Here is a 50,293-nt window from a genome sequence, read left to right as displayed (position 1 = left end):
TCAGGATACGTGCTGCAGGAACTCCTGCAGACGCGGGCTTGGCGGATGGTTGATCAGGTCGTGCGGGTTGCCGTCTTCGGCAATCCGGCCCTTATCGATAAAGATCAGGCGCGACGCCACTTTTTCGGCAAAGCCGACTTCGTGGGTGACGATGACCATCGTCATGCCTTCCTCGGCCAGATCCTGCATCACCTTCAGCACTTCGTGGCGCAATTCCGGATCGAGCGCGGAGGTCGGCTCGTCGAACAGCATCATTTTCGGCTTCACCGCCAGCGCGCGCGCAATCGCCACGCGCTGCTGCTGCCCGCCCGACAGTTCGGACGGGTAGTGGTGGGCACGCTCCGCCAGACCGACCTTGGCCAGCAGCTCGCGCGCCAGCTTTTCCGCATCGGACTTCTTCGCGCCGCGCACGCGGATCGGGCCGAAGGCGACGTTTTCCAGCGCCGTCAGGTGCGGGAACAGGTAGAACTGTTGGAACACCATGCCGGCTTCCTGGCGGATCAACCGATCGTCCACTTTCGGATCGTTGGCTTTCAGGCCGTCGACGATCAGATCGCCGCTGGTGACCTCTTCCAGCTTGTTGATGCAGCGCAGCAGGGTGGATTTGCCGGAGCCGGACGGCCCGATGATCACCACCACTTCGCCTTTGTCGATCTTCAAATCGATGTTATGCAGCACCTGGGTTTGGCCAAAATGCTTGGAGACGTTTTTAAATTCAATCACAGGATTTTCATCCTTCTTTCCAGACGACGCAGCACGAAGCTCAGCACCAGGGTAATAATCAGATAGATAACCGCCACGGCGCTCCAGATTTCCAGCGCGCGGAAGTTACCGGCAATAATTTCCTGACCCTGACGGGTCAGCTCCGCCACGCCGATCACGATGAACAGCGAGGTGTCTTTGATGCTGATGATCCACTGGTTGCCCAGCGGCGGCAGCATGCGGCGCAGCGCCAGCGGCATAATGACGTAGCGGATGGTTTCGCGGCGCGACAGGCCGAGCGCCAGGCCGGCCTCGCGGAAACCGTTATGAATCGACAGCACCGCGCCGCGGGTGATTTCCGCAATGTAGGCGCCGGAGTTGATCATGATGGTCACCACCGCCGCGGTGAACGGATCGATGCGCAAATCGGTGAACGCCATCGGCAGGGCGAAGTAGATGAACATCACCTGCACCACGATCGGCGTGCCGCGGATCACTTCGATAAACACCAACGCGATGTGGTTGGCGATCCAACCGCCGTAGGTGCGGGCAAAGCCGGCGACGAGGCCGATGATCAGGCCGCCAATCAGACCGAGGACCGAAATCCACAGGGTCATTTTGGCGCCCTCTAACAAGATAGGAATGGCGGGCCAGATGGCGCTCCAGTCGAACTGCATGATATTTCTCCCGGTGATCCCGAACGTGGGTATCAGATACAACGAAGCTCAGGGGGGGTAAGCGCCCCCCTGTGCTTAAGTTAATAGCTTGCCAAATTCACAGCTTACTTAGGTTCGGTGCCGAACCACTTCTTGTAGATCTCGTTATAGGTGCCGTTCTCACGCAGGGTCTTCAGCGCGCCGTTCACCTTCTCGCGCAGCTCGTCGCTGCCTTTAGGGAAGGCGATGCCATACTGCTGTGCTTCCAGCGAATCGCCTACGGTTTTGAACTTGCCGGCGCCGGCCGTCTTGATGAAGTACAGGATGTTTGGCGTGTCGTGCAGCACCGCATCGGCGCGCTTGGTGCCCAGCTCCATGTAGGCGTTGTCGATGTTAGGGAACTGACGCAGATCCTTGGTTTTGATGTGCTGCTTGGCGTAATCCACCGAGCCGGTGCCGCTCTTCACCGCCACCACTTTGCCGTTCAGATCGTCGATGCTTTTCACGCTGTTGTTGTCGGCGTTGACCATCACCAGCAGGCCGCTCTTGTAGTAGCCGTCGGAGAAGTCGATGGCTTTCTTGCGCTCATCGGTGATGGTGATGCCGGCCAGCGCCAGATCGACGTTTTTGGTCTGCAGCGCCGGAATGATGCCGCCGAAGTCCATTGGCTTCAGGGTGTAGTCCAGCTTCAGCTCTTTGGCGACGGCGGCCCACAGGTCGATGTCGAAGCCGACGTATTTGTCGCCTTGTTTGAACTCAAAAGGAACGAAAGCGGTGTCGGTGGCGACCACCAGTTTGTCTGCTGCGTGGGAACTTACGGCAAAGGCCAGAGAGAGTGCGGCCAGGGAGACTTTAAAAATCGACTTCATGAGAGGAATTCCTGTACAGGTTGCGGATTACCCATTTTTTATATTGCAGTTGGTGCCATGAAAAAATCGTGCCATGTTTTCAACTACTATAAAAACAAAGAGTTATTGCGTGATGTTGTGCCGTAAAGGCGAATTGTTATGGTTATGCACCAAGGTGAGGCGCCAAAATGGTGCGTAAGAATTATCTTGGTGCACGGGGCTATCATTAACCAAACTTTGGCTGTGAAACAACCGTTCTTTAACGTTTTTGCTTCAATATTGATAACTAACTCTAACTTTCATGATGCACTGACGGTGCAAGCGGAGCCGCGAGCGGCGAAAAGGGGGGCAGATAATGCTAGCGCAACTGGCTGTCTTTGCTGCCGCGCCGGTTATACAGGCTGGCGGCCGCGTGTTTTTTGTCTTGTTCGGTCTGGCAGGCGAGGCAAAAACGCACGCCGGTTAACGCCTTGCGGCGCGCCTCGGGGATCGGCTCTCCGCATTCCAGGCAATAGCGCTCGCTCTCGCCGTGCCCGAGCGCTTCACGCGCGCGCTGCACCGCATCGTCGACGGTGGAATCAATCTGATCTTGTACGGCGCCGTCCGCCGCCCAGCCGCTGGCCATCGTTACCTCCTGACAAAGGAACCTTACCGTTTAATATGGGCCGTTTTTTGTACAATGCAACGGCCGCGCAAAAGAAAACAGGCCGGGCGAAGCCCAGCCTGTTCTGCCCGGAACGACGGGCGCTCTGCAACTTTTTAGCGTTATTCGATGTTGGATTCGATGAACCACAGGAACTTGTCCAGATCGCGCGAGGCGGCGGTGAACATGTCAGCGGTATCTTCGTCTTCCACTTCGGTAATGGCTTTACGGATGTCATTCGCGACCGCGCCGTAGCGATCGGCCAGCGCTTTCAGGTGCTCTTGCACGCTGTGGATATTGGTCGGATAGCTTTTCAGCGGCGTGCGATCGTTAACCACCTGTACGGTGCCCAGCGCCACGCCGCCCAGTTGCACCACGCGTTCGGCGAAGGTGTCCTGATGCTCGATGATGGCGGTGCGGAAGCCGTCCAGCATTTCATGGACCGCGATGAAGTTTGCGCCGCGCATATTCCAGTGCGCCTGCTTGGTGATCAACGAAAGATCGATGAATTGCACGACCTGATGGTTCAGCGCCTTGATGGCGGCCAGTTTGACTTTTTCGTCCAGATCGTTACGGGTATACAGCAGATCAGAAGATTTCGTTTTCACCAGTTTAGCGGTACTCATATCAGATATCCTCTTGATTAGTCGTTGTCCTATTTCGTTACGGGATCAATTATAGCAGGGGTATTTATTTTTGCCGCACGAAAATGGCTATTGCACAAATAGGAATGGCCGAATGGCACTATTTTTATTTGTTTTTTGTTTTTGTGTAACTTTATGAAAGTTATTGTTATTTCAATTTAATGTATTATTTATGTCAGTGAAGATTTACCCCTGTTATTTTATTTTCTGCCGGCATGCGGGTTCGGCTAAATATTTGCTTTGTTATCGGGGTGTTAATTTCAAGCCTATTCAGATTGATAGCCGTAATTGATGCGGATAAAGTAAGGGAATTAACCCCGGTCTTTATTGGCGAATGATGAAAATTAACGTCGTCGGCACCAGCGGCAGCGGTAAAAGCACCCTGGCGCGTCAATTGGCGGAACGGCTTGACGTTCCCTATATCGAGATGGACAGGCTCTATTGGCGGCCCGAGTGGCAGGGGACGCCCGATGACGCGTTCCTGGCGCGGCTTGAGCAGACGCTGGCCGAAGCGGGAGGAGGCTGGGTGCTGGACGGCAACTACAGCCGCACGCAGGCGATCAAGTGGCGCGAGGTCGATTATATCCTGTGGCTGGACTACGGCTTCTGCCGCACGCTGTGGCAGGCCGTGCGCCGCGCGTGCCGGCGCGCGGCCAGCAAACGCGAGCTGTGGCCGGGCACCGGCAATCGGGAAAGTTTCCGCCGTTCTTTCTTCAGCCGCGAGTCGATCGTGCTGTGGACGATCCGCACTTACTCGAAGAACCGGCGAAAATACCTGGCGGAGATGGCCCGTACCGATGCAGGGCGCCGTTTCAAGCGCTTGCGCTCTCCCCGCCAGGCTGCCGATTTTCTACGGACGCTGCCGCAGGTTCACAGCAGCAGGCGGTGATGGATCCTCACCACCGCTTTCTTGATGTGCTGCGGCCGCTGCCACAGGCAGCCGGTTTTGTGCGCTTCCATCTGGAAAAAGATCGCGAACATGCCGTGCGTCATGTGCAGCGTTTGCGGGTGGCGTTTGATGTCCAGCAGCAGAAGGTCGCTATTTTCCGCGTGGGGATGTTCGCGGTGCCAGTCGCCCGCCAGGCCGTATTCGATGCGTTCTTCGCCGCTGATCAGCAGATGCAGCGCGATGTACTCCTGATGCATTTCGGCGCGCTTTTCCGCCGCCGGCACGGTGGTCAGCGTCATCACGTCCATAAAGATGTTGTCGCCGTCGATCGGGTGATGGCCCAGCGCCAGTTCGGGCAGGTCGCATCGGCGTAACTCGGTCAGGGTTGAAACCAGCGCCGGCGCGAGTCCGCGGCCGAAGCGGGGGTTGAACAGGCTGTTGTGAATCACTGTTATTCTCCATGTGAGCGAAAGTCCAAAGAGCCTGCGATACAGGCTAAGGGGAAGTATGCCGATTTGTCACGAGGAAAACAGTTAACCCGCCTGCATTCCGACGTTGCGGTCGGCAGGCGAGTCAGGCGATCAGGAAAGGCTTTCGAGGCGCGGCTTGGGGCGAATGGTCAGGGCGGAGCCCATGGAGGCGGCGATAATCGCCGCCAGCGCCAGCCATTGCACGCCGCTCAGGCGTTCGCCGAGGAACAGCATGCCGGACAGCGCCGCCATCGCCGGTTCGAGGCTCATTAAGGTGCCGAAGGTGCGCGCCGGAATTTTGGGCAGCGCGATGATCTCCAGCGAATATGGCAGCGCGGTGGAGAGGATCGCCACCGCCAGCGCCACCGGCAGAATATCGAGGTTGAACAGCACGCTGCCGGTTTGCCAGGCGCCGATCGGGCAGAACACCAGCGCGGCGATCAAGGAGCCGAGCGCCACCGTACCGGGGCCGTGATCGCCGCCGGCCTTCTGGCCGAAGATGATATAGACCGCCCAGCAGGCGCCGGCGCCGAGCGCACAGGCGGCACCGAACGGATCGATCCCGCCCACGCCGTGGCCGAGCGGCAACAGGAACCACAACCCGGCGATCGCCAGCGCCACCCAAAGAAAGTCGATCGGCCGGCGCGACGAGAACATGGCCACCGCCAACGGGCCGGTAAACTCCAGCGCCACGGCGATGCCGAGCGGCACGGTGCGCAGCGACAGGTAGAACAGGTAGTTCATCGCGCCGAGCGACAGGCCGTAAATCAGCAGCGGCAAGCGGCTGCCGGCGACGATGCGCATACGCCACGGGCGGAAGATAATGAACAGAATTAGGGTGCCGATGAAAAGGCGCAGCGTCGTAATGCCTTCGGCGCCCACGATCGGGAACAGGCTTTTGGCCAACGAGGCGCCGCTCTGGATAGACACCATGGCGATGATTAACAGACAGATGGGCAGCAGCGCGGAGGGCGCTCTGCCGGAAGTAGATAACGACATCCTTAACGAGCCTTTTTTGCGCCGTTCCTCAGCCTTGAGAAAACGGTCGAAACGGGGATGCGAGCAGTGTAAATGAAATGGCGAAAATCTGTCTGAGAAAAGCGCGCATCGCGGTGAAATCCGCCGATCCTCGGATGAGATGTGGCGAATTTGGTCAAAAAGTGCGCTTTTCTTAAGAATTATCTGGATATTAAATTGGTGATTTTTGTCACAGAAAGCCGTAGAATACGGCCGAAAATAGAGCGAAAAGAAGCAGATACACTGTTCTTGAAATCTTCTGTTACACGATATAAAGCTTTAGACACTCATTTCAAGGCAGAGTTTCACGCTAATTTTTGTTATATTTTCAAAGCATGAACAAATGGATGTACTTAATAATAAAACGCGTTTGAGGTGGTTATGAAAAAAATTGCATGTCTTTCCGCAGTAGCAGCTTGCGTATTAGCAGTTAGCGCAGGTACCGCATTCGCTGGTCAGAGCACCGTATCCGCTGGCTATGCGCAGGGTGATCTCCAAGGCGTTGCTAACAAGGCCGACGGTTTCAACCTGAAATACCGTTACGAGTTCGACAACAACCCACTGGGTGTGATCGGCTCCTTCACCCACCTGGAAAAAAATCGTTCTGAAAACGGTTTCTACAAGAAATCTCAGTACGATTCCATCACCGCAGGTCCAGCTTACCGCTTCAACGACTGGGCGAGCATCTACGGTGTGATCGGTGTTGGCTACGGCAAAAACATCGACAACGCCCAGGCTGGTGGTAACAAAGGTGGCAACAGCGACTACGGCTTCACCTACGGTGCCGGTCTTCAGTTCAACCCAATCGAAAACGTTGCCCTGGACGTTGGCTACGAGCAGAGCCGCATCCGCAGCGTGGACGTTGGCAGCTGGAACGTTGGCGTAGGCTACCGCTTCTAAGATTTCTTCATGCCTGCGGGCGTGAATGCGCGGCACAGGTTGCCGCGCGGATAAAAAATCCGCCTTCGGGCGGATTTTTTTTATCTGTCAGTGGCCGCCGCGCCCCGTCGGCTGCGTCGAAAAGCGTGCGCTGCGGGCATCGCGCTCATAGCCTTGCGGTTCGGTCAGTAAACCGTACAGCTCGGGGCGGCGTCCGTAAATCCAGCGGCGGCCGGTGCTGAGCGGGATCAGCGTCAGATCGAGATCGGCGCTGACCATCCGGTCTTCCGCCGCCCAGGTCTCCGCCACGATGCGGCCGTAGGGATCGAGGATCATCGCATTGCCGGTGCGTACCTCATCGTCATCGCGGCCCACGCCGTTGCTGAACAGCAAAAACAGCCCGTTGTCGTGAGCGCGCGAGGGCAGCCAACGCATCAGCCAGCCGCGGCCGTGTTCGCCGCGAAAGGCGGCTTCTATCGCCTGCGGATCTTCCGCCCGCCGCTGCCACAGCGCCTGTGGGATCGGCTTCATGCCGTGCGGGCTGCGCGAATGGGTGCCGCCGGTCTGGTGCGGGGCCATCAACACCTCCGCGCCCAGCAGCGCCGTTGCGCGCACATTCTCCACCAGATTATTGTCCCAGCAGATCAATACGCCCACGCGCACGCCCCAGGGGGTGTCGAATACGGTATAGCGATCGCCGCTGGCGATAGCCGGGTGTTCGAAGGCGTGCAGTTTACGGTGCACATGCAGCGCGCCGTCCGGCAGGCATACGGCGTAGGCGTTGTAGCAACGGCCGTCGTCGCCCAGCTCGATCAGCCCGACGCCGATCGCCATGTTGTATCGCTCCGCCAGCGGGCGAATGCGCGCCAGCGAAGGGCTGGCGGCGATCGGTTCCGCCAGCGCCCGCACTTCGGCGTCGGACAGATGGCGCACGTGCCAATAGCCGGTGATGCACATTTCCGGGAAGGCCAGCAGCTGTACCTGCTGCTCGGCCGCCTGAGCGATAAAGCGCTCAATGATCGACAGGTTGTAATTCTTATCGCTGGCGCGATGCTGGAACTGCACCGTGGCGGCGCGCAATGAGATGGTCATGGTGTCTCTCCGGTTAGGGTCTGCGTTGATTACAGCAGGTGGATTGATTACTGTATAATCAATTAAATTCCCTATTTGATAACCTGATGGAATGGACATAAAACAACTGCGCGCCTTGGTGGCGCTGGCCGAGCAGGGCAACTATCGACAGGCGGCGAGCCGGCTGTGCATCAGCCAGCCGGCGCTGAGCAAGCAGATTCAGGCGCTGGAAACCCAGCTCGGCGTTCGATTGTTCGAGCGTGGCCGACAGGGCGCGGTGCTCACCGCCGGCGGGCAGCGGCTCTACCCGGAGGCGCAGGCGCTGGTGGAACAGTACCTGCAGTTTCAGCGGCGCGCCCGGCGGGTGGCGCTCGGGGAAGCGGGGCGGCTGGCGCTGGGATTTGGCCTCTCCAGCTTTCATCTGGCGCCGCAGCTGGTGGCGGCTTTTCGCCAACGGTTTCCCGAGGTGGCGATCGGCCTGGAGGACATCCCGTCGGAGCGGCAGTATCAGTTGCTGTTACAGGGGGAGTTGCAGGCGGGGTTCGTGCGTTTGCCGGTCAATACGCCGCTGTGCGGCGTGGCAATGCTGAGTGACCGGTTGGTGCTGGCCGCGCCGGGCGCGCTGGCGCTGCGCGCCGACGATCTGATGGCGCGTTTCAATCAGCTGCCGCTGTTGCAGTTGACTCCGAAGCGCGGGCGCGGGCTGAGCGATCAGTCGCTGCGGTTTATCGCCGCTCACCGCTTGACGCCTAACGTGGTGCAGCAGGCCGGCGATATTCAGACGCTGTTGGCGCTGGTCGCCGCCGGCATCGGCGTTGCGCTGCTGCCGCACAGCATCACGCATATCGCGCCGGCCGGCATCGATATTTTACCGCTGAGCGGCGAGGAAACGGAGTGGCAGGTCGGTATCGCCTGGGACCCGCAGCGCGCCGACGCGCTGCGGGACAACTTTGTTCAGACGGCGTTGGCGATGCAACGCGGTTAGGTTTTAGAGCGGGCAATGCATCACGACGATCGGGCTCTGGTGATACTCGCTGCGGCGGCTTTCGCTAAAGCCGACTTTTTTCGCCAGCGCCAGCGAAGCCTGGTTTTCCGGCGAGATGATGCAGACGGTTTTCTCCCCCGGCAGGTGCGTTTTACCCCAGGCCAGCGCCGCCCGCAGTGCCTCGGTGGCGTAGCCTTTGCCGTGCGCCGAACTCACCAGCGTCCAGCCCATCTCCGGCGCGTCGAGCGCCGGGGTGATATCGCGCAGGCCGTCGAAGAAGCCGATGCTGCCGAGGTACTCGCCGTTCTGTTTGTCACGCACCGCCCAATTTCCATACCCCAACAGCGCCCAGTGGCCGGCGTAGCGCATCAGGCGCCCCCAGGAGTCTTCCCGGTCGCGCGGCGTGCCGCCGATATAGCGTACCACCAGCGGATCGGCCCACAAGGCGGCCAGCGACTCGAAGTCGTCCAGCCTGTGCGCGTCCAGCCGCAGGCGTTCGGTGACAAGCGTTGGCGCGGTGTTGATTACGGTCATGTTGCTGCTCCTGCACAGGGTGAAAGGCGATGAAAAACAACGGCGTTCAGTATGCCAGAGAAATCACACCGCGAGCCACAACAGCCAGGTGAACAGAAAGCCGCTCAGGCCGAGCAGGGTGGTCAGCACCGTCCAGGTTTTCAGGCCGTCGGCCACCGACAGCCCCAGATAGCGCGTGACGATCCAAAAACCGGAGTCGTTGACGTGGGAAAGCCCCAGCCCGCCGAAACAGGTGGCCAGCGTCACCAGCACCAGCTGCAGCTGATTCAAGCCGCTGACCGCCTCCGACAACAGGCCGCCGGTGGTCAGGATCGCCACGGTGGCGGATCCCTGCGAAGCGCGCAGCGCCAGCGAAATGATAAAGGCGGCGGGCACCAGCGGCAGGCCGATGGCCGTCAGCACCTCCGCCAGCGCCTTGCCGACGCCGGATTCCACCAGCACCTTGCCGAACACGCCGCCCGCGCCGGTCACCAGGATCACCACCGCAGCGGTCGGCAGCGCAGCGCCCATCACGTCGCTGGCGTGTTGCAGGCTCCAGCCGCGGCGCAGCGCCAGGAAATAGAAGGCCAGCAGCAGGGCGATCATCAGCGCCACCGCCGGCGAGCCCAGCAGCGACAGCGTATCGCGCAGCGCCGAGCCGGCAGGCAACAGCGTGGCGGAGACGGTACCGAGCATGATGATGGCGATCGGGATGACGATCAGCGCCGCCACCAGGCCGGCGCCGGGCGGGTTGATGCGATCGCTGAGCGGCGCTTGCCCTTCCGGACGCGGTTCCGGCGCCGCCAGCTGCAGCTGTTCCAGCACCTCTATCGATAACGGATAGGTTTTTCGGTTGAGGTAGTTGGCGGCGAAATAGCCGATCGCGCCGACCGGAATACAGATCGCGAGGCCGATGATAGTCAGCCAACCGATGTCGGCGTTGAGCAAACCGGCGGCGGCCACCGGGCCGGGGTGCGGCGGCAGCGCGACGTGAACCGTCAACATCACGCCGGCCATCGGCAGGCCGAACTTCAGCGGCGACACTTTGGCGACCTTGGCGAAGCCGTAGATAATCGGCGCCAGAATGATAAAGCCGACGTCGAAGAACACCGGAATGCCGAGGATAAACGCGGCGAGGGTCAGCGCGGCGACGGTGCGTTTCGGCCCCAGCCCCTGGCTGAAGCGCTGCGCCAGCGACTCGGCGCCGCCCGAGTGTTCGATCATGCGGCCAAGCATCGCCCCCAGGCCGATGATGATGGTCACCGAGCCGAGCACGCCGCCCATCCCGGCGGTCATCACTTTCATCACTTCACCGGTCGGAATGCCGCTGGCCAACGCCACCAGCAAACTGACCACCAACAGCGCGACAAAGGGTTGCACCTTCGCCTTGATGACCATCAATAACAGCAGCACCACGCCGAGTACGGCAATCAGCAACAGCAGAGAGGTAGACATGAAAAAAGCCTTTCGTTGGGTAAGCGTTGGGCACCGCGATCGCCGCGTGGCGATACGGGTGCGTTTCATTGTTATAAAATCGATTTCCTGGTGTCGGCGGCGGCGTTAGCGGTAAGGTTTCAGCCAGCCGAGCCCGGCGGCGGTGTCGCCGCGCGGCCGGTATTCGCAACCTACCCAGCCTTGATAACCGAGCGCATCCAGCCTGTCGAACAGCCACGGGTAATTCAGTTCGCCGTCATCCGGCTCATGGCGATCCGGCACCGAGGCTATCTGGATATGCGCGTAGCGCCCGGCCAGCGTTTCCAGCAGCCCGCTGATATTGCCGTCCACTAACTGCGCGTGGAAAAAGTCGAACTGAATGAACACGTTCGGTCTCTCGATAGCCGCCACTGCCTCCGCCGCCTGATGTTGACTGGCGAACAGGTAGTCGGGCTTGACCGGTGGGCTGAGCGCTTCGATCAGCACCTTGACGCCGTGCGGGGCGAAGGCGTCGGCGGCATAGCGCGCATTGGCGATAAAGGTGTCGAGATAACGCTGCCGGTCCGCGCCCGCGGGCACCACGCCGGCCATCAGGTGCACGCAGGGGCAGGCGAGGGCGATGGCGTAGGCCAGCGCGCGATCGATATCGGCGCGCGCATCCTGCTCGCGGCCCGGCAGCGCCGCCAGCCCCCATTCGCCGGCGCCGACATCGCCGGGCGCGGTGTTGAACAGCACCTGTTGCAGGCCGTGTTCGCGCAGTTTTTCCGCCAACAGCTCGGCGGGATGCTCGTAAGGAAATAGGAACTCCACCGCGTTGAAGCCTTGTTCGGCAGCGGCGGCGAAGCGCTCGAGGAACGGCACTTCGTTAAACATCATCGATAAATTGGCGGCAAATTTAGGCATGGGTCAGCTCCGTAATTCGGCAATTTCATCATCGGTCAAATAGCGGATCGGACGATCGCCGAGGGTGAAGATCAGCCGCGCCGCATCTTCCATCTCTTCGGTATTGTCCGCCGCCGCTCGCAGGTCTTTACCCGTCACCACCGGCCCGTGGTTGGCCAGCAAAAAGGCGCGGTGGGTGGGCGCCAGGCGGGCCAGATCCTGCGCCAGCCTTTCGTCACCGGGGCGATAGTAGGGCACCACCGGCACTTTGCCGACGCGCATCACCACATAGGGGGTGAACGGTTTGATGGCGTTGTCGACGTCCAGCCCCTGCAGGCAAGAGAGCGCCGTGAGGTAGGTGCAATGCAGGTGCACCACCGCTTTGCATTCCGGGTTGTTCAGATACAGCGCGCGGTGAAAGCTGATCTCTTTCGACGGCTTGTCGCCGGACAGCCAGTCGCCGTTCAGGCTCACTTTAGACAGGCGGTCGGCCTGCAGCTCGCCGAGACAGGAGCCGGTCGGCGTCGCCAGCAGCGCGCCGTCCGGCAGCAACAGCGAGAGGTTGCCGGCTGAGCCGGTGGCGTAACCGCGTTGGAAAAACGAGGCGCCCAGGCGCACCATCTCTTCTCGTGCCTGCTGTTCGATGGTCGTGGTCATACTGGAAACTCCGTTTGCGCGCGCGTGAAGAAGGCTTCATCGCCAAAATTGCCTGATTTCAATGCCAGGGAAATGGCCCGATCGCTGGCGCGCACCCAGGGAACGCCGGGGGAAATGCTGGGGCCGATATGGAAGCCGCGAATGCCCAGCGCCTGCGTGACCACGCCGGAGGTTTCGCCGCCGGCGACGATAAAGCGGCTGAATCCCAACTGGCGCAGTTGCACTACCAGCTCGGCGAACAACGCCTCCACCGCCTCGCTGGCGGCGCTACCGTACTGCCGTTGCGTTTGCTGCAGCGCTTCCGGCGCTGCGGTGGCGTAGATCAGCGGGGCAAGCGCCTCCCCGGCGTGACGCTGCGCCCAATGCGCCAGCTCGGCGGCGTAGGCGGCGCGCGCCTGCGGATCGAGACAGCGGCCGATATCGATGGCCTGCGCCGCCGCGCGTTCGCGGTAGTGCGCCACCTGCCGGTTAGTCATGACGGAGCAAGAACCGGACAGCACCGCCGCTTTCTCGCCCTGCGGCGCGCCGGCCGCCTCTGCCGAACGCTCGCCGTTCTGCGCCCACTGCCGCGCCAGGCCGATCGCGAGGCCCGAACCGCCGGTCACCAGCTTCATCGTTTTCAACGCTTCGCCCTGGCTGAGCAGATGCCGTTCGTTGAGCGTATCCAGCACCGCGTAGCGCACGCCTTCCTGCGCCAATTGCCGCAGTTTCTCGCTGACCGCCCCGGCGCCGCGATCCATTTCCGCCGCCGTCACCAGCCCGCAGCGCCCGGTGGCCTGGGATTCCATCAGGCGCAGCAGGTTGCTGTCGGTCATCGGCGTGACCGGGTGATGACGCATGCCGGATTCGGACAGCAGCTGTTCCCCGACGAACAGGTGGCCCTGATAGACCGTGCGGCCGTTTATCGGCAACGCCGGAGATACCACAGTGAAACTTTCCCCCAGCGCGGCGAGCAGGGCGTCGGTCACCGGGCCGATATTGCCCTGCGCGGTGCTGTCGAAAGTGGAGCAGTATTTGAAGTAGAACTGGCGGCAGCCCTGTTTTTGCAGCCAGGCCAGCGCCTGCAACGACAGTTCGACCGCCTGCTCTGCCGGGCAGGAGCGCGATTTCAGGCTGATGACCGCCGCCTGCGCGCTGACCGGCGTTTCGTCTTGCGGCACGCCGTTCAACTGCACCGTCGGCAGGCCGTTTTGCACCAGAAAACTGGCGATATCGGTCGCGCCGGTAAAATCATCCGCGATTACGCCGAGCAGCATCAGATTGCCTCCTTTTTCTGCGGCAAATCGATGCCGGCAAAGATTTTGATTACCGCACTGTCGTCTTCTTTACCGTAACCGGCGTTGCTGGCGGCGGTAAACATGGTGAAGGCGGTGGAGGCCAGCGGCAGCGGGAAGTGCAGCGCCTTGGCGGTATCGGCCACCAGCCCCAGATCCTTGACGAAGATATCCACCGCCGATTTGGGCGCATAGTCGCCGTCGACCACGTGGCGCATGCGATTTTCGAACATCCAGGAGTTGCCGGCGGCGTGGGTGACCACGTCGTACATCACGTCCAGCGGGATGCCGGCGCGGGCGGCCAGCGCCATGGCTTCCGCTCCGGCGGCGATGTGCACCCCGGCCAACAGCTGGTGGATGATTTTAACCGTCGCGCCCAGGCCGATCGCCTCGCCGATGCGGTAAACCTTGCCGGCGATGGCGTCCAGCACGGGTTGCAGGCGCTCGAAGGTGGCGTCGGCGCCGGCGGCCATCACCGTCATCTGGCCTTCCTCCGCCTTGGCCGCTCCGCCGGAAACCGGCGCATCCAGCATCGGCAGCCCGTAGTCCAGCAGCCGTTGCTCGATCTGTTTGGCGTCATCGGCGGAAATGGTCGAAGAGACCATCACCGCGGTGCCCGGCTTGAGCTTTGGCGCCAGGCCTTGTTCGCCGAACAGGATCTGCTTCACCTGGGCGGCGTTCACCACCAGCAGCAGCACGGCGTCCAGTTCGGCGGCGAAGTCGCGCGCGCTGGTAGACGCGTGTTTTGCGCCGGCCTGTTGCAGCGCCGCCAGCGCCTGCGGATTCAGGTCCGCCCCGTAGGTGGTCAATCCGGCGCGGAGGCACGAGCGCGCCGCGCCCATGCCCATCGCGCCCAGCCCAATGACGCAGACGGCATAATTCCCTGGGTGTGTCATACTGCACTCCTGTTAATTTTAGTGATAATTTGTTTTGTTGTGTTAAATGTAAGCGCTTGACGGCCGTTTATCCGCGATCGATATCACAATAATTAACAATGTGTGAGACGAATTCTTCGTACGGTTTCTGGCCTGTATCAACATTATTGTTATGTTTTTAAATAAGTTTATGTTTTTCTGGCGTCACTGCGCGCGCCGTCACGCCGCGAAAAATTAGGGCTATCGGCGAACGAAAATTGACGTAAAATCACAATTATTATCACCGCAGCAACGAGAGGGAACCGTGATACCTGTAGAACGCCATCAACAAATCCTTGCGCTGGTATCCGAACGCGGCGTCGTCAGCATTGCCGAGCTGACCGAACGGCTGGGGGTGTCGCATATGACGATCCGCCGCGATTTGCAAAAGCTGGAGGAACAGGGCGCGGTGCAGTCGGTCTCGGGCGGCGTGCAGGCACCCGAGCGGGTGGCGAGCGAACCTTCGCACCAGGCCAAAGAGGGGATGTTCAGCCGGCAGAAAATCGCCATCGGCCGGCTGGCGGCGCGGCAAATTCCCGCCAATAGCTGTATTTATCTGGATGCCGGCACCACCACGCTGGCGCTGGCGAAGCAGATCGGTGAACGTGACGATTTGACGGTGGTGACCAACGACTTTGTCATCGCCGGCTTCCTGATCGAACACAGCCAGTGCAGAATCATCCACACCGGCGGCACCGTGTGCCGGGAAAACCGCTCCTGCGTCGGCGAAGCGGCGGCGCAGGCGCTGCGCGGTCTGTTTATCGATCTGGCGTTTATCTCCGCCTCTTCGTGGAGCATGCGCGGCCTGTCGACGCCGAACGAAGACAAGGTGATGGTAAAGAAGGCCATCGTCGAGGCCAGCCGCCGCTGCATTCTGCTCAGCGACACCTCGAAATACGGCAAGATCGCGACCTACCTGGCGCTGCCGATCGCCGCCTTTGACGCCGTCATTACCGACGAGGGGCTGCCCGCCGCCGCGCGGGAGGCAATCGAGCAAGCGGGGCTTGCGTTGCTGACGGCAGGGGAAGAAGAGTAAGAACGAACCGGAATCAGGATAAAAGTTCGGTATCGATGCCACGTGCGGGCGGTTCACTTGCTTCAACGCCGCCGCGTTCACGCCATTCGCGGCGCCTTTGTTCCCACCACTCTTCGTGGAAGGCTTGCATCTCTTTCAGGCGTTGTTCCTTAACGTGCTGCTGGTAAGTATGGGGTGTTATGGGGGTTATGCGGGATTTCGATGACATAGAGGCCGTCCTTTATAAACTCTATTTTGTATGAATAATGCCCTTTTTCAGCGTGTTTTTTCAACAGGAAATCATAAATTTTAGCTAATGCTGGCCTTAACGGTGTACTGAAGATGATCCTGGCATGATACTGATAAGCAAACTTGAGAAGGGTTTCCCCGATGCCAACGACGAATAAACGTTCGCGTTGGAGAAGGGTGTAATGCATTGCGGTATAGGTATCGAAAGCTGAGCGCTGGTGCCTGCTTGCGTCGCTCAGCGCCTTAACATCATAAAACTCCAGAGAGAAAGCATTATCGAGGAGAGTAGTGTCCACATACACTGGGGCAAACCAATGGTGCATGTTTTGCCCAATTTTCTTGAAATCCAAATGATAGATGGCCGTTTTACCATCACTTTTTCTTACAGTAATCTGATACCTGTATGTGTCTGCTATCCCTGTGTGTGACTCCCTCACATCAATCTCCATGATGAAATCCTTTTTACTATTATTTTTCCTATAGTTATCCCCTTTGTGACGAACCGATTATTAACTGCGGCGGAGAAGATCCTCCAGCCGCCGATGGAGCTTATGCGCAGCGCCGCGCAAAACTAAATGCCGCTGAACCAGTTGTAGCCCTGATCTTCCCAATAGCCGCCCGGATTGACGTCGCTGACGAAGATGGCGGCGATATGTTTGGCGTTTTTGAACCCCAGCTTGGTGGGCACCCGCAGCCGCAGCGGGTAGCCATAGTCCGCCGGCAGCGCCTTGCCGCCGAAATCCAGCGCCAGAATGGTCTGCGGGTGCAGCGCGGTGGCCATGTCGAGGCTGGAGTAGTAGCGATCGGCGCATTTGAAGCCGACGTAACCGGCATTCAGATCCGCCCCGACGTGCTGCAGAAAGGTGCGCAGCGGCACGCCGCCCCATTGGCCGATGGCGCTCCAGCCCTCAATGCAGATCAGACGCGTGATCTGGCTTTGCTGCGGCAGCCGCTGCAGCTGTTCCAGCGTCCAGGGCGCTTTTTTCTCCACTTTCCCCGCGACTTCAAGCCGGTAGCCGGCCAGATCGATCTCGGGGACGTTGTATTCCGGGTAAAACGCGTTGAAGGGGAAAGGCTGGGTAATCTGATCGGGCCGGTAAGTTTGCGCCAGCCGCTGGCCGCTGAACAGCCAGGCCTGCACCCGGTCGTTCCAGCGCGACATGGCCCACAGCACCTTATCCACCCGATCGCCGTCTTGCAGGTTGCAACCGGTGAGCATGGCGATGCCGCCCAGCGTCAGGCCGGAGCGCAGCATCAGGCGGCGCTGCAGATTGACCAGCTGCTTTTTTTGGTCCGGTTCCAGTTTTGGCGCGGTTGCCCGCGGCTTTTTCTCATTCATGTTTGCCACCCGTTATCATCGCCCACAGCGTTTTGGGCACGACGATCACCATAAAGACGTGGATCGCCACGAACAGGCCAATGCCGACCATGGCGAAGAAATGCACGTAGCGCGCGAAATCGAAGCCGCCAAACAGAGCGACCAATCCCTGCAGCTGAACCGGCTTCCAAATCGCCAGGCCGGACAGCACCAGCAATAGGCCCAGCGCCAGCACGCCGAGGTACATCAGCTTCTGAATGGCGTTGTAGTGGCCATGCCGGTGGCGCAGGCGCAGCGTCAACGCCAGCCAGATATCCTGCCGCAGCGCGCCGACGCGAAGCGGCAACAGATCGCGGCGAAAATGGCCGCTGAACAGGCTCCACAGCAGATAGCAGGCGGCGTTGAGCGCCAATAGCCACATCACCGCCAAATGCCAACCAATCGCGCCGCCCAGCCAACCGCCCAGCGTCATCTGCGGCGGAAAGCGGAAATCGAACAGCGGCGAGGCGTTATAGATCTCCCAGCCGCTCATAAACATGCACACCATGGCGAACAGGTTGATCCAATGAGTGATTCGAACCGGCCAGCGATGCACCGGCCGCGACGCGTTGGTTTTCATGGCTTTCTCCGGTTACATCGGCGGTACGGTGCCGTCTTTGCCGGCGGATATGCGGGTGGCGACGCGCTCGCCCTTATCGTTGACGGCGGAGAACAGCACGATGTGCACGCCCGGCTTCAGCAGGCTCAGATCGCCCGGATCCAGCGTCACGATCGGCACGTCTTCCGGCACGACGACGGTTTTCTGCTGGTTGCCGTAGGTGACGGTCAGGGTGCGGCCGTTGGATTTCACCAGTTTGCCGACGGTGCCGTTGGTCATGGTGTCCACTTTGCCGTCGGCGGATTCCCAGGCCGAGTGCCCTTCGCCGGTGCCGCGCAGGCTGGCGGCGAACACGTGCACCTCCAGCGCTTTGAGCGTGCCGTCCGGCTGCGGCACGGCGGCGGTGCCGATAAAGCTGTCCGGTTTGATGTCGTCCAGCGTGGCCTTGGACACGCTGAGCACTTTGGTCTGATCGTTCAGCTTGACGCTGAGCGTCTCGCCCTTGCGATCGGTCAGTTGCAGATTGCCGTCGGCCACCTGGCTGATGGTGCCGCGCAGCGGCGCGATGACCTTGCCCGGCGTTTGGGCGGCGGCGGCCAGGCCGCTGGACAGCAGCAAGGTGGACAACAGTAAACCGGCTATACGATGACGGGTAATCATAACGTTCTCCTGAAATGAGTTTGCCGGGTAAGCATGGTTGAGCCATTGGGTCAGCGCCATGGCCGTTTGATGACATTAATGTCATCAAGTTTGTCCGCCGAAGCTGCTAGTATTTTTGCAGACGTAACGAGGTGGCGAGCATGCGAATACTGGTAGTTGAAGACGATATCGGCACAGGGGATTACCTGAAGAAAGGGCTGAGCGAGGCGGGGTACGGCGTCGATTTGGCGCGCACCGGCACCGACGGGTTGTTTCGCGCGTTGGAGCAGGATTACGATGCGATCGTGCTCGACGTGATGCTGCCGGGGCTGGACGGTTGGCAGATCATCGAGGTGCTGCGCAAGAAAAGCGACGTGCCGATTCTGTTTCTCACCGCTCGCGACGGCGTGCAGGATCGCATCCACGGTCTGGAGCTGGGCGCGGACGATTATCTGATTAAACCGTTTTCGTTCACCGAACTGGTGCTGCGTTTACGCACCTTGCTGCGCCGTGGGCCGGCGCGCGAAGCCGATCATTATGCCATCGCCGATCTGCAGCTGGACGTGCTGCGCCGCCGGGCGGTGCGTCAGGAACAGGTGATCCCGTTGACCAACAAGGAGTTCATGCTGCTGCACCTGCTGGTGCGGCGCGAGGGCGAAGTGCTGTCGCGCACGCAGATCGCCTCTCAGGTGTGGGACATGAATTTCGACAGCGACACCAATGTGGTTGACGTGGCGATCAAACGCCTGCGCGCCAAAATAGACCGGCCGTTCGACGTCAAGCTGATCCACAGCGTGCGCGGCATCGGCTATGTCTGCGAGCCACGCTCGTGAACGGGCGCACTTCACGTCGGCCGGTATCGCTGACGCTGCGCACCGCAACGCTGTTCGCGCTGGTGGCCGCTTTGGTGGTGAGCGGGACGGGCGGGTATCTGTATAGCGCCATGCGCCAGGAAATGACGCTGCGCAGCGATCTGCAGGTGACCGGGCGCGTAGAGTATTTCCGCCATTTGCTGGGACAGCGCTTTCCTTTGGCGCGCCTGACCGCCAATAACGGCCTGTTTGAAAACATGCTGGGCAATGAACAGGACGTGCTGATTTTCCAAATTCCGGGGCAAGAACCGCTCATCAACGTGAACCCGGCCGGGGTGGCATTGCCGCCGATCGCGCCGACGCCGGCCGGCCAGGCGCAGACGTTGGCCGCCGTGCGCGGCGGGGAAACGGCGCAGGGGGTGCCGCTGCGTGCGGCGTCGGCGATGGTGCGCCTGGAAGACGGCAGCCTGTTGCAGATCTCCGCCGCGCACGTGATGGTCAACGAGCAGAAGATGCTGGCGCGTTACCTGTGGCGCATCGTCGCGGCGGTGGCGGTGGCTTTCCTGCTGATTGCGCTGCTGGGGTATGGGGTCATGCGCCGGGGATTGAAGCCGTTATGGCGCATGGCGGCGCAGGCAGCGCAGATTGCGCCCAATACGCTGTCGACGCGCCTCAGCGAGCAGGGAGCGCCGAAGGAATTGCAGCAGCTGACCCGTTCGTTCAATGCGATGCTCGATCGGTTGAATGAAGGCTATCAGCGCCTGACGCAGTTTTCCGCCGATCTGGCCCATGAGATCCGCACCCCGGTAGGGGCGCTGATGGGCCAGTGCCAGGTGGCGCTTTACCAGCCCCGCAGCGTGGAGGAGTACGAAACCCTGCTGTCGAACAATATGGATGAGCTGGAGCGCATTTCCCGCATGGTGGAAAACATCCTGTTCCTGGCGCGCGCCGGGGAGGCGCAGTCTGCGCTGAACTACGGCCGTCTGGATGTGGCGCTGGAACTGCGGCGGGTGGCGGATTACTTCGAAGGGCTGGCGGAAGAACGCGGCATCGCGCTGAGCTGCGAAGGGGAAGGCGAGCTGAAGGCGGACGCGATGTTGTTCCAGCGGGCGCTGAGCAACCTGGTGGCCAACGCGGTGCGCTATGCCGATGAAAACAGCCTGATCGCGTTGCGGGCTGAACGGCGCGCCGATGCCTGGTGGGTGCAGGTTATCAATCAGGGGCCGCCGATCGCGCCGGCACAGCTGGAAAAGCTGTTCGATCGTTTCTACCGCGCCGATCCCGCGCGCAGCGCCGGCAATCATGCCAGTGGGCTGGGGCTTTCTATCGTGCGCGCCATCATGACACTGCACGGCGGTGAGGTGCGCGCGCAGTGTTCCGCTGGCCAGGATGCTGCTTGCTTGACCTTTAGCCTGATATTCCCTTCATCAGTTCAATGAACTGCGCGAATGTTTTCGCCTGTTGCGAATAATGCGACAGGCGTCATTCGTAAGCTTTTCCTTTCATTATTATTTCCCCAGCGCCTTGGCTGAACCTAAACTTTAACATTTGCGTCGCGGCAAGCGCGTTAATTCATCAGGCTAATGCGTATGCCGGCTATATGTGATTGCGCTCAACATTCACGTGTTATTATTTTTTTATTAAAATTTAGTTCTTCGGCCATTTTTTGAGATGATTTTCCTTAAAGTTTGTAATTTGCGATATAAAAAACTAACTTTGTGGTTTTTATCACGTCAATATATCAATGGGCGTGGTGATTGGTTAACCTTTGGTTATGGTTTGCAAGAAAAATCCTATATAACGGTGGTGAGGTGAAAAAGCGTATTTCGTGGCGTTGATTGCGTGGTTTTTCTTGCCTGCATTTGGGTGTTTTTGCGAATTAACCCGATTTAATATTTCATTAACATTTGACGCCAAACTATAAATTATCGCTATAGTGAAAACATGTGAATAAAATGAAATATAGATTTAATGACCATATTCTCTTTGACGCAGACACCAGAACCCTTAGCCCAACTGATTTTTCTGACGATCCCATATCCATATCCAGTCCTTCCAAGCGGTTGTTGCTGCTGCTGATTGCCCACCATGGCGAGGCCGTGGGGCGTGAATTGATATTCAAGAAGGTCTGGGACGATTACGGCATGGTTTCCAGCAATAATAATCTTAATCAGTGCGTCAGCAAATTACGCCGGGTGATTAAAAATCTGGGCGTCGAAGAAGAGGTTATTGTCACTGTCCCTAAAGTGGGTTTTATGCTGCGTGATGAGATTACCATCGAGTCTTATGAGGAAGCGGAAGATAGACACGATGCAGAACCCGCCGCCTCTTTGCCGGAGCCTGCGCCCGAAGCGGCGATAAACCCGCCATCCGCAACCGTCATCAACCGGGCCACCTCTTTTTTCGGTGATTCCCGCCGCGGCTGGCTGATGATCTGTGCATCGGTCCTGGGGGGCATCCTCATGGCCATTGCTGTCACCGCCTATTTCAGCGGCTCGGAGGCCCGGCAGGAGAGCTACCTGGGAAAGTCCGGCAATTGTAAGGTTTTCATGTCCTTGCCTGCTGCCTCGGCGTCGGTCAACGCCAGCCTGAATCGGGACATTCTGGCTTACGCCGCTCACCAAACGGGGGAATGCAGCGGCGATGAGTTTTTGCTGGTGGTGCGCAGCAATCAGGTCAGGGCTTACATTTCCGGCATTTCCCGCTTATTCCTGCTGCGCTGCAAGATTTTGCGTGAACATAAAATGGAGATCTGTTCCGGTTTGGAAAGCGACAATGCCGAGTTTATTAATTGACCATCGATAGCCGTCGGCCCAACGCGATTGAAATGACGGTGGATATGACAAAAATATTACAGCATTGAAATTGAACGTTCGATTTTCATTTGGCGGGGTGCCGTGTGGCGTTTATCGAGAGGTATTTCCCTTTCTCTACCGCTTTCTACCTCATTATGGTGATTATGTATGGTTAAAGCCGATTTCGGTGATGCGCTGCTATTTTTTGAACCCAGCTATTTAGTGAGAACAGGAATGGAAGCATTTCTCGTTACCCGATCAAGTGACAGGTATTTTATCGATACCTTGAGCGAGCTGGAGGGAGCATTGAAAGGGGGGAAGCCGCGCGCGCTTATTATGGAGTTATATCATCAGAACGAATATTTGTATGATGTATTGCGGTTCGTTCTGACGGCAAAAAATGTCTGGCCGGAAATTCCCTTGGTGATTTTCACCGCGGTAGAACACCCCGGTATATTAGCGCTGTTAGCGACGGATGCGCGCATAGCTATAGTGGCAAAGGAGGAGCCTTTGCATTGCCTGCGTGATGCCATTGCGGCTGCGGGGGAGTTCTCCGGCTATCGTTCCCCGCATATTCGCGCCCGGTTGGCCCATTCGCCTGTCGCATTATCTGACGGTGAATGGCGAGTTTTGGCCATGATGGCTGCCGGCGCATCTCCACGAAGCATTGCCAACCTGACCCGGCGAAGTTACAAAACCATCAGCTCCCATAAACTGAATATTATGCGAAAACTGAGCCTCAATCAGGCCGGTTTTATGCGGCTTATTCTTACCCTGAGAACCCGCTATCCTTCCTGAAATGTGGCAAGAGTCACCTCTTCTCTGCAGCAGTCGATCTTCATTGGCTGCTGCTCTCCTGAGTTAATCCAATCAATCTTCTCTCCGCAACGAATGACGCGGGCTGAAATTCTGTACGGACATGGCAAGGATAAACAGGGCTGCTTTGTGGTTAAACAACAACCGCTTTGATGGGGTTAAACCACAATATGATTGTGCTTTCATCAAAGGCTTAATCCGTGTTTTAACGTGACTGGAGGTGGTTAAAACCTTAATTGCGGTATTTAAATCTAAATGTTTGAACTTTAATAGTTAATGATTCTTTTTTGATCGGCTGGGGATATTCTTGTGGCGTCAAGCAGACTGGCTAAACGCAGTGATGCAAACGGCTGGCTGAGAATGGACGAAAGAAAGAAAACATATTCAACATTGAAGGGAGTTATACCATGAAGAAAATGACACTGGCTCTGGCGATCGTTTCCGCCTTTGCAGCGGTCAGCACTGCTCAAGCCGCCGACGTTACCGCTCAGGCGTTGGCAACCTGGTCTGCGACCGCCAAGAAAGACACCACCAGCAAACTGGTTGTGACGCCGATTGGCAGCCTGACCTTCAACTATGCAGAAGGCATTAAGGGTTTCAACAGTCAGAAAGGCCTGTTTGACGTCACCGTGGAAGGCGATACCACGGCCACCGCTTTCAAACTGACCTCAAAACTGGTCTCCAATACGCTGACTCAGCTGGATACTTCCGGTTCTACGCTGGAAGTCGGGGTTAACTACAACGGTGCGGCGGTAGAGAAAACGGCTGAAACCACCATGATCGACACCACCGCCGGCATTTTGGGCGGCAATCTGAGCGCCCTGTCCAACGCCTACAACCAGGCCGGCCGCACCAGCGCGCAGGATCAGTTCACCTTCAGCATCATCGGCGCGACGTCAAACGGCACCACCGCCGTCACGGATTTCAGCACGTTGCCGGAAGGTATCTGGAGCGGCGACGTCAGCGTCGAGTTCAACGCGACCTGGACTTCCTAATCCCCCGAACGATCTGCACCTGGCAGGGGGGAGACCTCCTGCTATTTATCGCTCATCAACGCCAGTGGAATACCGCAATGACACGCTTTTCTCTCGCCGTCACCCTGATGTTAATGCTGCTGCGGCCGGCTTTGGCTCTCGATGTGGGTGAGATCAGCTCCTTCATGCCTGGCGACAGCGCGCGCCTGAGCAAGGAAATCAAAAACACCACCGACAGCGGCCGGCTGGTGAACATCAAGATCGAACGCATTTCCAGCCCCCTGGCCTCCGGTACGGCGATCCCGATGAGCAGCCGGGATGAAATGCTGCTGTCGCCCGCCAGCCTGATCTTGCCGGCCAACGCCAGCGACGTGATCCGCTTTTACTACAAGGGGCCGAACGATGCTCAGGAGCGCTACTACCGCATCGTTTGGTTCGATCAGGCGCTGAGCGAGGCGGGGCAAAACTCGGCTCGGCGTAATGCCGTGGCCACCACGTCGGCGCGCATCGGCACCATTTTGGTGGTGGCGCCTCGGCAGGATCGCTTCGCCTATCAGTTCGCCAACGGACGGATCAAAAACACCGGCAACGCCACGTTCAAAGTGGTGGCCTACGGCAATTGCAGGAACAAGCAAGACGGCAGCGACTGCAAGGAGAACTATTTCGTGATGCCGGGCAAGGATCGCGCCTTCAGCAAGGTTGACGTCAACGATAAAAAAGGGCGCGTCGCGCTGTGGCACGGCGAACAGTTTATCCCGGTGAAGTAATGCGCGCGTTATCCACGATGGATGCAAAACAATCACGCAAGGAGTGGCATGTGAACGCTGTGCTGTTGAAAACGCTTTTGGCTGCCGGTGCGCTGGCGCTGCCGACGCTGTTGCCTGGCCGTATGGCGATGGCGGCCGGTTTGACGCAGATTAACGGCGTGCTGATCCCGCAAACCTTCAGCCTGGCGTTGCGCGAGGGGATGAGTATTCCGCTGTTGTTGCATTATGAAAAGAGCGATGGCGTCAAAGACGACAGCCGCATCGGCCATGCCTTTCTCTACCTGGATCAGGACAGGCTAACGATTCGTCGGGTGACGCTGGAGGATAACGACGACGGCGCCCGGCTGACGGCGGCGATAGCCGGCCAGCTGCAGGCTTTGCAGGATGCGCCATTCGATCGGCAGCAGCATATCCGGATCGCGGACGACGCCTGGCTGGCTCTGGACTTCCGGCAGCTCAACCTGCAGCTGGTGGTGAAGGAGTCCGCGCTCGGAACGGTGCTGCGCGCCCGCTCCAGCGACATCGGCGCGTCCAGCGTGGATGCCGTAAGCAGCACGCTGGATTATAACCTCGGGGTCTACGATAACCGGGCCCGCGCCAGCGAAGGCAATACCTCCAGTTATTTATCGCTCAACAGCGTTACCGCGTTGCGTGAACACCACGTGGAGTTGAACGGTTCCATCTACGGTATCGGCAGCGGCGATGAAAACGCCACGCTGTACAAAGCGATGTACGAGCGTGATTTCGCCGGCCGCCGTTTCGCCGCCGGCATGCTGGACAGCTGGAATCTGCAGTCGCTGGGGCCGGTCACCACCATCAACTCGAGCAAGATTTATGGTCTGTCCTACGGCAACCGCGCCAACTCGACGGTATTCGATAATTCCCAATCGCTGACGCCGATCGTGGTTTTTTTCCCCTCGGCCGGCGAGGTGCATTTGTCGCGCGATGGGCGGCTGCTCAGCGTACAAAACTTCACGATGGGCAACCATGAAGTGGACACCGGCAGCCTGCCCTACGGCATTTATGACGTCGAGGTGGAGATCGTGGTCAACGGCAAAGTGGTGGATAAACGCATGCAGCGAGTGAATAAACTGTTCAGCCCCAATCGCGGCGCCAATGCGCCGCTGGCCTGGCAATTCTGGGGCGGGATGCTGCGCATGGACGACTGGCGCGGCGAGCGAGAGCGCCACCGCCCGGCAAAGGACTCTTATTTGCTTGGCGCTTCGGCTACCGGCAATCTGCACACGCTGAATTGGGCGCTGTCGGGGTATTCGTTTGACGGCAACGCCGTCGGCGAGAGCCGCGTCAGCCTGCCGGTGACCGAGTCGATTCAGATCAACCTGCAAAACATGGCGGCCTCCGATCGCTCCTGGAGCCTGGTCAATAGCGTCAGCGCCGCGTTGCCCGGCGGATTCAGCAGCGTATGGATCAATCAGGAGAAAACGCAGATTGGCGATCGTCTGTTGCAAAATGACGCCTATAACCGCGCCGTTGGCGGCAGCCTTAATCTGGGGGCGCTGTGGTCTCCGCTGGGCACCCTGAGCGCCAGCTACAACGACGATAAGAAGAACGACAGCCACTATTACAACGCCGACTATTACCAGAACATCTTTACCGGCCGCTTCGGCACGCTGGGCGTGCGGGCGGGCGTGCAACGCTACAACAACGGCAGCAGCAACGCCAATACCGGCAAGTACATCGCGCTCGATTTTTCGCTGCCGATGGGCAACTGGCTCAGCGCCGGCGTTTCCAACCAGAACGGCTACACCACCGCCAACCTGGCGGCGCGCAAGGACATCAAGGACGGGCCGATCCGCACCCTGGGCGCCAACCTGTCGCGGGCGATTTCCGGTGATACCCGCGGCGACAACCGCTTCAACGGTGGTGGCTATGCGCGCTTCGACACCAAGTATTCTGCCGGCACGCTCAACGTCAGCAGCTCCGCCGACGGCTACGTTAACAGCAGCCTGACCGCGAGCGGCAGCATGGGCTGGCAAGGGCGTGATATTGCCATCAGCGGCCGCAACGAAGGCAACGCCGGGATTATCTTCAATACCGGCATTGAAAACGACGGCCTGCTGACCGCACGGGTTGACGGCCGGATGGTGAAGCTGAGCGGCAATAAGAATTACCTGCCTTTGTCGCCTTACGGTCAGTACGACGTTGAGCTGATGAACAACAAAAACTCGGCGGAGAGCTTCGACATCGTCACCAAGCGCAAGAGCAAGCTCACCCTGTATCCGGGCAACGTGGCGGTGATCTCGCCGGAGATAAAACAGATGGTGACGGTGTTCGGCCGCATCAAGGCGGAGGACGGCACGCTGCTGGCCAACGCCTATATCAAGAACCATATCGGCCGCACCCGCACCGATGAGAAAGGCGAATTTATCATGGACGTCGACAAAAAATTCCCGGTTATCGATTTTACCCACAGCGGCAATCAGACGTGCGAAGTGGATTTGGATCTCAGCAAGGCGCAAGGCGCGGTGTGGGTCGGCGACGTGATCTGCACCGGGCTGAAAACCTATGCGGGCAATCTGTCATCCGGGGAGTCTGACCATGAGAGCTAACGTTGCGCTGTTGTTGTTGGCGCTGGTCGCCCCCGCGCTGCAGGCGGCGGTCAGCCAGACCAACTGGCCGGATGCGGCGGTAATGAAATTTGTCTTCGTGGAGAACAACGCCGACGACAACTTTTTCGTTACGCCGGCCGGCGGGCTGGATCCGCGCATGACCGGCGCCAACAAGTGGACCGGGCTGAAATACGGCGGTTCCGGCACTATCTATCAGCAGAGCCTGGGGTACGTGGACAATGGTTACAACACGGGGCTGAATGCCAACTGGCGCTATGACATGTGGCTGGAAAATGCGCCGATAAAGAATCCGTTCCTCGGCTTGCGCTGCATCAACTGGTATGCCGGTTGCAATATGGATACCAGCTTGATTCTGCCGCAGACCACCGACGAAAAGGGATTTTACGGCGCCGTGGTCACGCCAGGCGGCGCAAAATGGATGCACGGCATGATGTCGCCGAGCTTCTATCAGTATCTGAAGCAGATGGCGGCGGGTGACGCTTTCAGCATGCAGATCAACGGTTGCCAAACGTCGGTGGCTTACGACGCCGCGGCCGGCGGCCGTTGCCAGGATCAGGCCAGCGGCAACTGGTACAAGCGCACCGTCACGCACAGCAAGGCCGCCCACCTGCGCTTTATCAATACCAACGCCGTATCGGAGGTGTTCGTCAACAGCGATGGGGTGCCGATCATCGGCGAGGGCAATGCCGATTGCAAGAACCAGACTATCGGCGCCCGCTCGGGCATCATGTGCAAGATGGTCAGCTATGATTTGCAGACCGACGGCAGCGTCAGCAATACCTCGATTCATGTTTTCCCGGCGATTAACCATGCGGCGCTGTCATCAGCGGTGAACGCCGCCGACCTGCAGTTCAGTCTGAACGGCAACACCTGGAAAAACACGTCGGGCACCGGCAGCTACTATACCTTTAACGAACTGAAGAGCAGCAATGCCGTCTATGTGTTCTTCTCCAGTAACTTCTTCAAACAGATGGTTGCGCTGGGGATTTCCGACAGCGGCACTCGCGATCTGATCAATTTCCGTTTTCAGAACACCACCTCGCCGGAGTCGGGATGGTATGAGTTTTCGACCTCAAACCAGCTGATTATCAAGCCGCGCGATTTCAGCATCAGCATTATTTCCGATGATTACGACAACAGCCCTCATCGTGAAGGTTATGTCGGCCCGACGGAGCCGGCGCTGGAGTTCGGCTACCTGGTGACTACCAGCGGCAAAACCGCCGCCGATCAGGTGAGGGTGATGGCGACCGGGCCGACTCGGGCGATCAACGGGGTGAACTATTGCCTCTTTTCTTCCGCGGATAACAGTACCCAGGTGCCGTTTCCCGCCACCCTCGGCATCACCACCAGCACCAACGGCCAGCAGAGCTTCGCCGCCGGCTGCGATGGCCAGTGGCACGATATGACCAATGCGCTCTGGAGCAGCACCCCGTGGAATGATATCTCCGGCGAAGTGGGGGTGCTGAACAAGACCCGCGTGACCTTTAGCATTCCGATGAATAATCCGATCTCGCTGAGAACCGTCGACGGCAACGGTTGGTATGGCGACGTCAGCGCCGCCGGTGAAATTCATGTCGAAGCCACCTGGCGCAACATCAATTGAGGACAGAGCGTGAAACTTGTGCTGATAGGGTTGCTGTGTCTGTCCTTCCCCTTTACTGCCGCCGCGATCAATGTCGGCACCCTGACGTTTGCCATGGATCAGGATCGCTCATTCACCGCCAAGCGGGTGTTGAATAACAACCGCAGCGCGCGCCTGTATCAGGTGAGCATTCGCGCCATCGATCGGCCGGGAGAGCGCGAGGTGCGCAGCCGGCCGGCGGATGGCGAGCTGCTGTTCGCGCCGCGCCAGCTGACGCTGCAGGCAGGGCAGGCGGAGTACTACAAGTTTTTCTACCGAGGGCCGCAGGATAATCGCGAGCGTTATTACCGGGTATCATTTCGCGAAGTGCCGACCCGATTGTTCGAGCCGGGGCCGCGTCGGGGCGCCGGCGTCAACCTGGAGCCGATCGTGGTGATGGACACCATTCTGGTGGTGCGCCCGCGTCAGGTAAACTTTGCCTATCGGCTCGATACCCAGCGCGGTACGCTCACCAACACCGGCAACACCTACTTCAAGTTCCTGCTCAAGCCGGGCTGCAACAGCACGGATGAAGAGGGCGTCACCGAATACCTGCGCCCCGGCGATACGCTGACCCATGCCGGTATTCGGCTGAAGGGGCAGAAATTCATTATTTATAACGACAAATTTATCAGCGTCGATCGCAGCTGCCTCGATTAACGCGGCGGAATGGCAAAGCGGAAGCAGGCGCCGCTTTGCGCTTGTTCGATCAGCTGAATATCGCTGTCGTGCAGCTGCAAAATGCGCCGCACGATCATCAACCCCAGCCCGCCGGAAGGGCGCCGGGCGCCGCTCAGGACAGACGGGCGCACGAACAGATCGGCGCGCAGCGTCTGCGGAATACCAGGGCCGCTGTCGCTGACCTGCACCATCACCCGATCATCCTGCCGCCACAGCCGCACGCCGATGTCGCCGCCGGGCGGCGTATGGCGAATGGCGTTGTCCAACAGGTTGGTCAGCACCCGCTCAATCATGCTGAGATCGGCGAACACCGGCGGAATGCCGGGGGGAATGTCGGCGTGCAGCCGCTGGTTGCGCGCCTCCGCCGCCAGCTCGAACTTTTGGAACACGTCCTGCAACAGCTCGCTGAGGGAGAAGGGCTCTTTCTGCGGTTTCACCACGCCATACTCCAGCCGCGCCAGCTCGAACAGCTCCTGCGCCAGCTTGCCCACCTTGCGGCTCTGCGCCAGCGCGATCTCCAGATAGCGCTGCCGATCGGCTTCGCTCAGGGTGGCGGCTTTGACCGACAGCGTCTCCAGATAGCCGTGCAGCGAGGTGAGCGGGGTGCGCAGATCGTGCGAGACGTTGGCGATGAACTCGCGCCGCAGCCGATCCTGCTGCGCCAGCGTTTGCCACTGTTCGGCAAGGCGCTGCGCCATGCGGTGGAAGGCCTGCTGCAGCTGGCTGACTTCGTCGCGCCCGGCCCGTACCGCCGGCAGCGATGCGTAGGCCTGCACCGCCTCGATGCCGCCGCTGTCCAGCGCGCTGACCTGCCGGGTCAGGCGACGGATAGGGCGCGTCACCCAATAAAACGCCAAACCGCCGGCCAGCAGGCTGAACAGCACCATCAGCCCGGAGGTCCACAGCGCCATCCTGACCGCCGAGTTGAACTGGGCGTTGCTGGCCAGCGCCGTGTACTCTTCGCCGAGCAGCACCACGTACAGATAGCCTTCGATCCGGCCATCAACCTTTAGCGGCGCGACGCTGAACACCTTGCGCCCGTCCGCGCTGCGCGGATCGTCGCCATACACCGGCATCGGCGCGCCACCGAGCAGCGCCTGCAGCGGCGGCAGCGCGACCCGCTGCCGCTTCAGATGCCCGGCCGGCGCGGCGTTGCCGATAATCGTGCCCTGTTTGTCGAGCAGGTAAACCTCAACGCTGGGATTCACCGCCATCAGCTGATCGAACAGGGTATGCACCGCCTGCGGATCCGGCCCGTTCACCCCCAGCAGCGGGTTGCTGTCGGCAATATGCTGCGCCAGGTTGCCGGACAGGCGCTGGATCACCGCCTGGCTGTACTGGGTGCTGCTGCGCACCTGCATCCAGCCGGAAAAGGCGCAGCCGATGACGATCAGCAGCGCGAAGATCAGCGTGAGGCGTTGCGCTAACGTAAGGTTTTTCATGGCTCACTCTTGCGGCGCGGCCGCGAATTTATAGCCCATGCCCCACACCGTGAGGATGCGCTCGGGTTCCGCCGGGTTGCGCTCTATTTTGATGCGCAGCCGGTTGATATGGGTGTTGACGGTGTGCTCATACCCCTCGTGCTGATAGCCCCAGACCTGATTCAACAGGCTCAGGCGCGAGAACACCTGGCCCGGGTGGCGGGCGAAAAAGTACAGCAGGTCGAATTCGCGCGGCGTCAGCTCGACCGGCTGCTGGTGCAGGTGCACTTCGCGGGCGATGGGATCGATGGTCAGATCGTTGAAACTGAGCACGCCGGCGTCCATGCGCAGGTTGCGGCTCATCGCTTCCTGGCGGCGGAACAGCGCCTTGACCCGCGCCACCAGCTCCAGCATGGAGAAGGGCTTGGCCAGATAGTCGTCGGCGCCCAGTTCCAGCCCCAGCACGCGGTGTACCTCGCTGGAGCGCGCGCTGATGATGATGATCGGCGTGTAGCGCGTCATGGTGCGCGCCCGGCGGCAAATTTCCAATCCGTCCACGCCCGGCAGCATCAGATCGAGGATGAGGGTGTCCCAGCCGCCCTGTTCCAGCATCGCCATGCCCCGGTTGCCGTCGGCGGCGTGGCTGATGGCGTAACCCTCGTCGCGCAGATGCAGCTGCAGCAGTTCGGCGATGTCGCCGTCGTCCTCGACGATCAAAATTCGTTTTGGCTTGTCCATTCTCATTACCGCTGATTGCCCGTTTCTCTCTGAAGTCTACACAACCCCCACCGGCGGAGTTATCACATTTTATTTAACTTTGCGTGAGGTCTTGGGGAACAAATCCGGGGAATACTCGGCTCATCGCCTCATTGGTCGCCAGGAGTTCGCATGAGCCTCACTCTCACCCCGGAACAACGACAGACGGTGCATCCGCTGTGGCTGCGGTTGACGCACTGGCTGAATGCGCTGGCGATGCTGATCATGGTGACCAGCGGCTGGCGCATCTACAACGCCTCGCCGCTGTTCAACTTCAGCTTTCTCAATGAGCTGACGCTCGGCGGCTGGCTGGGTGGCGCGCTGCAGTGGCACTTCGCCGGCATGTGGCTGTTCGGCGTCAACGGGCTGTGCTACCTGCTGATCAACCTGGCCAGCGGGCGCTTCAAACGTAAATATTGGCCGCTCAGCCCACGGCAGTTTCTCGCCGATATAGGCGCCGCGCTGCGCGGCAGGCTGCAACACGCCGACCTGCGCCACTACAACATGGTGCAACGCGTGGCCTATCTGTCGGTGATGATCCTCGGCGTGATGAGCGCGCTGTCCGGGCTGGTGCTGTGGAAATCGGTGCAGTTTCCGCTGCTGCGCACGCTGCTCGGCGGTTATGAGGCGGCGCGCTATATCCACTTTTTCGCCATGTCGGCGCTGGTGGCCTTCGTCGCGATTCACCTGGTGATGGTGGCGCTGGTGCCGCGCACGCTGCTGGCCATGCTGCGCGGACGCTAAGGAGTGAATGATGGAAAAGGATAAACAGATCATGACGATCGATGAAGGGCAGGCGATCGTCAAAGAAGCGCAGCGGCTGTTGAGCGCGTCATCCCGCCGCCGCTTTCTGCGCAATGGCCTGACGCTGGGCGGCATCGCCATGCTCACCGGCTGCGATCTCAGCGACAACGCCAACGTCGAACAGGCGCTTAGCCACATGTCGCGCTTCAACGATCGGGTGCAGGGCTGGCTGTTCGACGGCGAGCGCCTGGCGCCGGTCTACCCGGAATCGATGATCACCCGGCCGTTCCCGTTCAACGCTTTCTACGCCGAGGAGGACGCGCCGGACATCAACGGCGACGACTACCGGCTGGAGGTGGCCGGATTGGTGCAGGACAAACGCGCCTGGAGCCTGCCGCAGCTGCACCGGATGGCGCAGGTCAGCCAGGTGACGCGCCATATCTGTGTCGAGGGCTGGAGCGCCATCGGCAAGTGGGGCGGCGTACCGTTCGCGACCTTCCTCAAGGCGATTGGCGCGGATCTGAGCGCCCGCTACGTCAGCTTCAAATGCGCCGACGACTACTACACCAGCATCGACATGGCCACCGCGCTGCATCCGCAGACGATTATCGCGCTGACTTATGACGGCCAGATCTTGCCGCGCAAGTACGGCTACCCGATGAAGCTGCGCATGCCGACCAAGCTGGGCTACAAGAACCCGAAACACATTCAGGTGATCGAGGTCACCAACCGCTTCCCGGGCGGTTACTGGGAAGACCAGGGCTACAACTGGTTTGGCGGCAGCTGAGGCGGCCGCCGGCCATTCTCCGGCACTCCGGTGCCTTTGACATGACGGAAGGAAATACCATGAAAAAGTTACTCGCAATGATGATGTGCAGCGCGCTGATGCTGGGCGTAGCCGGCGCCAACGCCGCTGATGGCATGAGCAAAGACGCGATGAAAAAGGACGGCATGAGCCAGATGTCGCACGACGGCATGGCGAAAGATGGGATGAAGAAAGAGTGCATGGGCAAGGACTGCATGAAGAAAGACAAGATGGGCAAAGACGCCATGAAAAAGGATGGCATGGCGAAAGACGGTATGGCCAAAGACGGCATGAAGAAAGACGAAATGAAGAAGGACGCGATGGGGCACTAAGCCGCCGCACTCCGCGGCCGCCAGCGGGCGATCCGCGGCGGCCGCGGGCAACATAAGGAGAGAGGATGATGCTGGCGACATGGCTGAGGCGCTTTCAGCGCTCGAACGGGGACGTTATCTTTATGCGCGCGGCGCTGGTGGTGATCTTCGCCGCCTTCGGCTACGCCAAATGGTTTGATTACGAGGCGCAGGGGCTGGTGCCGCTGATCGGCAACAGCCCGCTGCTGAGCTGGATGCATCAGGCGTTCGGCATCCGCGGCGCCAGCTATGCGCTGGGCGTCGCCGAGTGGAGCTTCGGTTTGCTGCTGCTGGCGGGATTCTGGTCGCGGCGGCTGGGGTTGCTGGGGGCGATCGGTTCGACGGTGACCTACCTGACTACGCTGACGCTGATCTTTTCCACGCCGGGTGCCTGGGAGCCTTCCGCCGGCGGTTTTCCGGCCATGGCCGGCGCCACCAGCTTTTTGATCAAGGATCTGGTGTTGCTGGCCGGTTCCCTGGTGCTGCTGAAAGCCGATTTGCCGGCCGAGCAGGCATAAAAAAGGGCGTAGCCTGGCTACGCCCTCTGGTTATTGATCGACCGTCACATATCCGGGAAGGTCAGGGTGCCCCCCGGCGCTTCGCGATGAATGTGCAGGAAGTTCAGGTGCTTCTCGTACTGGTCGAGGATATCGCCAATCACCTGTTCCTTGCTGTAGTCCATCAGGTCGTTGCCCTGGGTGCCTTCCATCAGGAAGGTTTCCAGCCGGTAGTAGTGCGATTTACCGGAGCGGGCGCGATAGGTGAAGCCCGGCACCGAGTAGCGCATCGGCCAGATCTGATAGATAAAGTTTTGTTCCTCGCCCAGGTGCACCAGCAGCTCCAGGTGGTTCAGGCGCTCGTCTTCGGTCGGCGGCACTTCGCTGAACTCCACTTTCGCACCGCGCAGCTCCAGCTCGCGCGCCACGTCCTGCATTGCCGGGCGGCAGACTTTATCCAACATTTTCTGCGTGTACTGGGTGCCCGGGTAGTTCATCACCCGCGACAGGCGCTGTTTCCAGTTGAGCACGTCGTGGCTGGAGACCGGCACCGGCGCCAGGGTGCTGAGCGCGCTGGCCTTGCGGTAGTCTTCCACCCGCAGCGATTTATACAGCCCGGCCATCACGAAGAAGATCACGAAGCTGAACGGCAGGCCCATGATCACCGTGGTTTTCTGCAGCGCCGGCACGCCGTCGGTCATCAGCATGCCGATGGTCAGCAGGCCGATGGCCACCGACCAGAAAATCCGCAGCCAGTTTGGCGCATCATTATTGATGTCGGCCAGGCGCGAGGTGAAGTTGCCCAGCACCAGCGAGCCGGAGTCCGCCGAGGTGACGTAGAACAGCAGGCCGGTGATGGTGGCCACCGAGGCGCTGAAGGTGAAGCCGGGGTATTGCGCCAGCAGGCTGTAGAAGCCGCGCTCCGGGAACTGCATCACTTCCTGCGCAAACTCGGCGTTGCCGTGAATGATCTGGTACAGCGCGCTGTTGCCGAAGATAGACAGCCACAGCAGGGTGAACACGAACGGAATGATCAGCGTGCCGACCACGAACTGGCGAATGGTGCGCCCGCGCGAGATGCGCGCCAGGAACAGGCCGACGAACGGCGACCACGCCACCCACCAGGCCCAGAAGAACAGCGTCCAGTTGTTCATCCACTCCACCGGCCGATCGAAGGCGAAGCTGTTGAGCGTCATGCCCATAAAGCGGTTGATGTAATCGCCGACGTTGAGCACCAGCGCATTGAGCAGGAACTCGGTATCGCCGAAGAACAACACGAACAGGATCAGGCCCAGCGCCAGCAGCACGTTCAGCTCGGACAGGATGCGGATGCCCTTGTTGACGCCCGAGGTGACCGAGATGGTGGCCATGATCACCGACAGCAGGATCAGCGAGCCCTGCACCGTCAGGTTTTCCGGGATCTCGAACAGCACCTTGAGGCCGTAGTTGAGCTGCACCACGCCGATGCCCAGCGTGGTGGCGATGCCGAAGATGGTGCCGAGCACCGCGGCGATGTCCACGCTGTGGCCGATCGGGCCATTGATGCGCTTACCGAAGATCGGGTACAGCGCCGAGCGGATGGTCAGCGGCAGATTGTAGCGATAGCTGAAGTAGCCGAGGGCGATGCCCATCAGCGCATACATCGACCAGCCGGTCAGGCCGTAGTGGAACAGCGTCCAGACCATCGCCTGGCGCGCGGCCTCCAGCGTTTGCGCGTCGCCTTCCGGCGGCATCATGTACTGGGTCACCGGCTCGGCGACCGAGAAGAACATCAGGTCGATGCCGATGCCGGCGGCGAACAGCATCGCCGCCCAGCTCATCAGGCTGAACTCCGGCTTGGACTGCTCCGGCCCGAGCTTGATCGAACCGAAGCGCGAAGCGGCGATAAACACCACGAACACGATGTACAGCGTCGCCGCCAGCAGGTAGTACCAACCGAAGGTGGTCGACACCCAATTCAGCGTGCGGGTGATCCACTGCCCGGAGAAGTCGGTGAAAAAGATGGTCATCAGCGAGAAGGCCAGGATCAGCCCCGCCGAGGTGAAGAAAACCACAGGGTTGAGGCGGTCCTGCTGCGGTTTGGAGGAGGTTTCGCGTGTTGTCATCGTCATCCTCTGAACTGAGTAAAATCGTGCCGCTCCGCATTTCGGGGCGCGTTGGCGCCGCCGGAAAACGGGCGAATGAAGGCGGCGGCCACCCCATCAGGAGGGCCTGAGTGACGCCGCTTTCGCCTGTTAACGAAGCGCCGGCGCGCTTCGCGGCGGGAACCGCTTACAGACACTGATTTTGGTCAGATTCGTTAATTACCTCACAAAAATCAGCCAGTTCCACAACCAGATAGTACAAATTTTTAACCAGGCGGCAATAAAATATATGCAATTTTTATTGAACGTTCAATCAAAAAAAAGTTTAATAGTCCCCATGATGACCTGAATCACGGGCGAAACGGCAGTGAAATTTGCCCGCTGAGATAAGGCCGAAGTCGGTTTTGTGAGAGTCGAAATATGCCAAAGGTAGGAATGCAGCCAATCAGAAGGCAGCAGTTGATTGATGCCACGCTCGCCGCAGTAAACGAAGTGGGAATGCATGACGCCACCATCGCGCAGATCGCGCGGCGGGCCGGCGTTTCCAACGGCATCATCAGCCATTATTTCAAGGACAAGAACGGCCTGCTGGAAGCCACGATGCGCTATCTGATCAGCCATCTGGGCGAGGCGGTGAAGCTGCGTTTGCAGGCGCTGACCGATAACAGCCCGGCGGCGCGGCTGCAGGCGATCGTCGCCGGCAACTTCGACGACAGCCAGATCAACAGCGCGGCGATGAAGACCTGGCTGGCCTTTTGGGCCAGCAGTCTGCACCAACCGCAGCTCAACCGGCTGCAGCAGGTGAACGGCCGCCGGCTCTATTCCAACCTGTGCGCCGAGTTTCGCCGCGTCATGCCGCAGCCGCAGGCGCGGTTGGCGGCCAAGGGGCTGGCGGCGTTGATCGACGGACTGTGGCTGCGCAGCGCGCTGCGCGGCTCGGCGTTCAATCAGGCGCAGGCGCTGGCGCTCACGACCGAATACATCACGTTCCAACTCCGGGGGCAGACGCCGCCCGGAGGATAACCCAAGGAGATCCTATGTCCCGTTTTGGCTTGCAGAAGCTCTATATTCATGGCGCCTATGTAGACAGCACCGCTGGAAAAACCTTCAACGCCATCAACCCGGCGAACGGCGAAGTTCTGGCGGAAGTCCAGGCCGCCGGCGCTGAAGACGTCGATCGTGCGGTGGCCAGCGCGGCCAGCGGGCAGAAAGTGTGGGCGGCGATGACGGCGATGGCGCGTTCGCGCATCCTGCGCCGCGCGGTGGATATTCTGCGCGAGCGCAACGATGAGCTGGCGGCGCTGGAAACGCTGGATACCGGCAAAGCGATGTCGGAAACCACTGCGGTGGACATCGTCACCGGCGCCGACGTGCTGGAGTATTACGCCGGCCTGATCCCGGCCATTGAAGGCGAACAGATCCCGCTGCGCGAAACCTCATTCGTCTACACCCGCCGCGAACCGCTGGGCGTGGTGGCCGGCATCGGCGCCTGGAACTACCCGATTCAAATCGCGCTGTGGAAGTCCGCGCCGGCGCTGGCGGCGGGCAACGCGATGATCTTCAAGCCGAGCGAAGTCACCTCGTTGACGGCGCTGAAGCTGGCGGAAATTTACACCGAAGCCGGCCTGCCGGACGGTGTCTTCAACGTGGTGACCGGCAGCGGCGCGGAAGTTGGGCAGTACCTGACTGACCATCCGGGCATCGCCAAAGTCTCTTTCACCGGCGGGGTGAAAACCGGCAAGAAGGTGATGGCCAACGCGTCGGGGTCGACGCTGAAAGAAGTCACCATGGAGCTGGGCGGCAAGTCGCCGCTGATTATCTTCGACGACGCCGATCTGGATCGCGCCGCCGATATCGCCATGATGGCCAACTTCTACAGCTCCGGCCAGGTGTGCACCAACGGCACCCGCGTCTTCGTGCCGGCGGCGCTGCAGGCGCAGTTTGAGGCGAAAATCCTCGAGCGCGTGAAGCGCATTCGCCTCGGCGATCCGACCGATCCGCAGACCAACTTCGGGCCGCTGGTCAGCTTCGCGCACATGGAATCGGTGCTGCGCTTTATCGAAAGCGGCAAGAACAGCGGCGCGCGCCTGCTGTGCGGCGGCGAACGCGTCACCCACGGCGAATTCGGCAAGGGCGCTTACGTGGCGCCGACGGTATTCAGCGACTGCCGCGACGACATGGAAATCGTGCGCGAGGAGATCTTCGGGCCGGTGATGAGCATTCTCAGCTACCAGAGCGAAGAGGAAGTGGTGCGCCGCGCCAACGATACCACCTTCGGCCTGGCCGCGGGCGTGGTGACCAACGATCTGGCGCGCGCGCACCGCGTGATCCACCAGCTGGAAGCCGGCATTTGCTGGATCAACACCTGGGGCGAGTCGGCGGCGGAAATGCCGGTCGGCGGCTACAAGCAGTCCGGCGTTGGCCGCGAGAACGGCCTGACTACGCTGGAACACTACACCCAGATCAAATCGGTGCAGGTTGAGCTGGGCGAATACGCCTCGGTATTCTGATCTTCCCGCCGTCTTTCGAGCCGCAGCCGCGTTGGCTGCGGCCGACAATCTCTAGAGAGCCAAAATACACCGCCTGTTGCCGAGTCGCGCTTCGCGTCTTTGCCTGACCAGGCCTCTATAAAGTAAGGAGATAATGAATGGAATTTGACTACATCATTATCGGTGCCGGTTCCGCCGGCAACGTGTTAGCCACCCGATTGACCGAGGACGCCGACGTCAGCGTCCTGCTGCTGGAAGCCGGCGGCCCGGATTACCGGATGGATTTCCGTACCCAGATGCCGGCCGCGCTGGCGTTTCCGCTGCAGGGCCGCCGCTATAACTGGGCGTATGAGACCGATCCTGAGCCGCACATGAACAATCGCCGGATGGAATGCGGCCGCGGCAAAGGGCTGGGCGGTTCGTCCCTGATCAACGGTATGTGTTACATTCGCGGCAACGCGATGGACTTCGATAACTGGGCCAAGGCGCCGGGTCTGGAAGACTGGACCTATCTGGACTGCCTGCCGTATTTCCGCAAGGCGGAAACCCGCGATATCGGCCCGAACGACTATCACGGCGGCGAGGGCCCGGTGAGCGTCACCACGCCGAAAGCCGGTAACAACGAACTGTTCCACGCTATGGTGGAAGCCGGCGTGCAGGCGGGTTACCCGCGCACCGACGATCTGAACGGTTACCAACAAGAAGGCTTCGGCCCGATGGATCGCACCGTGACGCCGAAAGGGCGCCGCGCCAGCACCGCCCGCGGCTATCTGGATCAGGCGCGTTCGCGGCCGAACCTGAAGATCGTCACCCATGCGCTGACCGACCACATCGTGTTCGACGGCAAGCGTGCGGTGGGCGTCAACTATTTGCAGGGCGACAGCAATCAGCTGACCCACGCCAAAGCGCGGCGCGAAGTGCTGCTGTGCGCCGGCGCCATCGCCTCGCCGCAGATCCTGCAGCGTTCGGGCGTCGGCCCGGCGGCGCTGCTGAACAGCCTGGATATCAAGGTGGTGCACGATCTGCCGGGCGTCGGGGAAAACCTGCAGGATCACCTGGAGATGTACCTGCAGTACGCCTGTAAGAAACCGGTGTCACTGTACCCGGCGCTGCAATGGTTCAACCAGCCGAAGATCGGCGCGGAATGGCTGTTCAACGGTACCGGCGTTGGCGCCAGCAACCAGTTCGAGGCCGGCGGCTTCATCCGCAGCCGCGCAGAATTCGCCTGGCCGAACATTCAGTATCACTTCCTGCCGGTGGCGATTAACTACAACGGCAGCAACGCGGTGAAAGAGCACGGCTTCCAGGCGCACGTCGGCTCGATGCGTTCGCCGAGCCGCGGCCGGGTGCAGGTGAAGTCGAAAGATCCGCGCCAGCACCCGAGCATTCTGTTCAACTACATGTCGACCGAACAGGATTGGCAGGAGTTCCGCGACGCTATTCGCATCACGCGCGAGATCATGGCGCAGCCGGCTTTGGACGAATACCGTGGCCGCGAGATAAGCCCGGGGCCGGAGGTGCAGACCGACGAGCAGCTGGACGCCTTCGTGCGCGAGCACGCCGAAACCGCCTTCCACCCGTCCTGCTCGTGCAAGATGGGCGAGGATGAGATGGCGGTGGTCGATGGACAGGGCCGGGTGCACGGCATGGAAGGATTGCGGGTGGTGGATGCGTCGATCATGCCGCTGATCATTACCGGCAACCTGAACGCCACCACCATCATGATCGCCGAGAAGTTAGCCGATCGCATTCGCCAGCGCGCGCCGCTGCCGCGCAGTACCGCCGACTATTACGTCGCCGGCGATGCGCCGGTGCGCAAACAGTAACCGATACGCCCTCTCGCCGTTGAGGGGGAGGGCCGCCGTAGCAAGCAACCCCTCTCCATATGCTCTTCCCCAAGGCGAGGGGGCAACTCTCTTTTTATTCCTTATCCCATCATGCCGCCGGCAGCGAGATCGCCTGATCGAAACTGGTGGGCGTCGCCATGCGCCACATGCGGGCGTAGAACTCGCTTTTGATCTCCGGCTGCAGCAGCGCGCCCGGCTCCAGGTAGTAATAGATATCGGCGTACACCTTGATCTCGGTCGGCGTGATGCGGCGCAGCATATGGTGCGAGGTCAGCTGCTCCGGGCGGCTGACGCCGGCCGCCGCCAGCATGTCCGCCAGCGCTTTCACCGTATTTTGATGGAAGTGGTAGACGCGTTCCGCCTTGTTCGGCACCACCAGCGCCTTTTGCCGCAGCGGATCTTGCGTCGCTACGCCGGTCGGGCAGTGGTTGGTGTGGCAGCTCTGCGACTGGATGCAGCCGACGGCGAACATAAAGCCGCGCGCCGAGTTCACCCAATCGGCGCCGAGCACCAGCACGCTGGCGATGTCGAACGCGCTGATGATCTTGCCGCTGGCGCCTATCTTGATCTGGTCGCGCAGGCCGCAGCCTACCAGCGTGTTATGCACGAACAGCAGCCCTTCGCGCAGCGGCATGCCCATATAGTTGGAAAGCTCAAGCGGCGCGGCGCCGGTGCCGCCTTCCTTACCGTCCACCACGATGAAATCCGGCAGGATGCGGGTGTGCAGCATCGCCTTGACGATGGCGACGAACTCCCACGGGTGGCCGATGCACAGCTTGAAACCGACCGGCTTGCCGCCTGACAGCTCGCGCAGCTGTTGGATGAAATGCATCATTTCCAGCGGGGTGGTGAAGGCGCTGTGCGAGGCCGGCGAGATGCAATCGACCCCTTCCGGCACGCCGCGGGTGGCGGCGATTTCCGCATCCACCTTCTTCGCCGGCAGAATGCCGCCGTGGCCGGGTTTGGCGCCCTGGCTGAGCTTGATTTCAATCATTTTCACCTGCGGGCTTTGCGCCTGTTCGGCAAAGCGCCGCGGATCGAAATGGCCGTCGGCGGTGCGGCAGCCGAAATAGCCGCTGCCCAGCTCCCACACCAGATCGCCGTTGTTTTCGCGGTGATAGCGGCTGATGCTGCCCTCGCCGGTGTCGTGGTAGAAATTGCCCTTGGCCGCGCCGAGGTTGAGCGCGCGAATGGCGTTGGCGGAGAGCGCGCCGAAGCTCATGGCAGAAATGTTGAAGATCGACGCGGAGTAGGGCTGGCGGCAGTCGGCGCCGCCGATGGTGATGCGGAAACTGGTCGGGTCGGCGGCTTCCACCGGCCGCATGGAGTGGCCGATGCACTCATAGCCGGTTTGGTAGACGTCCAGCAGGGTGCCGAACGGTTTGTCGCCCATCTCGTTTTTCGCCCGGCGATACACCAGCGTGCGCTGGGTGCGCGAAAACGGGATCTCTTCATTATCCTGCTCGAGGAAATACTGGCGCAGTTCCGGGCGGATGAACTCGAAGAAGAAGCGCATGCGGCCGATGATCGGGTAGTTGCGGCAGATGGCGTGGCGCTGCTGGGTGAGATCGTAGATACCCAACACCATCAGGCAACCGCAGGCCAGGGCCGGCAGCCAGAACCACGGATAGTTGTGCATCATGATCAAGAAAACCAGGGTGAGCAAGATGCTCAGTACAAAGCAGGTATAGCGGCTGAATAAGGACGACTTCATAACATCTCCTGATGTTTATTTTAATCCACACGACATGACTCACGGATAATCCGTGTGCGAATCGTAGCCAACAGGAGGAGATGTTGTGTGTCTGTTGCTGCTTTGTCGCCGGTTGTTACATTAATTTAACGCAGCGGCAGGGGAGACGGGTTGCCGCGCGGCGTACCGCGCAACAAGCCAGGATGTTTATTTGCCGGCGACGAAGATGGTGCTCATGCTGCGCAGCCGCAGTTTTTTCATCGCGCTGTATTTCTGCGAAAAGATGGTTTTTGGGTGCGTGCCGCGCTTTTCCGCAATGTGCAGCAGGCTGTCGCCGCGCAGCAGATTGAAGATCACGTCGCTTTCCGCCGGGCTGAGCTCGCGGGTTTTCTGCACTCTGATGCCGCCCGGCTCCTTGCTTTCCAGCAGCCGCTGGATTTTTTCCTGCAGCGAATAAAGCGGAATGCGGGTGGAGACCAACTCAACGGAAATCCCCAGGATCGACAGCAGTTTCACCACGCGCTCGTCGTCGTAGAACACCAACAGGCGCGTTTTGCTGTTGTACTGCTGGTGCAGGGACACCAGGCTTTCGATCACGTTAACGCTCTGCTCCAGGTTTTGCGAGGTGAAAATCAGCGCGATATCGTGCTTGGTGATCTTCTCTGCTTTGGCGCCGCCGTGCATGAAATCGGAAAACAGGCGGATATCGTACGCGCCGTAGTGTTTCTTCAGCAGCACCGACAGGCCAACATAGCTGTACTTACACTCACTAATCACAAGAACGTTGTTTTTAGACATAGGGCAAACACCAATACCGAGTTAAAAGTATTCAGCTGTAAGAAGCGAGTTCAAATCCTTGATGCTGGATTCCTTCCACAGCTTTCCCTGCAGTGCGTAATATGGCATTTCATCCAGCCATTTCTTGTGTTCGGGAGTTTCAACTCCTTCGATAATTACCTTGTAATGATTAAGGTAAAAGAAGCGCAGTAATGCGCGCATCAAGCCCTCGCCGCCGGACTTTTTCATGAAGTCCCAGAGCAGAAAACGGTCGAGCTTAACGAAGCGGAACTGGCTGTTGTACAACGCGGAAAAACCCGCATAGCCAGAACCAAAATCATCGAGCCAAAATGAATAACTATTCAATGACGGATCGCCGTGCACGCGATCTTTCACCAGCCGGGTTGAATTCTCGCTGATCTCGAAATGAATACAGCGCATGGCATTAATTCTTTCGGCAAAGTGAGTATTCGCCAGCGATTGCAGAGAATAATCGTCAACATTCAAAGTGGCTATCACTTGGTTTTCATGAAACCAGTGTTTGTATTTATCGATCAGATTGATCTGATCCATCAAAATCTCAATCCGGGTGGCGCTATCGGCGTGGCGAAAGAACTGTTCAGGAGAAAAATGAGCGTATTCGCTATTAAACGTAAAGCGAGACAGACATTCAACGGCCAGCAATTGTCCCGATTTCGCGAACATTGGCTGAAAAACATAATTAATGCCGTTATTTTTCTCTCTGAAAGAACCGCTCATTTCCCAATCCTTGGATTGATATTTAACTTGTTGATTTTAAATGATTAAAAAGAAAGTTACTCCAGGTTTATTGGTAAATTTCTTATTTAAAGCGCCAGAATGGCCGAAGCGTGTCGACAGACCATTTAACGCGTAATTCGTGCCAAAGTCCAAATGTCGCAATCTGTTACTAAATGTAAATATTCGGGATAATATGCTGATTTTCAGGCCTTAATGCAAAATCTTGAACTCTGCAGCTTTCCCAAACACAGATTATTCCTATTCATATGAATCGTCAACATCGATCGATAGGTATTCGCCGATAGTTTATTCCTATCAAGAGAGGCCTTATGAATGTTTTAAACGATTTAACATTAAGAATATGCTTAGTCTATATTTCGTCCGGCAATGAGTTCATCGAGGCAACGCTCCTTTTCAGCAAGGGAGTGCTATCGCTGAGTGTATGCTCAGTGGCGGCAATATATATAAGCCCGCCACTGAATCGATTATTTTATTGTTCTATGGAGCTGGAAATGAAAAAAGTATTATTGCCTTTGGCTGCCCTGGTATTGTCTGCAACTGCTTCCAACGCAATGGCAGCAAACGGCACTGTTAAATTCACCGGTGAAATCAAACAGTCTACCTGCCAGGTAACTAGCGATACTCAGAATAAAGAAGTTTACCTGGGTACTTACCCAACTTCTGCTTTCCCAACCGTGGGTTCTAAATCCGCTTCTAAAGCTTTCCAGATCTCTCTGGAAAAATGTGATGCCGGTGATTACAGCCTGCGTTTCGACGGTAACACCGTTGCCGGCAACCCAGACCTGCTGTCCGTAAGCAACGTTGGCGGCACTGGCGCTGCAGCTACCGGCGTGGGTATCGAAATCACCGATAACAACGGCAAGCCATTCGCTATCGGCGACGGTTCCAACATCAACGACGACGTAGCGAAAGTCACCATCGCTGCTGACGGTAAAGCGACCTTCAACCTGCAGGCTCGTTACCGTTCATTCGACAGCAACGTAACTGCAGGTCTGGCTAACGCCACCAGCCCGTTCACTATCGAATACAAATAATCGTCTTTCAGGACACACACGGCCAAGGATGGCCCGTAGAGGAAACCGATGAAAAAGTTCTTTGCTGCTCTGCTGATGCTGGGCACCTTTAACAGCTACGCCGGTATCCAGGTAGATGCCACTCGCGTGATCTATAAAGGCGACGACAAATCCGCCTCTCTGCCGATTCATAACGATGCTTCAGAAGCTTATATGGTGCAGACCTGGCTGGACACCGGTGACAGAAACCAAGTGCCGAAAAATCTACCTGTCGTTGTCGTTCCACCGATTCTGAAATTGGACGCTGCCAAAACTGCAGTTCTGCGCTTTATCTATTCCGGTAATGGCTTACCTCAGGATAAAGAAACCCTGCTGTGGATTAACGTGCAGGAAATTCCGCCGGCGCCGAAGCAAGAAAACGTGCTGCAGGTTGCGGTGCGTACTCGAATCAAACTTTTTTACCGGCCGGTGGCGTTGAAAACGACGCTGGACGAGCAAGTACAAAACTTGCGTTGGCAGCGTGAAGGTTCACGTCTGCAAGTGATTAACGATGGCCCGCTGCATATTACCTTTGGGGCGCTGCATTTGAAAAACAGCGCGGGCAAGACCGTGGATGTGGACGCCAACATGGTGAGCCCGAAAGATCGCTTATCGATCAGCATCCCGGCGGGCGTCAGCGTCGGCAACAAGATTGCTTTCAGTTATATCAACGATTTTGGCGGTAGAACGGAAGTCAAGGACGTTCCAGTACAATAAGAGAGACAGGGAATGGCAAATCAACGAAAAGTAGCAGGCGGAACGACGCGGCTGACACAGCTGATCCGAATTGCAATCATTGCCGCCAGTGCGCCGATGTTCTGGAGTGAAGCGGCGCTGGCAGAGTTTAACATGTCGTTTATTCACGGCGATGAAAACCTGAGCAACGCGGAAGCGGTCGCTCAGGGCGATGCTTTGCAACCGGGCGTTTACCCATTCGACATCTACGTCAACCTGACTCAGGTCGATCATAAGGATGTTACTTTTCGTCAGGTTAAAGGCCAGACCGCGTCTCAACCCTGCCTGAAAGTTGAAGACCTGCGCAACTACGGCATCAAACTGCCAGAAACGCTGCAGGCCGGCAGCTGCGTTGATCTGCCTGCGTTGGTTAAAGACGCCACCGTCAGCTATGACGCGGCGGTGCAGCAGATCAACATTTCCGTACCTCAGACCATGATGGATCTGAGCGCTATCGGCGCGATCCCGCCAAGCATGTACGATGAAGGCATCAACGCGCTGTTCGCCAACTATAACTTCAACTACAACAAGAACAGCTATCGCAAAGATGACGCTGACGACAGCGAGTACATGTTCCTCGCGCTGAACAGCGGCCTTAACCTGGGCAGATGGCGCCTGCGCAACAACTCCACCTGGGACAAACAGAGTGGCAGCAGCAGCAACTGGACCAACGTCTCTTCCTGGGCCGAGACCGACATCGTGCCATGGCGCAGCCGTTTGGTGATGGGGCAGGCGAGCACCAACAACAGCGTGTTCAACAGCTTCCAGTTCCGCGGGGTACAACTCTCCAGTGTTGACGACATGCTGCCGGACAGCCTGCGCGGTTATGCGCCGGTGGTGCGCGGCGTGGCGGCGACCAACGCCCGCGTCGAGATTCGCCAGAACGGTTACGTCATTTACAGCACCAACGTCGCGCCGGGTCCTTTCGAGATCCACGACGTCTATCCGCATACCAACAACGGTGACCTGCAGGTGACCGTCAACGAGGCCGACGGTTCGCATAAAACGTTCAGCGTCGCCTACTCTTCCGTGGCCAACATGCTGCGCGAAGGCATTTGGAACTTCCAGCTGACCGCCGGTAAATACCACAACGGTAACGGTGGCTATCAGCCGAAGCTGATTCAGGGTACTGCGGCATACGGCATGAACTATGGCCTGACGCCGTTCGGCGGCGCCATCATTGCCGAGCACTACCGTTCCGCTGCCGTGGGTATCGGTAAGAGCCTGGGATCGTGGGGTGCCATCTCCGTGGACGGTTCGATCTCCGATACCGAGCTGGCGAACGGCGATCGCAAGCAGGGGCAGAGCTTCCGTTTCCTGTACTCCAAATCGCTCAACCAGATGGGCACCAACTTCCAGTTGGCGGGCTATCGCTATGCGACTTCCGGTTACTATGATCTCAGCGATGCGGTCCAGGAGCGCAACAGCTGGCGCAACGGCATTTATGCCAATGATTACTGGGATCCGAACGATCTGCAGCCGGGCCAGCCTTCCTGGAGCAACAATCAGAAACGCACTCGATACACCGCGCGCTACGGCAACAAGCGCGAACGCGTCGAGCTGTCGCTCAGCCAGCAGCTGTGGGCGGGGGCCAGCCTGTACGCCAACGTGAGCCATCAGAACTACTGGGGCGTATCCGGTAACGATCGCACGATTCAGTTGGGTTACAACGACGGCTTCAAGCGCATTTCCTACGGCGTTTATCTACAGGATACGCGCGGCCAGTACGGCTATTCCGATCGCAGCGTGAACTTCACGATGTCGATCCCGTTGGATTGGGGCCAGAGCAACAATTCGACCACTGCCAACTTCAGCGCGGCGCACAGCAAACAGAGCGGCGACAGCTACTCGACCGGCATCAGCGGCACCATGCTGGACGATCGTCGCATGAACTATTCGGTTTCCACCGGGCATACGCAGTCCTCCGGTCAGAGCAGCAACCTGAACCTGGGCTACAGCAGCAGCATCGGTAACATCGACGGTAGCTATGCCTACAGCTCGAAATACCGTCAGGAAGGGGTGGGCCTCTCCGGCGGCCTGCTGGTGCACTCCGGCGGCGCGACGCTGACGCAGCCGTTGCAGAACACTATCTTGCTGGTGGAAGCGAAAGACGCCAAAGGCGTGCGTCTGGAAAACCAGCCGGGCGTGACCATCGATCGCTTCGGTTATGCGGTTGTGCCGTCGGCCAACCCGTACCGCTACAACTATGTGGCGCTGCGCACCGAAGATTTCGGCCCGGGCCTGGATGTGCCGGTGGCCAGTAAGCAAGTGGTGCCGACCGAGAAATCGGTGGTGAAGGTGAGTTTCGATACCTTCAAGGGCGTCAGCCTGCTGATTCATGCTCGTCTGGGTGACAACGGTTATCCGGCCATCGGCGCCGGCGTGTTCAACGAGTCCGGCCGCAACAGCGGCACCGTGGGCCTGGAAGGCGCAACCTATGTTTCCGGCGTGAAAGCGGGTGAGAAACTGACGATCAAATGGGGTCCGAAAGCCGACCAGCAATGCGTACTGCCGATCCCGGCGGACGTGGGCGATAAACAAGCGGCCATGGGATATCAGGAACTGACCCTGCAATGCCAAAAACTGTAAGGTACACCATGAACTTGAGCAAATTAGCACGTAACACACTTCTGTCAGTGGTGGGGCTGGCGGGGTTGGCGATGGCGCAACAGGCGGCGGCGATGCAGTGCCGTTTCGGCAACTCGACCGGCAGTAGCAGGCCAACCGGCAGCGTGACGCAGGATATCGACGTCGGCCGCCCGATCGTGTTGGCTGCCAGCGACTTTGTTAAAGGCAACCTGATTTGGCGTTCGCAGAACTTTACCTCCACCTTTACCTGCTGGGATACCGACAACTACCCGCGTGGAGAGAACGCTTACATCTATTGGAACCCGCAGAACTCGTTCGGCGCACTGGATAAGTCGTTGGAGATTGGGGTGTCGATCAACGGGCGTGATTATGATGCGATCAACCTGAAGCAAAGTTCCAACCGGCCGACGGGCCCTGATTTGGGGCCGGGTACCAAACCGGGCAGTAATAGAAGGAAAGCCGATCCTCAGGCGGTGACCGCCACTTATTCGGTGTATATCAAAGCCACCGGGGTGAAACCGCCGGCGGGTAACTTCCCGCCGTTGGCGCGCGCGTCGCTGTTCCAAATCGATGGTGAGTTGGGCCTTAACGCCACCAAAGACAGCAACTTTAACGCCTATATTAAAGGGTTGGACAAGATCCGCGTGATCCAGTGCAATCCGCAGATCACCGTGTTGGCCAACAACGGTGCCAGCGTCGATTTCGGTGTGTTGACGACGTCCAGCGCCAAAACCGGCACTATCGCCAAGCAGGTGCCGTTCGATATCAAGGCGACCTTGAGCGGCGGCGAGTGTGCCGGCCAGTCTCTGCAGGCCAGTTTCAGCAGCACCAACGCCGATCCGTCAGATAACACGCAGATCCTGCCGACCACCAAACCGGGCGTGGCGATCTTCCTGACTCAGCAACGCGACACCAACAAAACGCCGATCCCACTGCAAACCAACGTGGATTTCGGCGGCGTGCTGCAGGATAAGCAGAACGAAGTGAAAGAGACCTTTATCGCGAACCTGAAGTGGTTGACCAATACGCCGAAGACCGGGGTGTTCAACGCCACCGCCAACGTTGACGTCACCTTCAAATAATCCGGTGTCGCTTCAATTAAAAAGGGTTCAGTTCGCGAGAACTGAACCCTTTTTACGTGTTATGCCGCGTTTATCAGCGCAGCCCCATCCAGGTGGTGCAAACGCCTTCCGGCGGTTTGCCTGCATACCAACGAGGCAGCGTGGGGGCATCGTGGCGTGGCTCGGCCTCCACTTCCACCGGCTGCGCCGGCCATTCCGCCACGTCCCAGCGGGTGGTGCGGCGATACACCGCCGGGGTTTTGCCGAACTGTTTCTTGAAGGCGCGTGAGAACGAAGGCTGAGAATCGAAATGGTATTGCAGGGCGATATCCAGGATCGGACGCGGGGTGGAGCGCAGCGCCTGCGCCGCCTGCGACAGGCGCCGCTCGCGGATATAGCTGCCGAGCGCGTGGCTGGTGGTGCTGCGGAACATGCGCTGCAGGTGCCATTTGGAGTAGCCCGACTTGGCGGCGACGTTATCCAGCAGCAGCGGCTGGTCCAGATGAGTTTCAATCCAGTCTAGTAAATCGTGAATGATATTGACGCGATCCATGGTTTTAGTTCTCCCGCAAAAACGACATTCAGGTCACAGTGACTTAGCTTAATTATCCAAGAATATACTATTGATAATAGGCGCGAGTGCGCCGTTACGCAAGGGTAAACCGGGGGGAAAAAGGTGACCAAAAATGCTCTTTGAATCGCAGGGGGATAAAAGAAAGGCCGCATAAAGCGGCCTTTCCAGCAGGAAACGAGTGGAAAATCAGTTGGTTTCCGGTTTCACTTCAATGTAGTTCAGACCCAGCACGCTGCTGGTGTAGCCGCGGATCTTGTTGGTCATCTCGATATCGCCGTTCAGCTTGTGGCCGTAAGACGGGATGATCTCTTTCAGTTTGCTCTGCCATTCCGGCGTCGCCACTTTGTCTTTGAACACGGTTTCCATCAGGTGCAGCATGATTGGCGCAGCGGTGGAAGCACCCGGTGACGCGCCCAGCAGAGCGGCGATGCTGCCGTCTTCAGAGCTGACGACTTCGGTGCCGAACTGCAGCACGCCGCCTTTATCCGCGTCTTTCTTGATGATCTGCACGCGCTGGCCTGCGGTCCACAGCTTCCAGTCTTCCTGCTTGGCGTCCGGGAAGTACTCTTTCAGCGCGGCGAAGCGATCGTCGTCGTTCATCATCAGCTGGCCGACCAGGTATTTCACCAGATCGAAGTTATCCAGACCGACGTGGGTCATCGGCATCAGGTTCGAGGTGCTCAGC

Annotated in this window: 50 protein-coding genes (1 of these 50 cut by a window edge); 24 read left to right on the top strand and 26 right to left on the bottom strand. The window is 59.1% G+C overall.

The genetic code is table 11. From position 1 onward, the window contains the following. The 5 genes from glnQ to dps form a co-directional block, all read right to left on the bottom strand. Positions 1-723, bottom strand: a complete 723-nt coding sequence (gene glnQ / locus ACF8MC_RS18025) for a glutamine ABC transporter ATP-binding protein GlnQ (protein ID WP_004939230.1) — start codon at positions 721-723, stop codon at positions 1-3. Further along, the gene (glnP, locus tag ACF8MC_RS18020) at positions 720-1,379 is read right to left on the bottom strand and encodes a glutamine ABC transporter permease GlnP (protein ID WP_004939229.1); all 660 of its coding nucleotides are present in this window, start codon (positions 1,377-1,379) and stop codon (positions 720-722) included. The genes glnQ and glnP overlap by 4 nt, the downstream gene beginning before the upstream one ends. A 104-nt stretch (positions 1,380-1,483) precedes the next feature. Further along, a complete protein-coding gene (gene glnH / locus ACF8MC_RS18015; protein ID WP_004939223.1) occupies positions 1,484-2,227 on the bottom strand; it encodes a glutamine ABC transporter substrate-binding protein GlnH in 744 nt (247 codons plus the stop codon). Between the two features lie 337 nt (positions 2,228-2,564). After that, positions 2,565-2,831, bottom strand: coding sequence for a DksA/TraR family C4-type zinc finger protein (locus tag ACF8MC_RS18010; RefSeq protein WP_060443413.1), 267 nt, complete (start codon positions 2,829-2,831; stop codon positions 2,565-2,567). Positions 2,832-2,971: 140 nt separating this feature from the next. Then, positions 2,972-3,475, bottom strand: a complete 504-nt coding sequence (gene dps / locus ACF8MC_RS18005; RefSeq protein ID WP_004939215.1) for a DNA starvation/stationary phase protection protein Dps — start codon at positions 3,473-3,475, stop codon at positions 2,972-2,974. A gap of 355 nt (positions 3,476-3,830) precedes the next feature. Here dps and ACF8MC_RS18000 point away from each other — a divergent pair, with 355 nt between their 5' ends. Then, entirely contained in the window at positions 3,831-4,382 is a 552-nt protein-coding gene (locus ACF8MC_RS18000) for an AAA family ATPase (RefSeq protein ID WP_033647478.1), read from the top strand. Here the strand turns inward: ACF8MC_RS18000 and ACF8MC_RS17995 are convergent. Both ACF8MC_RS17995 and rhtA read right to left on the bottom strand, forming a co-directional pair. Continuing rightward, a complete protein-coding gene (locus ACF8MC_RS17995) occupies positions 4,364-4,831 on the bottom strand; it encodes a YhcH/YjgK/YiaL family protein (RefSeq protein ID WP_033646871.1) in 468 nt (155 codons plus the stop codon). The two genes, ACF8MC_RS18000 and ACF8MC_RS17995, sit on opposite strands and share 19 nt — an antisense overlap. 132 nt (positions 4,832-4,963) lie before the next feature. Next, on the bottom strand, positions 4,964-5,851 hold the full coding sequence (rhtA, locus tag ACF8MC_RS17990) for a threonine/homoserine exporter RhtA (RefSeq protein ID WP_164104724.1): 888 nt from the start codon (positions 5,849-5,851) through the stop codon (positions 4,964-4,966). Positions 5,852-6,250: 399 nt separating this feature from the next. On the opposite strand from rhtA, the gene ompX reads away from it, so the two are divergent. After that, positions 6,251-6,769, top strand: coding sequence for an outer membrane protein OmpX (gene ompX / locus ACF8MC_RS17985; RefSeq protein ID WP_033637662.1), 519 nt, complete (start codon positions 6,251-6,253; stop codon positions 6,767-6,769). An 87-nt stretch (positions 6,770-6,856) separates the two neighbouring features. On the opposite strand, the gene ACF8MC_RS17980 is transcribed toward ompX, so the two are convergent. After that, positions 6,857-7,840: a nitrilase family protein gene (locus tag ACF8MC_RS17980; protein WP_047568604.1), complete on the bottom strand. Its 984-nt coding sequence runs from the start codon at positions 7,838-7,840 to the stop codon at positions 6,857-6,859. Between the two features lie 91 nt (positions 7,841-7,931). Here ACF8MC_RS17980 and ACF8MC_RS17975 point away from each other — a divergent pair, with 91 nt between their 5' ends. After that, the gene (locus tag ACF8MC_RS17975; protein ID WP_164104725.1) at positions 7,932-8,804 is read left to right on the top strand and encodes a LysR family transcriptional regulator; all 873 of its coding nucleotides are present in this window, start codon (positions 7,932-7,934) and stop codon (positions 8,802-8,804) included. A gap of 3 nt (positions 8,805-8,807) precedes the next feature. Here the strand turns inward: ACF8MC_RS17975 and ACF8MC_RS17970 are convergent, their stop codons facing one another. The 6 genes from ACF8MC_RS17970 to ltnD all read right to left on the bottom strand — a co-directional run bounded on the left by ACF8MC_RS17970 (position 8,808) and on the right by ltnD (position 14,460). Further along, entirely contained in the window at positions 8,808-9,338 is a 531-nt protein-coding gene (locus ACF8MC_RS17970; RefSeq protein ID WP_033646867.1) for a GNAT family N-acetyltransferase, read from the bottom strand. Between the two features lie 63 nt (positions 9,339-9,401). Beyond that, on the bottom strand, positions 9,402-10,772 hold the full coding sequence (locus ACF8MC_RS17965; protein ID WP_033646865.1) for a GntP family transporter: 1,371 nt from the start codon (positions 10,770-10,772) through the stop codon (positions 9,402-9,404). 105 nt (positions 10,773-10,877) lie between these two features. Next, complete coding sequence (gene otnI / locus ACF8MC_RS17960; protein WP_164104726.1) at positions 10,878-11,654, bottom strand: 2-oxo-tetronate isomerase; 777 nt, start codon at positions 11,652-11,654, stop codon at positions 10,878-10,880. A 3-nt stretch (positions 11,655-11,657) separates the two neighbouring features. Next, positions 11,658-12,290 (bottom strand): aldolase, encoded by a 633-nt coding sequence (locus tag ACF8MC_RS17955; protein WP_033637668.1) that lies wholly within the window; start codon positions 12,288-12,290, stop codon positions 11,658-11,660. Then, on the bottom strand, positions 12,287-13,546 hold the full coding sequence (otnK, locus tag ACF8MC_RS17950; RefSeq protein ID WP_080432618.1) for a 3-oxo-tetronate kinase: 1,260 nt from the start codon (positions 13,544-13,546) through the stop codon (positions 12,287-12,289). The genes ACF8MC_RS17955 and otnK overlap by 4 nt, the downstream gene beginning before the upstream one ends. Further along, complete coding sequence (gene ltnD, locus ACF8MC_RS17945; protein ID WP_033646860.1) at positions 13,546-14,460, bottom strand: L-threonate dehydrogenase; 915 nt, start codon at positions 14,458-14,460, stop codon at positions 13,546-13,548. Before ltnD ends, otnK begins: the two co-directional genes overlap by 1 nt. Before the next feature lie 283 nt (positions 14,461-14,743). On the opposite strand from ltnD, the gene ygbI reads away from it, so the two are divergent. Beyond that, a complete protein-coding gene (gene ygbI, locus ACF8MC_RS17940; RefSeq protein ID WP_033637671.1) occupies positions 14,744-15,514 on the top strand; it encodes a DNA-binding transcriptional repressor YgbI in 771 nt (256 codons plus the stop codon). A gap of 149 nt (positions 15,515-15,663) precedes the next feature. Here ygbI and ACF8MC_RS17935 read toward each other — a convergent pair whose 3' ends face one another. The 4 genes from ACF8MC_RS17935 to ACF8MC_RS17920 form a co-directional block, all read right to left on the bottom strand. Then, positions 15,664-16,191, bottom strand: a complete 528-nt coding sequence (locus ACF8MC_RS17935) for a hypothetical protein (protein ID WP_164104727.1) — start codon at positions 16,189-16,191, stop codon at positions 15,664-15,666. Positions 16,192-16,313: 122 nt separating this feature from the next. Beyond that, positions 16,314-17,081, bottom strand: a complete 768-nt coding sequence (locus tag ACF8MC_RS17930; RefSeq protein WP_033637672.1) for a molybdopterin-dependent oxidoreductase — start codon at positions 17,079-17,081, stop codon at positions 16,314-16,316. Continuing rightward, on the bottom strand, positions 17,074-17,679 hold the full coding sequence (locus ACF8MC_RS17925) for a cytochrome b/b6 domain-containing protein (protein WP_033637673.1): 606 nt from the start codon (positions 17,677-17,679) through the stop codon (positions 17,074-17,076). Before ACF8MC_RS17925 ends, ACF8MC_RS17930 begins: the two co-directional genes overlap by 8 nt. Positions 17,680-17,691: 12 nt before the next feature. Further along, positions 17,692-18,318, bottom strand: coding sequence for a hypothetical protein (locus ACF8MC_RS17920; protein ID WP_033653393.1), 627 nt, complete (start codon positions 18,316-18,318; stop codon positions 17,692-17,694). 140 nt (positions 18,319-18,458) lie between these two features. Between ACF8MC_RS17920 and ACF8MC_RS17915 the strand changes: the two genes are divergently transcribed. From ACF8MC_RS17915 to ACF8MC_RS17875, 9 genes are all read left to right on the top strand, one after another. Next, positions 18,459-19,130 (top strand): heavy metal response regulator transcription factor, encoded by a 672-nt coding sequence (locus tag ACF8MC_RS17915; protein WP_033637675.1) that lies wholly within the window; start codon positions 18,459-18,461, stop codon positions 19,128-19,130. Continuing rightward, positions 19,127-20,548 (top strand): heavy metal sensor histidine kinase, encoded by a 1,422-nt coding sequence (locus ACF8MC_RS17910; RefSeq protein ID WP_049196273.1) that lies wholly within the window; start codon positions 19,127-19,129, stop codon positions 20,546-20,548. Before ACF8MC_RS17915 ends, ACF8MC_RS17910 begins: the two co-directional genes overlap by 4 nt. A gap of 516 nt (positions 20,549-21,064) precedes the next feature. Continuing rightward, a complete protein-coding gene (locus tag ACF8MC_RS17905) occupies positions 21,065-21,904 on the top strand; it encodes a winged helix-turn-helix domain-containing protein (protein WP_047568591.1) in 840 nt (279 codons plus the stop codon). Between the two features lie 168 nt (positions 21,905-22,072). Continuing rightward, a complete protein-coding gene (locus ACF8MC_RS17900) occupies positions 22,073-22,702 on the top strand; it encodes a LuxR C-terminal-related transcriptional regulator (protein WP_049196270.1) in 630 nt (209 codons plus the stop codon). A 425-nt stretch (positions 22,703-23,127) separates the two neighbouring features. Further along, the gene (locus tag ACF8MC_RS17895; RefSeq protein WP_033646847.1) at positions 23,128-23,715 is read left to right on the top strand and encodes a common pilus major fimbrillin subunit EcpA; all 588 of its coding nucleotides are present in this window, start codon (positions 23,128-23,130) and stop codon (positions 23,713-23,715) included. Positions 23,716-23,792: 77 nt separating this feature from the next. Next, a complete protein-coding gene (locus tag ACF8MC_RS17890; RefSeq protein ID WP_049196268.1) occupies positions 23,793-24,461 on the top strand; it encodes a hypothetical protein in 669 nt (222 codons plus the stop codon). 50 nt (positions 24,462-24,511) lie between these two features. Next, positions 24,512-27,031, top strand: coding sequence for a fimbrial biogenesis outer membrane usher protein (locus ACF8MC_RS17885; RefSeq protein WP_080353504.1), 2,520 nt, complete (start codon positions 24,512-24,514; stop codon positions 27,029-27,031). Then, complete coding sequence (locus tag ACF8MC_RS17880; protein WP_060429767.1) at positions 27,021-28,655, top strand: hypothetical protein; 1,635 nt, start codon at positions 27,021-27,023, stop codon at positions 28,653-28,655. Before ACF8MC_RS17885 ends, ACF8MC_RS17880 begins: the two co-directional genes overlap by 11 nt. A gap of 9 nt (positions 28,656-28,664) precedes the next feature. After that, positions 28,665-29,333, top strand: a complete 669-nt coding sequence (locus tag ACF8MC_RS17875) for a fimbria/pilus periplasmic chaperone (protein ID WP_060438937.1) — start codon at positions 28,665-28,667, stop codon at positions 29,331-29,333. Here ACF8MC_RS17875 and ACF8MC_RS17870 read toward each other — a convergent pair. Together ACF8MC_RS17870 and ACF8MC_RS17865 are read right to left on the bottom strand one after the other, a co-directional pair. Then, positions 29,330-30,796 (bottom strand): ATP-binding protein, encoded by a 1,467-nt coding sequence (locus tag ACF8MC_RS17870; RefSeq protein ID WP_049196265.1) that lies wholly within the window; start codon positions 30,794-30,796, stop codon positions 29,330-29,332. The two genes, ACF8MC_RS17875 and ACF8MC_RS17870, sit on opposite strands and share 4 nt — an antisense overlap. A 3-nt stretch (positions 30,797-30,799) precedes the next feature. Beyond that, the gene (locus ACF8MC_RS17865; RefSeq protein WP_033653386.1) at positions 30,800-31,513 is read right to left on the bottom strand and encodes a response regulator transcription factor; all 714 of its coding nucleotides are present in this window, start codon (positions 31,511-31,513) and stop codon (positions 30,800-30,802) included. 150 nt (positions 31,514-31,663) lie between these two features. Between ACF8MC_RS17865 and ACF8MC_RS17860 the strand changes: the two genes are divergently transcribed. The 4 genes from ACF8MC_RS17860 (at position 31,664) to ACF8MC_RS17845 (ending at position 33,948) form a co-directional block, all read left to right on the top strand. Then, a complete protein-coding gene (locus ACF8MC_RS17860; protein ID WP_033653385.1) occupies positions 31,664-32,275 on the top strand; it encodes a cytochrome b/b6 domain-containing protein in 612 nt (203 codons plus the stop codon). 10 nt (positions 32,276-32,285) lie between these two features. Next, positions 32,286-33,062, top strand: a complete 777-nt coding sequence (locus ACF8MC_RS17855; protein WP_033653384.1) for a molybdopterin-dependent oxidoreductase — start codon at positions 32,286-32,288, stop codon at positions 33,060-33,062. A 59-nt stretch (positions 33,063-33,121) separates the two neighbouring features. Next, positions 33,122-33,412, top strand: coding sequence for a pentapeptide MXKDX repeat protein (locus ACF8MC_RS17850; RefSeq protein WP_033653383.1), 291 nt, complete (start codon positions 33,122-33,124; stop codon positions 33,410-33,412). A 65-nt stretch (positions 33,413-33,477) separates the two neighbouring features. After that, on the top strand, positions 33,478-33,948 hold the full coding sequence (locus ACF8MC_RS17845; protein WP_033637683.1) for a YkgB family protein: 471 nt from the start codon (positions 33,478-33,480) through the stop codon (positions 33,946-33,948). Between the two features lie 44 nt (positions 33,949-33,992). Here the strand turns inward: ACF8MC_RS17845 and ACF8MC_RS17840 are convergent, their stop codons facing one another. Continuing rightward, positions 33,993-36,032 carry a choline transporter gene (locus ACF8MC_RS17840; protein WP_033653535.1) on the bottom strand — a complete coding sequence of 680 codons (2,040 nt, stop codon included), beginning with the start codon at positions 36,030-36,032 and terminating at the stop codon, positions 33,993-33,995. Between the two features lie 399 nt (positions 36,033-36,431). On the opposite strand from ACF8MC_RS17840, the gene betI reads away from it, so the two are divergent. From betI to betA, 3 genes are all read left to right on the top strand, one after another. Next, complete coding sequence (gene betI, locus ACF8MC_RS17835; protein ID WP_004939107.1) at positions 36,432-37,034, top strand: transcriptional regulator BetI; 603 nt, start codon at positions 36,432-36,434, stop codon at positions 37,032-37,034. 14 nt (positions 37,035-37,048) lie between these two features. Beyond that, entirely contained in the window at positions 37,049-38,521 is a 1,473-nt protein-coding gene (gene betB / locus ACF8MC_RS17830; RefSeq protein ID WP_033653381.1) for a betaine-aldehyde dehydrogenase, read from the top strand. A 137-nt stretch (positions 38,522-38,658) separates the two neighbouring features. Next, positions 38,659-40,326 carry a choline dehydrogenase gene (gene betA / locus ACF8MC_RS17825; RefSeq protein ID WP_033646828.1) on the top strand — a complete coding sequence of 556 codons (1,668 nt, stop codon included), beginning with the start codon at positions 38,659-38,661 and terminating at the stop codon, positions 40,324-40,326. Positions 40,327-40,435: 109 nt separating this feature from the next. Here betA and ACF8MC_RS17820 read toward each other — a convergent pair whose 3' ends face one another. From ACF8MC_RS17820 to ACF8MC_RS17810, 3 genes are all read right to left on the bottom strand, one after another. Next, positions 40,436-42,061, bottom strand: a complete 1,626-nt coding sequence (locus ACF8MC_RS17820; RefSeq protein ID WP_164104728.1) for an FMN-binding glutamate synthase family protein — start codon at positions 42,059-42,061, stop codon at positions 40,436-40,438. Between the two features lie 186 nt (positions 42,062-42,247). Beyond that, the gene (locus ACF8MC_RS17815) at positions 42,248-42,838 is read right to left on the bottom strand and encodes a LuxR family transcriptional regulator (protein WP_004939094.1); all 591 of its coding nucleotides are present in this window, start codon (positions 42,836-42,838) and stop codon (positions 42,248-42,250) included. Between the two features lie 21 nt (positions 42,839-42,859). Continuing rightward, entirely contained in the window at positions 42,860-43,576 is a 717-nt protein-coding gene (locus ACF8MC_RS17810) for an EAL domain-containing protein (protein WP_033637688.1), read from the bottom strand. A gap of 512 nt (positions 43,577-44,088) precedes the next feature. Here ACF8MC_RS17810 and ACF8MC_RS17805 point away from each other — a divergent pair. The 4 genes from ACF8MC_RS17805 to ACF8MC_RS17790 are packed head-to-tail and all read left to right on the top strand — an operon-like array spanning position 44,089 to position 49,055. Further along, complete coding sequence (locus tag ACF8MC_RS17805) at positions 44,089-44,631, top strand: fimbrial protein (protein ID WP_033647475.1); 543 nt, start codon at positions 44,089-44,091, stop codon at positions 44,629-44,631. 48 nt (positions 44,632-44,679) lie between these two features. After that, positions 44,680-45,366 (top strand): molecular chaperone, encoded by a 687-nt coding sequence (locus tag ACF8MC_RS17800; RefSeq protein WP_033646826.1) that lies wholly within the window; start codon positions 44,680-44,682, stop codon positions 45,364-45,366. 12 nt (positions 45,367-45,378) lie between these two features. After that, positions 45,379-47,973: a fimbria/pilus outer membrane usher protein gene (locus tag ACF8MC_RS17795; protein ID WP_033646825.1), complete on the top strand. Its 2,595-nt coding sequence runs from the start codon at positions 45,379-45,381 to the stop codon at positions 47,971-47,973. Positions 47,974-47,987: 14 nt separating this feature from the next. Continuing rightward, a complete protein-coding gene (locus tag ACF8MC_RS17790; protein ID WP_033647471.1) occupies positions 47,988-49,055 on the top strand; it encodes a fimbrial protein in 1,068 nt (355 codons plus the stop codon). Positions 49,056-49,128: 73 nt separating this feature from the next. Here ACF8MC_RS17790 and ACF8MC_RS17785 read toward each other — a convergent pair whose 3' ends face one another. Both ACF8MC_RS17785 and ACF8MC_RS17780 read right to left on the bottom strand, forming a co-directional pair. After that, a complete protein-coding gene (locus ACF8MC_RS17785) occupies positions 49,129-49,587 on the bottom strand; it encodes a helix-turn-helix domain-containing protein (RefSeq protein ID WP_164104729.1) in 459 nt (152 codons plus the stop codon). A 207-nt stretch (positions 49,588-49,794) separates the two neighbouring features. Then, positions 49,795-50,293 carry the 3' portion of a malate:quinone oxidoreductase gene (locus tag ACF8MC_RS17780; protein WP_033637693.1) on the bottom strand. 1,082 nt of this gene lie beyond the right edge of the window, so 499 of the gene's 1,581 nt are visible here — the last part of the coding sequence; its start codon lies off the right edge, out of view — the gene reads right to left on this strand; the stop codon is at positions 49,795-49,797.

This window comes from Serratia sp. LACPHL-BACT-2024-00286, from assembly GCF_043109535.1.
GTDB lineage: Bacteria > Pseudomonadota > Gammaproteobacteria > Enterobacterales > Enterobacteriaceae > Serratia > Serratia sarumanii.
Note: the sequence above shows the minus strand (reverse complement) of the source record. Positions and strands in the feature narration are given on the sequence as shown.

What these genes read in the sequence shown, in the direction of transcription:
- ACF8MC_RS17965 (WP_033646865.1), bottom strand. Translation starts at nt 10,772, where the DNA reads ATGTCTACCTCTCTGCTGTTGCTGATTGCCGTACTCGGCGTGGTGCTG.
- glnH (WP_004939223.1), bottom strand. Translation starts at nt 2,227, where the DNA reads ATGAAGTCGATTTTTAAAGTCTCCCTGGCCGCACTCTCTCTGGCCTTT.
- ACF8MC_RS17900 (WP_049196270.1), top strand. Translation starts at nt 22,073, where the DNA reads ATGGTTAAAGCCGATTTCGGTGATGCGCTGCTATTTTTTGAACCCAGC.
- ACF8MC_RS17915 (WP_033637675.1), top strand. Translation starts at nt 18,459, where the DNA reads ATGCGAATACTGGTAGTTGAAGACGATATCGGCACAGGGGATTACCTG.
- ACF8MC_RS17800 (WP_033646826.1), top strand. Translation starts at nt 44,680, where the DNA reads ATGAAAAAGTTCTTTGCTGCTCTGCTGATGCTGGGCACCTTTAACAGC.
- ACF8MC_RS17920 (WP_033653393.1), bottom strand. Translation starts at nt 18,318, where the DNA reads ATGATTACCCGTCATCGTATAGCCGGTTTACTGTTGTCCACCTTGCTG.
- ACF8MC_RS17845 (WP_033637683.1), top strand. Translation starts at nt 33,478, where the DNA reads ATGATGCTGGCGACATGGCTGAGGCGCTTTCAGCGCTCGAACGGGGAC.
- ltnD (WP_033646860.1), bottom strand. Translation starts at nt 14,460, where the DNA reads ATGACACACCCAGGGAATTATGCCGTCTGCGTCATTGGGCTGGGCGCG.
- ACF8MC_RS17890 (WP_049196268.1), top strand. Translation starts at nt 23,793, where the DNA reads ATGACACGCTTTTCTCTCGCCGTCACCCTGATGTTAATGCTGCTGCGG.
- ACF8MC_RS18000 (WP_033647478.1), top strand. Translation starts at nt 3,831, where the DNA reads ATGAAAATTAACGTCGTCGGCACCAGCGGCAGCGGTAAAAGCACCCTG.
- ACF8MC_RS17880 (WP_060429767.1), top strand. Translation starts at nt 27,021, where the DNA reads ATGAGAGCTAACGTTGCGCTGTTGTTGTTGGCGCTGGTCGCCCCCGCG.
- betI (WP_004939107.1), top strand. Translation starts at nt 36,432, where the DNA reads ATGCCAAAGGTAGGAATGCAGCCAATCAGAAGGCAGCAGTTGATTGAT.
- ACF8MC_RS17905 (WP_047568591.1), top strand. Translation starts at nt 21,065, where the DNA reads ATGAAATATAGATTTAATGACCATATTCTCTTTGACGCAGACACCAGA.
- ACF8MC_RS17865 (WP_033653386.1), bottom strand. Translation starts at nt 31,513, where the DNA reads ATGGACAAGCCAAAACGAATTTTGATCGTCGAGGACGACGGCGACATC.
- ACF8MC_RS17870 (WP_049196265.1), bottom strand. Translation starts at nt 30,796, where the DNA reads ATGAAAAACCTTACGTTAGCGCAACGCCTCACGCTGATCTTCGCGCTG.
- ACF8MC_RS17930 (WP_033637672.1), bottom strand. Translation starts at nt 17,081, where the DNA reads ATGAATGAGAAAAAGCCGCGGGCAACCGCGCCAAAACTGGAACCGGAC.
- ACF8MC_RS17815 (WP_004939094.1), bottom strand. Translation starts at nt 42,838, where the DNA reads ATGTCTAAAAACAACGTTCTTGTGATTAGTGAGTGTAAGTACAGCTAT.
- ompX (WP_033637662.1), top strand. Translation starts at nt 6,251, where the DNA reads ATGAAAAAAATTGCATGTCTTTCCGCAGTAGCAGCTTGCGTATTAGCA.
- glnP (WP_004939229.1), bottom strand. Translation starts at nt 1,379, where the DNA reads ATGCAGTTCGACTGGAGCGCCATCTGGCCCGCCATTCCTATCTTGTTA.
- betB (WP_033653381.1), top strand. Translation starts at nt 37,049, where the DNA reads ATGTCCCGTTTTGGCTTGCAGAAGCTCTATATTCATGGCGCCTATGTA.
- ACF8MC_RS17805 (WP_033647475.1), top strand. Translation starts at nt 44,089, where the DNA reads ATGAAAAAAGTATTATTGCCTTTGGCTGCCCTGGTATTGTCTGCAACT.
- ACF8MC_RS17820 (WP_164104728.1), bottom strand. Translation starts at nt 42,061, where the DNA reads ATGAAGTCGTCCTTATTCAGCCGCTATACCTGCTTTGTACTGAGCATC.
- ACF8MC_RS17895 (WP_033646847.1), top strand. Translation starts at nt 23,128, where the DNA reads ATGAAGAAAATGACACTGGCTCTGGCGATCGTTTCCGCCTTTGCAGCG.
- ACF8MC_RS17925 (WP_033637673.1), bottom strand. Translation starts at nt 17,679, where the DNA reads ATGAAAACCAACGCGTCGCGGCCGGTGCATCGCTGGCCGGTTCGAATC.
- ACF8MC_RS17855 (WP_033653384.1), top strand. Translation starts at nt 32,286, where the DNA reads ATGGAAAAGGATAAACAGATCATGACGATCGATGAAGGGCAGGCGATC.
- ACF8MC_RS17970 (WP_033646867.1), bottom strand. Translation starts at nt 9,338, where the DNA reads ATGACCGTAATCAACACCGCGCCAACGCTTGTCACCGAACGCCTGCGG.
- rhtA (WP_164104724.1), bottom strand. Translation starts at nt 5,851, where the DNA reads ATGTCGTTATCTACTTCCGGCAGAGCGCCCTCCGCGCTGCTGCCCATC.
- otnI (WP_164104726.1), bottom strand. Translation starts at nt 11,654, where the DNA reads ATGCCTAAATTTGCCGCCAATTTATCGATGATGTTTAACGAAGTGCCG.
- ACF8MC_RS18010 (WP_060443413.1), bottom strand. Translation starts at nt 2,831, where the DNA reads ATGGCCAGCGGCTGGGCGGCGGACGGCGCCGTACAAGATCAGATTGAT.
- ACF8MC_RS17795 (WP_033646825.1), top strand. Translation starts at nt 45,379, where the DNA reads ATGGCAAATCAACGAAAAGTAGCAGGCGGAACGACGCGGCTGACACAG.
- betA (WP_033646828.1), top strand. Translation starts at nt 38,659, where the DNA reads ATGGAATTTGACTACATCATTATCGGTGCCGGTTCCGCCGGCAACGTG.
- dps (WP_004939215.1), bottom strand. Translation starts at nt 3,475, where the DNA reads ATGAGTACCGCTAAACTGGTGAAAACGAAATCTTCTGATCTGCTGTAT.
- ACF8MC_RS17980 (WP_047568604.1), bottom strand. Translation starts at nt 7,840, where the DNA reads ATGACCATCTCATTGCGCGCCGCCACGGTGCAGTTCCAGCATCGCGCC.
- ACF8MC_RS17785 (WP_164104729.1), bottom strand. Translation starts at nt 49,587, where the DNA reads ATGGATCGCGTCAATATCATTCACGATTTACTAGACTGGATTGAAACT.
- otnK (WP_080432618.1), bottom strand. Translation starts at nt 13,546, where the DNA reads ATGCTGCTCGGCGTAATCGCGGATGATTTTACCGGCGCGACCGATATC.
- ACF8MC_RS17955 (WP_033637668.1), bottom strand. Translation starts at nt 12,290, where the DNA reads ATGACCACGACCATCGAACAGCAGGCACGAGAAGAGATGGTGCGCCTG.
- ACF8MC_RS17935 (WP_164104727.1), bottom strand. Translation starts at nt 16,191, where the DNA reads ATGGAGATTGATGTGAGGGAGTCACACACAGGGATAGCAGACACATAC.
- ACF8MC_RS17840 (WP_033653535.1), bottom strand. Translation starts at nt 36,032, where the DNA reads ATGACAACACGCGAAACCTCCTCCAAACCGCAGCAGGACCGCCTCAAC.
- ACF8MC_RS17810 (WP_033637688.1), bottom strand. Translation starts at nt 43,576, where the DNA reads ATGAGCGGTTCTTTCAGAGAGAAAAATAACGGCATTAATTATGTTTTT.
- ACF8MC_RS17860 (WP_033653385.1), top strand. Translation starts at nt 31,664, where the DNA reads ATGAGCCTCACTCTCACCCCGGAACAACGACAGACGGTGCATCCGCTG.
- ACF8MC_RS17975 (WP_164104725.1), top strand. Translation starts at nt 7,932, where the DNA reads ATGGACATAAAACAACTGCGCGCCTTGGTGGCGCTGGCCGAGCAGGGC.
- ACF8MC_RS17850 (WP_033653383.1), top strand. Translation starts at nt 33,122, where the DNA reads ATGAAAAAGTTACTCGCAATGATGATGTGCAGCGCGCTGATGCTGGGC.